This is a genomic window from Peribacillus butanolivorans (genome assembly GCF_001273755.1).
GTDB lineage: Bacteria > Bacillota > Bacilli > Bacillales > DSM-1321 > Peribacillus > Peribacillus butanolivorans.
Genome location: NZ_LGYA01000001.1, coordinates 360,670 through 412,401 on the forward strand (window position 1 = coordinate 360,670; position 51,732 = coordinate 412,401).

The window sequence follows — 51,732 nt, forward strand, 5'->3', positions numbered from 1 at the left end:
AGGTCACACCCGTTCCCATTCCGAACACGGCAGTTAAGCTCTTCAGCGCCGATGGTAGTTGGGGGTTTCCCCCTGTGAGAGTAGGACGTCGCCAAGCTTATATCGTTCCGCAGTAGCTCAGTGGTAGAGCATTCGGCTGTTAACCGAACGGTCGTAGGTTCGAGTCCTACCTGCGGAGCCATTATTGGAGAGCTGTCCGAGTGGCCGAAGGAGCACGATTGGAAATCGTGTAGACGGGTAACCCTGTCTCAAGGGTTCAAATCCCTTGCTCTCCGCCATTTACAACTGGCCCGTTGGTCAAGCGGTTAAGACACCGCCCTTTCACGGCGGTAACACGGGTTCGAATCCCGTACGGGTCACCATTTCGAAAACATATGGAGGATTAGCTCAGCTGGGAGAGCATCTGCCTTACAAGCAGAGGGTCGGCGGTTCGATCCCGTCATCCTCCACCATTTTTTAAAAAGCAACAAGTTGTTTCTATATATCAGATATGATGAAACAGTTAACACGAAAACTTGATGCAATAGCAGCATTATTAACGTCGCGGGGTGGAGCAGTCCGGTAGCTCGTCGGGCTCATAACCCGAAGGTCGCAGGTTCAAATCCTGTCCCCGCAATCTATGGTCCCGTGGTGTAGCGGTTAACATGCCTGCCTGTCACGCAGGAGATCGCGGGTTCGATTCCCGTCGGGACCGCCATTTTTATTGTTTGGCTCAGTAGCTCAGTCGGTAGAGCAAAGGACTGAAAATCCTTGTGTCGGCGGTTCGATTCCGTCCTGGGCCACCATTGTAGTGCCGGTGTAGCTCAACTGGTAGAGCAACTGACTTGTAATCAGTAGGTTGGGGGTTCAAGTCCTCTTGCCGGCACCAGTAACATCCATATGCGGAGGGGTAGCGAAGTGGCTAAACGCGGCGGACTGTAAATCCGCTCCTTCGGGTTCGGCAGTTCGAATCTGCCCCCCTCCACCATTTTATTTACAGGGGTATAGTTTAAAGGTAGAACAGAGGTCTCCAAAACCTCCAGTGTGGGTTCGAGTCCTACTACCCCTGCCAATTTTAATTTTATAATGGCGGTTGTGGCGAAGTGGTTAACGCACCTGATTGTGGTTCAGGCATTCGTGGGTTCGATTCCCATCAGTCGCCCCATTTTTTAATAAATAATGGTATAATAAATATAACGTTAATGGGCTATAGCCAAGCGGTAAGGCAACGGATTTTGATTCCGTCATGCGAAGGTTCGATCCCTTCTAGCCCAGCCATTCGCGAAAGTAGTTCAGTGGTAGAATACAACCTTGCCAAGGTTGGGGTCGCGGGTTCGAATCCCGTCTTTCGCTCCAAAAACGTTGGCGGCATAGCCAAGCGGTAAGGCAGAGGTCTGCAAAACCTTTACCACCGGTTCGATTCCGGTTGCCGCCTCCAACAAAAATGCCGGTGTGGCGGAATTGGCAGACGCGCACGACTCAAAATCGTGTTCCTCTGGAGTGCCGGTTCGACCCCGGCCACCGGTATCAAAAGAAGTCGCCTTAAATGCGGTGACGTCAGCGTTCTCTACTTCGGTAGGGAACGTTTTTTATTTGCGTAAATTTCACGATTTGACGTAAAATATCGTGCGCGATCAATCGTGTGCGTAGTATCGCTAACTAATCGGAATGAGGCGATATTTATGGCACGTCGTAATAATCAACTTAATCAACGCGAAATGAAAGTTATCCAATCCGAAGTAATCCACGATAGTTTCAACTTTGACGAACTCTTCATGCTATTCCTTCAAGACGGAAATCTGCGTAATTTGCGTCCTCATACATTAACCTATTACTCTAACGAATTAATGTCGTTTAGAAAGGCGTTAGAAACGCTAGAACTCGACACTACGCCGGCGAAGATAAAGCCGGATCATATTAATCAATTTATTATCTATTCGAAGGATGTTCTGGAGTTAAAGATTGTTTCGATTAATACACGGCTTAGGGCGATAAGAGCATTCTTTAATTTCGCTTATAAGCACGGTTATATCCCGAAGAATCCCTTTGCTAACATTCAACTACTTTAAAGACCGGCGTACTGTTATAGAAACGTTTACTCGCGAACAAATACATAAACTACTTAAATCTACAGATTTGAGGACTTTTACTGGCGTAAGGGATTATACGATAATGCTGCTGTTACTCGAAACAGGCGTCAGGGCATCGGAATTGATTGGTATAGAAACGGATGATATACGATGGGAAGACTCGATGATCCTTATTCGCAATACTAAGGGGCATCGTGAGCGATTAGTGCCGTTTCAATCCAAGATGAGAGGATTGAGTAAAGAAGTTTGTTATAGGGTCTTAAAAGAGGTAGAAGCAAATCCTGATATAGATAACTTTGGAGCTTACTTTAGAACTTGCTTAGAAAACACCTTATATAAAAGCCAATTGAAGCATGGACAAATTGATCCTTATGAGATATTTGAAGAAAGATTAAAAGATTCCAATGTTCAATTGATTAACTGGTAAGATTATAGTCCCCAGAAGTCTCAGGATGCTCTGTATTGGTTTCCAATAAATTTTATATAGAATTATATAGGGAATAGTTATTGGCCAATACAGAGTGATTATTAATCCCATCTAATAAATTTAGATTTAGATGATTTTGAGGATTAATAACTTATGCTCAATTTTTTTATTATAAGATATAAATTTTATATCTATCTATCTATATGGTTACTTAATAGTTTAAGATTATTTGTTAATAGTTTATGTTAATATAATAATGGTTAGCTTATCCATAAAAGGATGTAACTGAAATGAGTGATAATTGAACTATGACTCGGAGGAACTTATAATGAATAAATTTAGGTGGTCAGTGGTTGCAATTATAGTTGTTGCAGCAGTTCTTGCAGTGGTAATAACATTACAACAAAATGCTGAAAAGTATGAAGCAACTCATAATGAACCAAATACAAATGAAATTACTGCCATGGATGTTACGAAAAATGAGGATGCGAAAGAAGATATGAAAGAACAAACTTCAGAAATTGGTGGAGTTCAAGATGAAACTGGTCTTAGCCAAAATTCAACTCAAGAAGAAGTTATGGATGTTATGCACCATTTGACTCATCAAAAAGTTATTGCGGAAGAGAAATGGGGAGCAGTTGAGATGAATTCCGAAAACATCAATGCAGTTTACGAGATTGTGAATGATAGCGATTTCATGCTTAAAGGTGATTTGTTAAATATCGTAACTGGTTGGAAAGAAGGAAACTTTGACAACGTTGCTCAAGATCATAACTACTTTTGGGAATATCAAAATGGAACTGTTGGGAGAGCTACAGGAACACTTAACTCAAATGAAGAAGCAAAATTTATCGAAAATAACTTTTAATAAAAAACGAGCCTATCGAGGCTTATTTTTTATTTTAAAATTTATATTTTATATTACTCATATACAGGTTAGTACCTATAAAGCGTGAATGAGGTCACACTATTCGGTTGTATTCGTAAGATTCATTTTCAAAGTGTTCACCGCTTGAATCTTTGTAAGTTATTGTTTTCCTATGTAGCTTCGAATGGACGGATATTCGGGAAATGATAGAATATCACCCTCCCGAACACTCGTATTTAGAAATTCAATAATAAGAATAAACAAAAATAAGACGCCGTCCTCGTGGGAAGCGTCTTTTTCTTTTGTTTGTTCTGCATTATTAAAAATATCAATTAAGTATAAGGGCAGCCCATATACCTCTTGGGTTTCTCCTATTATATTAAAAAATCAACATTAACATTTAACACAGCCATAAAAAAATCCCTTCCAAGTCGACTATTATGAACATCATACCTTGTCCACTTTTTTTACAGTCTACCTGAAGAGGATAACATCAAGTTGAAGTCATATATTACCTAGGACGGAAAAATATAACAGCATTTTCAGCCTGAGCGTTTACAAACCCATTCCTAACCATACATAATACAACATCACTTATAGGAGCACCTACCCGTAGGAACTCTCTACACGGGGATGCGCTTCCGATTATTTCAAATTTAGCAATATTCTCAAAATCATCTTCATCTCTGACTATAATGACTACATCTGGCCGTTTATTACTCATACAACCACCTCCTTTTGATGTCATAAATTAAATTATTCAGTTGTACATGAAGTTGTCGCGGCTTTTTTATTTATAAATTTCCAGGAAATATTTATCATTTTAGAGCAATGGGAGAGTCGCTAGACTCTTATCGAATAAACTACATCGCGAGGTTGCCACGGAGATCAATCGGGATGGTGTCTGAATTACCTTTTGAAAAGAAGTCCCATAAATGTTCGCAATGTCTTGGTTTGTCATTTTGTCTGATAGATGTAGTATAAGCTGCTCCCGTGTAGGTAACATAAGTAATCAACCTCCGCTATTGTTATATCGAAGGTTTTCAATATGTAAAGTTAACATATTGAAAATTTTATTGAATGGTTTTACCAATATGGATTTAAAATTGATAGTTACTCATATATTAATAGAGGATTGCATTGAAGTATGTCGAATTACAAAGGATTATGTATATAAAATTAATTCGGACATAGAAGAAACTTGGAACATAAAACACTAATGAAAAATGGAATTCTTGAATATCAATTTGTAGCTGAGTTTGAACAAGAGGAAAATGCTAGAAGATATGAAGCACTACTTATCAATCAATATAAACAATTAGGGCTAGCAAAATTTAACAAGAAAAGATTTTGAACCTTGACGAGTATACCAAGTAAAGGCATAATTAACAGTAATCGTATTACTATAAAAATGGTTTTTTTTAACAAAACGTTGATAATGCTGAAAATATAGCTTTTATGGAATATCTTAGGACTCAAAATCGTGTTCATCTGGAGTGCCGGTTCGACCCTGGCCACCGGTATCACCAATAGCGAAGAAAAGCTATTACTTCAAGCTTCACACTTAATTGTGTGAAGCTTTTTTGTGTGTATCACACACTACAGAATATGTACAAATATTGTGCGGGGTAGTGTGCGATGAGTAAAGGAAGAAATTTACTATCGGAAGATGAATTAAGAATTGTTACAAAACTACTTACGTTAAATCTGATGTTTAAATTATTCTTTGAAGACTGCCAATTAAGGAATCTTCGTCCTCATACTTTGAAATATTATCGAGAACAATTTAATACGATTAAACGACCATTGGTAACAATGATAGAAAAGGATATTAAATTGCTGATATTAAATACCGTGAAGTTCGTCATTTACTGCGTTCTGGTGGTAAAATACAATTGTAATATTATGGGGAGAGAGGGGAAAATGTGAATAATATCGGTGAAGATTTTAAATTACGTGTTCATAGCAATCGTTGGGGCCATTATGACAATTACACTCTTATAAAAAAAGAAAATGGATGGACTGTTATTACTATGAAAATTCATGGTGACGAAGGTGATAAACACGGCAGTCCTGCTATTGAAAAAGCATTTGGCGGAGAATCAATTTCATATCCAAATGATTTAGGATATTTCTTATCAGATATTTGGGATGCTTCAGAAACCAAAACTAAAGAAGAAGTTCAAAAATATTTCGATGAATTAGGAGAATGGATTTCTACCACTGAGAAAACGAAGCCTAATTTCGGAGCATTGCATTTATAAGTAAACAAAAAAGATGTGTCCAAATCGGTCACATCTTTTTTAGTATTCAACATTTTCTTCAATAATCGGATTTCCTTCTGCGTCAAGCAGCTCTGGTTCGTAAAGATCATAATTGAATGTTTTCTGTTCCTCTAAATATTTTATTTTTTGGTATTCTTCTTTACTCATGCCCTCCCAAATATTTGGCCTGTGTTCGACATGCCCCATCTTGTAATACTTCATATCTACTTCTGGCTCTGTGAAAGCTTTGTTGAAAAGTATAATTCCGAAAGTGAAAATCATGAGTATGATGGTCAAAATGGAGCCAGCTATTTTGATTTTGTTTAAAAATTTTTTCAATGGTGGGATTATTCCTTTCTGTATTCGGTAATTTCAGAACTGCATAACTCACAGGACTGGATTAGTTGATAAGAAATTTTTTCGTATCAACTCAACTGTATAAAAGCCGACTTTCCACGTTACGCAGCTCTCCAGATGAAACACTATCGGCAACAATTATTTGCAAGGTTCTCATAGCTGTCATTCGCTTTTCTGGATGCTTCATTTGAAGATGTTGTTGTATCGCTCGGAAAAGCTCATTATTTTCTGGTCGGTTGGCATTATAGATTTCTTGTAAACTCTTCGATTTCTCCATGGCTTCTCCTACTTTCCATCAATTGTGCATCCGGGTGAAAGCTTATTCACCTTCATTTCTATGCTATTAACATTTGGGTTAAATCGGTAAATTTGTAGAGTTGATGCTTGATTTGAGATGCAGTTCTATACATTCGGTGGAAGTTTAAAACTTCTTTGAGTACAAACTTCTTTGGGCCGACCTTCTCCATAATATAATATTCGGTCATGACGGTGTATTCACCTCCATTTCAACATTATTTTAAATATTCTTGGGGATTTTACGTGCATATTAAATATGCAGGTACCTCGTGGCTACCGAGGCACCTACATATCATTGTAATAATTACAGGCTATTTTCAACGCGGGTAACTTTATTAGAGTTTCTAGCTTTTTAACGTTAGGGCCTGAGGCGTATATTACTCACATCAGCTTTTTATCCACCTTATACATTGCATATAGTGCCTTCTTGACCTGCATGAACAATTACTTCATTCAGATTTACACTGCTACATTATAGCGGTCAATTTGAGAGGCTCAGTGAACTAGCGGAACAAGAGGTTACGAAAACTATTCGTACCCTAAAAAGATATTAGAACCAGTTAATGGTAGTGGCCCGATGATTTCAGATTTCTATATTCATAGCATTGAGTTCTGCTTCCGTATAGCCAGAAGCGGATAGTGCTATTTCAATTTCTTCAGCAGCCTTATAATCAAATAATTTAAATTTAGACATTAGAGCGAAAGCATTTTGATCTTCAATTGCCAAGGCAACAGCTTCCACGTCTTTTAGTAACTTCAGGTCTTCGATGTAGAATTGAGCGGTTCGCATCGCTAAATACTCATTCAGTGTAGTTGAACTGTAGAAAAGTCTTGTTAAAGTAGCGATTGCGTTAGGAACGAAAATCTTATTCATAATTACCCCTCCAATATTCTTAATATTCTGTTATATTAATCACTACAAGTATGAGTCACCATAAAAATGTTGTCAATCTTTATCTATTGAGCATTTTTACTCACCAGATGAATGTACATCTGTACTCAAATTGAGTAACTAGAAAATGTCGATAGACGCCTTTGCCAAAGGCAAAGAACCGATTTACAATGCTTTCACTTGAAATGATGGTGGAAGAATATCAAGAAGAAATACAACCAATGATAGAAAGTTTCAAATTGAAATAAATAGAAGGAGGAAAGTATGGAAGAGTAATTAAAAGCAATCTCTTCCCTTTTAGGGGGTCTTATTCACAATTTTCTCGTAGGACTTACACACCACTTTATTATTAGATAGTAAATATTTCCTTTGTTTTTTAACTGTATGATTTTAATATCTAAACAGTTTATTATATTGATAAAGGAAGAATTACTTAAGCTAATACTATAATGAAGTAAGTCTTTAAAAGGGAAGTGATAGCTAAATGCTTTATATAAGCGATATCGAAAAGATAATTAATAACACATTAAATGAGCACAATTTGGATATTATTTGTGAATTTGACAATAATCTAAGTGCACCTATGAGTTATAACGTATCGACCAATACTATAAAGTTTAATTATCTTCAAGTTAACGGTTATAAAGGAAAAGTTAGAATTAAAGAGACAGAGGAAGACTTTGTTAAAATTATTCTTTATCGTATTATTGGTTATTATTTAGATTTTAAGAAAAACAAACATGATTTAAGGATTATAATGTATGGTCACGAAGAAGAAAAAGAAAAGCTAAAATCTGAAATAGAAACTAATGCTTGGGATTATGGGAGAACATTAATACCTGAACAACTATTGAAGTCATATGATAGAGTCCGTGAGTTAGATAAAATGCTAATAAATTAATGTAATTAAAGAAAATGGAAATTTAGTTAGCTCCTACGGTTAAGAACATGAAAGAAAATTGAGACCCGACTTTAAACTGAAAGCCACACCATTTTAAGTATGTAATATTAGTTCCAGCAAACGTGAAGAGTCAAAAGAGCTTTTCCTCCCTTGTTCACTCTGGATTTCCCATTATCAAGGCAACCTAGTAAGGTAGTAATGGAACAGGAACACTTATAAAGAAGCCTCCTTGGAGGGGCAACTGGTAGAATACTCTTTGGAGATTCGCTCTGGAGCTGGCTTTTGAGTGAGAAATTAAACGGATATTCAATAAGACAAGACCAAGAGAAAGAGGAGTTGTCTGAGAAGGCTTGATTAATAAAATAAATAGAAAATGAAAAAGTGGTTTTTGAGATTACATAGCCCTCTACGCTCCTCTCCTTTGTCACTATAAGTCAATCGGAACTATGTAACCGTTCCTCTATATCAGAAGCAATGCAAAGAGAGTGAATAGCCTCCTCCCACAATGAAGATAGTAGCTCCTGTAACTTTACTTCTTTTATTATCTGCTTCCTAGTTTTGCAAATAATAACTATGAAATATGGTAATAAATAATAAGACCACTATCTAACAACACTTCACATGACAAATTTTCAAAGGGGCGGCAAATTGTGAACAATATGGGATGTCAATGCAGGTCCAATGAAGAATTACAGCAACTGGTTGATCAGGCAAAAAAATATACAAATAAGGGAAAAGTGGCGGACTATATACCGGCTCTTGAAAAGGCGAATCCTGAGGGCTTATCTGTGGCTATTTACTATCCTGACGGTAAAAGGTATTGTGCGGGGGATGTAAGTGGTAAAGTGACTCTGCAAAGCATATCAAAAGTTTTGACACTTGCTCTGGTATTAATGGAAAAAGGTGAGGAATATGTCTTTTCCTATGTAGGAAAAGAACCCACCGGTGACCCTTTTAATTCGATTGCCAAGTTAGAGACAAACAAGGCATCCAAGCCGTTAAACCCGATGATCAATGCAGGAGCATTGACTGTGACCCACATGGTTGCAGGTGACAGTGTAAATGAGCGATTCAATCGTATTTTACATTTTATCCGGGAATTGACGCAAAATCCTACTATTGGTTTTAATGAAGATGTTGCACGTTCAGAGTACAATACAGCAGACTTAAATAGGTCGTTAAGCTATTTTTTAAAGCAGCATAATGTAATAAATGAGGATGTGGAGAACTTAATCGAATTGTATTCGAAGCAGTGTGCCATTGAAATGGACAGTCAGGATTTGGCGAGGATCGGCTGTGTGCTGGCCATGAATGGGAAAGATCTGTTGACGGGAAAGCAAATCATCCCCGGGGACATTGCCCGTATTTGCAAGACATTCATGGTTACCTGCGGCATGTATAACGCATCAGGTGAATTTGCCATTAATGTTGGTATTCCGGCTAAAAGCGGTGTGTCAGGGGGAATCATGGGGGCCGTCCCCGGAAAATGTGGGATTGGAATTTATGGCGCTGCGCTTGATGAGAAGGGGAACAGTGTTGCCGGGATAAAGATCTTGGAAATGATGGCGAAAAAGTATTCCTTAAGTATGTTTAATATGTAAACAAGGTTGTCCGTATTTATCAAAATGAACCTGATGACATGTATGGTCTTACAAGAGGAAAAGGCCTGCCAGGTGCGATTAGTGCAGTGGCATTAGTAAATGAGGTTCACTCCAAAGCCTTACAGAAACAAAGCATTTACTTCAAGCTGCCATTGTAATCGTTACTTTCAAAGCAAAAAAAAGGACCTCTGCACATAAGGCAAGGTCTTAAGCTCGATTATAACAAGTTGGATAGAAGGGATACTTTTCTATACAAAGCATTTGCCTCTTTATTCTGATGTTCCCCCGCCTCATTTAGATGTCCTTCCATATCGGTCATTAAATCAGCTAATTTCAGTGCCTTTTGTCTGTCAGAAATATTACTGCGAATGATATATTCGTACTTTGCATTGTATTCAGTTAGTGTCATTTAATCCGTCCTCCTATAGTACAAAGCCATTTAAGCTGTCCTCTATTTCTTCATCAGCAATTCCTATGTACTTCAAAGTTATTTCAGGGTGTGAATGGTTAAGAATCATTTGTAATTTAGCCACGTCTTTACTCTGTTTATAGTACCAGTATCCGAATGTTTTCCGCATGGTATGAGTTCCTACACTTTCAATGTCTACCATATCTGCGGCTTTATTAAGCTGTCTGTATGCTTGTATCTTGCTTATCGGCTTATCACCTTTGCGTGAAGGGAATAGCCATTCGCTATCAATGGTATCTATATAAGTTGCTAACTCATTAAATACATTGTTAAGCTGTATTGTTCTAGGCTTCTTTGTCTTGCCTTCCTTAATGATAATTTTCATCTTGCCTTTAATATCCTTTACCTTCAACGATAATAGATCAGACACACGTAAGCCAGTATTTATTCCTAAAAGGAACAATATGTAATCTCGTTCACTACAATGTCTTTTCAATGACCATTTCATATCATCTAATTTTTCCAATGATCTGATTGGTTGAACGTCAATTAAATGTTCTTTCGCCATTTTGCATCAGCTCTTTCATCCTGCTAGTAGAATCAATGATTTGAATGTATACTTTTATCTGATGGTTAAAGAATAACACTTGATCAGGCAAGAAGTCAAAAAAATTACCGTTTTGAAAGTAAACTTTTAACTATTTGTTTACATCGGGTGTGCCTCGATTAAATTATTGGTGACGAACCCGGAACCCGGTGCACAAAGGGGAAGCCCTAGTAAAGTCTATTTGCTGTATACAGAACACTGAGATTAGCTTGTTTGGGTCATAACCAAACAGGTTTTTAGTATGAAAGGAAATCCACAGGAAAAAATGGAATAGAATAAAATAAAGGAAAAATTTTTCACCCCCATATCTTTTTCTCTTTCTGAAACGTTTATAGGATAGAGGGTGTTGAAGGAGTGAGAAAAATGATAAATAAGTTGAAAGAAGATATTTCTGAAGGAAAGGATAACGACATGATTTTGCGTGAAGTCTATCCTGAATTGCTTCGGTTTTGCCGATTCCTTACCCAAAATAATTGGGATGGCGATGATTTAGCACAGGATACGATACTGAAGGTAATGCAGGGCTATGGGAATAAAACGGAGGTAACAACGGCTTTATTGAAGACGATAGCCCGTCATTCCTGGATTGATACGATACGTAAAAGAAAAAAAGAATCCGTAGAAGATCTGAAGGACACCGAACAGCAGGGGGCAATTGGGGAAAATGCCTTTGAAACGGTTGAATATATTATAAAATCCCTTACCCCAAAACAAGCTGTGGTGTTCATATTAAAGGAAGGGTTCCTCTATCGATCTAAAGAAATCTCAGATTATTTGAACACGTCGGAAACGGCTGTAAAGGCCATCTTGAATCGTGTGAAAAAGCGTTTTGACAAAGAGGGCATTGAAGAGCGTAAGTTGTCCTGTGCGGAAGATTGGCAAGATGATGAGGAACAGAGGCTGATGTCTCTGATGACGCAGGCTTTGAAGGCCCGAAATCCTGATATCCTCATTAGAAGTATTCCATCTTTCAAATCCCTGAACAGTGAATCAATGATTCCTAAACTGATGAATCGTTCGATGCATTCCAAAGCATGCTTCACTCCTTCAAACACTCTCTCAATGGCTGCATAGCCAATCATTTTGTTAGGAGGAAGAAGAGATATGACTACCATTCCATATGTAATTGAGCAGTCCAGCAAGGGTGAGCGCTCATACGATATTTATTCCAGACTTCTAAAAGACAGAATCATCATGATTGGGGAAGAAATCACCGATCATTTAGCCAATAGTGTGGTTGCTCAATTGTTATTCTTGGCAGCAGATGCACCTGATAAAGAAATTACCATCTTCATAAATAGTCCTGGGGGATCGACTAGTGCCGGTTTTGCTATTTATGATACGATGCAATATATTAAACCTGATATCCGGACTGTATGTACGGGTATGGCTGCATCATTCGGGGCAATGCTTTTATTGGCGGGTACGAAAGGAAAAAGGTGCGCTTTGCCGAATAGTGAAATTATGCTTCATCAACCTCTTGGAGGGGCAAGGGGGCAAGCTACGGAAATTGAAATTTCTGCCCGAAGGATTTTGAAACTGAAGGATCATATCAATCAGATCATCTCGGAAAGGACTGGGCAGCCTATCGAAAAGGTGGCGAAGGATACTGATCGTGATTATTTTTTAAGCGCAAATGAGGCGAAGGAATACGGTATTATTGATGAGATAATCGTTCAGGGGAATTAATTCATAAAAGGGGTACTTGAATTTTGAACTTCCCCCCATTAAGTGGAAAGTTTTATAAAAAGACCTAATTAAAAAATAACATCAGTAATGGATGAGGTTGCAGACAAAAATAAGCTGAAATATGGAATGAAGAGAAACAATCGATATAAATTTATCGGCTGTTTCTCTTTTTTTATCTATTCACTGATGTGATTACATTCATAGTGGTAAACAAAAGAATAGAGATACAATTATACGAATTAAGGACTGGTTGTAGGGTTATTAAGATGGGAACTCCAAAGAAATAACTTTAAATAGTGCCAATATGAGTTGATAAAAAACACCATCTAAAAGTCGTAAATTGAGGTTAAACGAATTTAGCTGACGTGTATTATTGGAAAAGACAGGTTGATTTCCTTTATTATAGAGAGGCATATTAACTTAGTAAAGTCGAATTAGAATATTAAGACTTGAAAAATACAGGAATTAACAATATGTAATAACTCAACCAAAAGGAAGTGCCGTAAGAATGAATCTCGATAAAACAGCAATCACTAAAATTCGTACAGGCCCCATGTTTGCGGTGATGCTGGCTGGTGCTCTCGTCGCTTTCTTGAATCAGACTCTAATCAATATCGCATTGCCTCAATTGATGAATCATTTTGAAATATCTGCTGCAACAGCTAATTGGCTGACAACTATCTTTTTGTTGGTCAATGGGATTGTCATCCCGATCACAGCTTTCTTAATGGAGCGGTTTAATACAAGGCAATTATATCTTGCTTCGATGGGACTCTTTGCTTTAGGAACTTTTTTATGTGGAATTGCACCTAGCTTCTCCGTCATATTGATCGGACGTGTGGTTCAAGCAGCAGGTGCAGGGATTCTATTCCCTTTGATTACAAACGTGATATTCACTTTATTTCCTCCGAACAGACGGGGTTTTGCGATGGGTATATTTGGAGTTGCGATGAATTTTGCCCCAGCCATAGGACCAACGTTATCAGGATGGATTGTACAAAACTATTCCTGGAGAGTTCTGTTTTTTGTCATTTTCCCATTTGCACTTCTAGACTTTCTTTTTGCAATTTTTATTATTAAAAATGTAGGGGAAACTAGCCGTCCCAAACTCGATAAAATGGGTGTAGTTCTATCCACCATGGGATTCGGCGGAGTTCTATACGGATTTGCTACAGGCGGTACTAAGGGATGGGACAGTTTTGAAGTCCTTATAATGTTCCTTGTAGGCGGGATCAGTTTAGTGTTATTTGTCTGGAGGCAATTTACAGTAAGGCATCCTATTTTGGAATTTCGAATTTTTCGTTATCGGATGTTCACATTAACTACGATTATCAACGTCATCGCGACTATGGGTATGTTCTCTGGAATGATATTAATGCCAATCTATATGCAGAATATCCGTGGCTTTACTCCCTTGGAATCTGGCCTCATGCTATTGCCTGGAGGTATTGTAATGGGGATTATGTCTCCTATCACAGGTAAGCTGTTTGATCGGTTTGGGGCGAGATGGCTTGCGGTAAGCGGACTTGCTATTACTATTATTACAACCTATCTTTTAACACGGCTTGAAACAGATACGTCTTATTCTTATGTGGTATGGGTATATACTATTAGAATGTTTGGTATGTCGATACTGATGATGCCTATCTTTACAGCTGGATTAAATGAATTGGCACTTAGCTTAAATAAATACGGAACAGCAATGGTTAATACGTTGAGAATGGTTGCAGGTGCTGTCGGCATGGCATTCTTTGTGTCAGTTATGACAAATCAGGGAACGAAACATGTACAGGGAATTTTAGCACAAAATCACATATCACCAGAAAATAAAACCCAAATGGCAATGGCCATTAAACAAGGAAGTGTAATGGGGGTAGATGATGCATTTATGATAGCTACATGGTTAACCGTAGTTGCGTTCATACTGGCCTTTTACATACGGCGAACTTCACCACAAGAAGATACCATCACCAATCGTCTATCAAAAAAAACATTAGCTTGAATAAACTGGGCAAAGGTATCATCATTTTTGCTCTCGCTGGTAAAATCTCAGACTCGTTTGTCCGCTTTTTAGAAAATCATTTACTGAAATGGCAAGATAGCTTTAAAGCTTAATTGAAAAGGATGACCGCCCGTGATGGGAGGTCATCCTTTTTTTGTTTTGTTGGAGTTACGGGAAGGTGTTGTTTTTTATTCTTTTTCTTTATATAAAGGTAAAAAAATAGTGAAGGATGTTCCTTTATTCAATTGGCTTTTAACTATAATTTCTCCCTTGTATTTTTGGGCGATATTATAGCAAACAGTTAAGCCGATACCGGTACCTCTTTCTTTAAGTGAATAAAACGGCGTGCCTAGTATTTCAAGCTGTTCCTTAGAAAGTCCTATACCTGTATCCGTGATTTTTATTTTTGCCATATTTTGTTCTTGTTCTGTTTCTACAGTGATAAATCCGGGATTGTTCATTGATTCAATCCCGTTTTTAATAATATTAACTAATACTTGTTTAAGTTCAATCGGATTCATTTTGATGTATAGTTCTCCGCTAAATTTAAGTAGAAAGCCTACATTACAATTATTAGCAAAACTAGTTAATAGATCAGAGATTTTCTGAATTTCATGATTCAAATGAATAACCTGGTTACTTCCTGATTGTGGTTTTGCTAATGATAAATAGTCATTGATTATTACCTGTGTATATTCAAGTTCTGTAAGCATGGTTTGTACATAAAATTTTTCTGTTTCGTTCAGTTCTTTTTCTTGATCTAATAATTGGGCAAACCCTTTTACGACTGTAATGGGGTTCCTTATTTCATGCGCAATGGTAGCGGCTAGCTGACCGACTGAATTTAATTGTTTAGCTTGTTGAATTTCTTTATGAAATGCATTTGTGGATTCCATTCTATTGTTTGTGCCTATAAATACAAATACTAATATTATTTGTATAGCTATAAAATTCAATGTATTACCAAAACTATCTAATGCGACATACTCGTACCTATACTGAAGATTTGTATGCGAAATAACTAAGATAAAAGTAGGTCCAAGTATGATATTTAAAGAAGCGACAATATAAAACCCTATTTTATCAAAGAGAAAAATGGGGATTAAGGGTGCTATTGCGAATAAAGACAACATAATTGCAGTATCTGGGAATACCCAAAATTTAATATATAAATAAACAGTAATTAAGAAAATGAACAGGGTTTTATATAAATTAGTTTCTTTTTTTACGAAAAATAACAAAGAAAGAATGATTCCAGATATCAAAATGACCTGTAAAGACATATCGTAAGGATTAGCTTTCCAACTTATTGGAGATACAGAAATGCCAACTAATAGTAAAAAGGATATCATTGCCATAAATGCCTTAAGTATAAATCGGTGTTTGTTTTGATAATACTGATAGTTTTTTAACATAATTCCCCTTGATTTTAATATTCTGTTTTTTTTAATAGTAATCTTTTACTAGTTTTTTGTAAATCAAAAAAACATAGATTTTGATATCTCGTTTTACAAAGCTTTAAGTTGGGAAGCAAATTAAGTAAAGTAAGTCTAAAGGAACTGGATAGTGCATTCAATATAGGTGAAATGAACTAAGTAGTTTTTTATCAGTATGCTGTTTTATGGGTTTCTTTCCTTATTTTTATAGAGATGTAGTTTCTTTACACTATATTAGTCGTAGCTTTACATTTCCCTTCTAAAATGAAAGTAAGAATAGAAGGGAGAGAGGGAAATTGAAAACTAGTATAAAGAAATTAGGTTTATGTATTATGAGCGTAGGATTTATATTACAGGCTACATCGTTGGATGCTTCAGCTGCTTCAGCAAAAGAAAATCATTCAAACTCATCAATTTATGAGAAGAAAATTGTGAATGTCGCGCATCGCGGTGCTTCTGGTTATGCTCCTGAACATACCATTCCCGCTTATCAATTGGGAGAACAAATGAAGGGTGACTACATAGAAATCGATCTCCAGATGACTAAGGACGGAAGATTAATAGCGATGCATGATGAAAAGGTGGATCGCACAACAAATGGTACAGGCCTGGTGAAAGATTTAACACTAGCAGAAATAAAAAAACTGGATGCCGGCTCTTGGTTCAATGAAAAATATCCGCAATTTGCAAAAACGAATTATAAGGGGTTAGTGGTTCCAACTCTTGAAGAGGTATTTAAAAAATTTGGCAGACAGGCAAATTATTATATTGAGACTAAGTCTCCAGAGGTATATCCAGGAATGGAAAAAGAACTTCTAGAGGTTCTGAAAGATTATAAGATGGTAGATTCAAAGGGACGTACCAAAAATGTACTTATACAATCGTTCAGCAAAGAAAGTCTGTTGAAGGTTCATGACATGAATCCAAAGTTACCACTGGTTCAACTTTTCTCTTATAAGAATCAGGCAACTATTTCTGATAAAGAATTGGAATCTATTAAGGAATATGCCATTGGAGTTGGTCCGAACTTCACTAAGATAGATGGACAATACGTGAAAATGGTCAGAAATCATGGTCTTCAATTTCATCCGTATACAGTAAATGAAAGAGCTGATATGAAAAAAGCTTTAGAATGGGGAGCAACGGGATTGTTTACAAATTACCCTGATGTATTTAATGAGGTAATAAAAGAGTATAAAAAAGAAAAACACAATCAGATTATGAGTAAATGAAGAATAGATTGAGAAGATTTATATAAGCTTATTAGGAATCATCAACTAAATAAAGGTATCCATAAGTAAGCTTCGATTCTTCGGGGCTTTTTTTTTGTATCTCGTTTTTTAGAATTTAAACCTAATCCGAAACTTCAGAAGAAGGATGATATTATCGTAGGTGTGACATCGAGGGCAATTTGCGCGTCAGATCTTCATAGTATTATGATATAGAGAAGTATAATATGAGTTTTTTTAAAAAAAGGCCGATAAATGATCTTGAATAAGAGTGTTTGATAAGAAAATGATGCAATTTATTATATAATAATATTGATAAAGGGAGGTAGGTCTGATGGTATATAATTCGGCAGCTGAACTGTGTGAAGGGTTTGAGGTAGTATATCAGCCTATTCAAGTTCAGTTAACGATTGAGATTGTTGATAAGAGATTAGGGCCTGTAAAGGCTGAAGCAGAGATTGCCATCAAGCCTGTTGAGTCAAAGGGGTTTTTAGAGGTGTTGGTGGAGGATCTGGAATCGGAGCATATTTTTGCTGATGAAAATGGCAGCATATACGGAAGCTTTGGAATTGATCAGAGCATCCAAATTTATGATGAAGTTCTAGACATTATTCCGTTCGATGATCTAATCGGAAAAGAAAATTGGAAAGTAACTGTCGATTCATTTATCGCGGAAGAAAAGCTAAAAGGACAGCTGGAAAAGCTACTGAATAATTACCAATTTAGTGATATGAGCGGTAAATATAAATTTAGAAAAATATGTACGATTACGGAACTCCAATTTTTGAAGTGAAAAAATAGAGAAGGTAAAAGCCTTCTCTATTTTCATTATTATTCTTGGATCATTTTAAATCCGTTCTGGTTAGCTTTTCTTCGTATACGTCCCCATCTTTCCATTTCAGGTAAATCTTATTCACTCCTTATTCTCGTCCTTTAACTAAGAGCTTCTTCGAATTATGTTTAAATCAGACAAAAGTAAGTTCGGCATTGGTTAAAAACATATTCCATCAAATATTTATTATTAAAAAATCCACTTTTTTGAATGCGATGGTAAGTATGCATGAAAGCGCATCAGATTGTGAAATATGGTTCTATATTTTTCATCATTTGTTAGATATATTGAATTAAAGGGTACTAAAAAAGCACAGGAGTTAGCCCCTGTGCAACGAAATTATTTATAAACCTTACTTGGGATTTTTACGGCAGGACGGCCAGCAGCATAAGGAGCCACTTCATATTCTTGGAATACGAGATAGATCCCCCCGTTTGTATAATAGAACTGTGAATCCTTATTGACGGGAACATCGCTCTGTTTTTTTACATAAAAACTATCTCTTTTCCTCATGTAGTCATAAGCATATTTCTGTACCTTCGTATACTTCGCTTTAGATGTGAGGATTTCACTGATTTTCACCTGTTTACCGGAAGATTCTTTGAAATTATAGGATGTTGTGTATCCCATTCCATGAGCTCCGCCGCTATAATAGTAATCGTCAATAAGGATGCTTAGCTTTCCATCTTGGTTGAATTTCACTTTATACGAAATACTGTAACTATACTGACAAGAGTATGGGGATTCTTTGCACCATTCCTCATTTTTATCTTTTTCCCTATCCTTTTTGGCTTGCAGATAAGAGGAATAGGCGTCCTTGGCATGCTTAGTTAACACCTGATTAATTTTATCCTGAGCTGCTTTACTTTTTAGTCCTGATACTTGCGGATACGACAAGTCACTGATATTTTTATATTTTTTCTTGGTTATCTTCACATTGCTGAATTTTAAATATTTTGTAGATACATAGGCTTTTTTTTCATTGTACCGAATTTCCGACCAGCCGGATTTTGTTTTCGAATAAACGGTTACGGCTTTCCCTTTCTCCAACGATCCTACTTTTTTATAGCTGGTGCCGGGGCCACTTCTAACAGTCAAAGGGGTACCCTTCGTATTTACCGTGGCATTTTCTGTAGTGGCTGCTGAGACTGAGTCGATTTTTATCAGTAAAAAAGAGATGCATGTAAAAGTTAATGCGACAGCAAGGACAATCTTAGTGAAATTCTTGAATAGCATTCAATTACCACCTTTGTATAATTTTTACATTATCTATTATATAAGTAGGTGGATCAATTAGAAAGTGAATTTTTTATTTCAAAAGTTAAAGAGGAGAAAAAAATGAAAATTGGTTTAGTACGACACTTTAAGGTGGCACATGAATTCCCAACCGGAAAATATGTGACGGCGGATGATATGAATCAATGGTTTAAGGATTATGATGCAGCAGATATTATTTATGGGACAACTTTATTGGACGATGAGGAATGGAAGAGATGTTATTGCAGCGATATGTCGAGAGCAGTGAAGACGGCTGAGCATATCTATCCTGGTGAGGTTAATCAGATGGAGGAACTTCGGGAAATACCATCTCCACCTCTAAACGGGAAGGTGAAACTGCCATTCATACTTTGGGCCATTTGGATTCGCTGTTGCTCGGTAGTTAACAAGCAGACGAGAGCGGAGATTAAGATTGCTGAGAAACGGATCAATAAAGTATTGGACGAGCTTTTTGCAAAAGGAGAGCAGGATGTTTTGATTGTGAGTCATGCTGCTCTCATGGTATATATGAGGAAAGAGCTGATCCGACGGGGGTTCGCAGGTCCAAAGTTTAAGATAGCTAGTAATGGAAAGTTGTATGTGTTCGAAAGATAATAAGGAAAAACTCGCATGTGAATTTTTTGAAATTTTCATGAGCGGTAAGCATTTGATATTTCAAAGAAAGATGAAGGCATTTTACCGATAGTTATTCTTTTTCTAATGGTTGTGGTTTATTATTGTAATAGTGTAATTTTTTCGAATCCAATGGTAGGAAAAGAGGGTGAACATTTTGGTAAAGGCAGTTTTTTTTGATTTAGATGATACGTTACTTTGGGATCAGAAGAGTGTGAAAGAGGCTTTTATAGCGACATGCGAATTGGCAAAGGCAAAATATGATTTGAATGTTGACGAGTTTGAGGAAGCGGTACGGAAAGAAGCACGTGAGCTTTATTCTTCTTATGATACATATGAATTTACGCAAATGATCGGTATCAACCCATTTGAAGGACTTTGGGGTAATTTTCGAGATGATCATGATGAATTCCGTAAGATGGCCGAGATTGTACCGGCTTATCGGAAAGAGGCATGGACAAGAGGCTTGAAGGCATTAGGGATTGATGACCCGGCATTTGGTCTTGAGCTAGCAGAGCGATTCCCTGCTGAGAGACGGAAAAAACCATTTATTTATGAAGAAACATTCCAGGTGTTAGATGAGTTAAAAGGGAAGTACAAATTGTTATTGCTGACGAATGGTTCACCTGAGCTTCAAAATACGAAGCTTGAAATCACGCCTGAGTTAGTTCCTTATTTCGATCAAATCGTTATTTCCGGCGCGTTTGGACGTGGGAAACCGGATGCTTCTATTTTCGAGCATGCATTAGAAATCATGGAGCTTGATAAGGATGAAGTATTAATGGTCGGCGACAATTTAATGACGGATATCCTTGGTGCATCACGTGCAGGCATTAAATCGGTTTGGATAAACCGTCATGATAAGGAACGGAATGAAGTCATCCCTAATTATGAAATCACGCATTTAGAGGAGCTTTTTCCTATCCTTGAGAGTCTAAAAAAATAACGGATAAATCCCCTTCAAGTAGTAAGTTCAAAAAAACTTAACTTGGAGGGGATTTTATTTAATTCAAAACATGGCATTAAAATAATAGGTCTTTGAATTTATTTACAAACCAAAATGGATGGTATATAGTTACCTTGTAATAATTAATATTATTCAGACTAGGGGTGTCCAATAAAAGTTGGGCTGAGAGAGAAGCGCGTTAAAGCTTCTTAACCCTCAGGACCTGATCTGGTTCATACCAGCGTGGGGAAGTTAGAATCTACTATTCAATGACATGTAATTTGGTCATTTCTGTAGTCATACTAACTTTAGCCGGGTCTTAAATATGAGACCTGGCTTTTTCGTGCGAAAATGGATTGGATTTTGTCCTTTTTAATCTAACTTAAAAAGGAGAAATGAAATCATGAGTAATTCAGTAAATGACATGAACGTTTCAATTATGTCCAATTTTGCAGGAAGTAAAAAAGTTTATGTAGAGGGGTCTAGACCTGATATAAAAGTTCCTATGCGTGAAATTAAACTAAGTCCCACAACAGGAGCATTTGGTGAAGAGGAAAATTTACCTCTACGCGTATATGATACTAGCGGTTTCTATACGGATTCTGAGTATTCTATTGATATTCGTAAAGGTCTTGACCCTATTAGACGCAACTGGGTTCTTGAACGGGAAGACGTTGAAGAGTATGTGGGGCGTGAAATAAAACCCGAAGATAATGGGTATAAAAAAGTTGAGTCTCATTCCAAAGCAGAAGTTTTTCCGGGATTGATACGAAATCCTTTGCGTGCAAAGAAGGGGAGAAACATAACCCAACTCCATTATGCTCGTAAAGGTATCGTTACCCCAGAAATGGAGTTTATTTCGATTAGAGAAAGTGTTTCCGCTGAGTTTGTACGAGATGAAGTAGCTAGCGGGCGGGCCATTATACCGGCTAATATTAACCATCCTGAAAGTGAGCCGATGATTATCGGACGTAATTTTCATGTGAAAATAAATGCGAATATTGGGAATTCAGCGGTTAGTTCATCCATCGAGAATGAAGTAGAAAAAATGACTTGGGCCACTCGCTGGGGAGCCGATAACATCATGGATCTCTCTACCGGAAAAAATATACACACAACCCGTGAATGGATTATTAGAAATTCGCCTGTACCTGTTGGAACAGTACCGATTTATCAAGCGCTTGAAAAAGTAGATGGAGTCGCTGAAAATTTAACATGGGAGGTTTTTCGGGATACTTTAATTGAGCAGGCTGAGCAAGGTGTTGATTACTTTACCATACATGCTGGTGTGCTTCTGCGATATATCCCATTAACAGCAAAGCGGATGACGGGAATTGTTTCCCGTGGGGGCTCTATTATGGCTCAATGGTGTCTGGCTCATCATGAAGAAAGCTTCCTCTATACTCATTTTGAAGAAATCTGTGAAATCATGAAAGCATATGATGTATCTTTCTCATTAGGAGATGGACTTCGTCCGGGATCTATTGCAGATGCAAACGATGAGGCGCAATTTGCGGAATTGGAAACACTGGGTGAATTAACAAAGATTGCATGGAAACATGATGTACAAGTTATGGTTGAGGGACCTGGTCACGTTCCAATGCATTTGATTAAAGAAAATATGGATAAGCAATTGGAAGTCTGTCAAGAAGCCCCATTCTATACACTGGGACCCCTGACAACTGATATAGCTCCTGGCTACGATCATATTACTTCTGCGATTGGGGCTGCCATGATTGGCTGGTTTGGAACTGCGATGCTTTGTTATGTGACACCGAAAGAGCACCTTGGACTTCCAAATAAAGAGGATGTTCGAATTGGGGTTATTACGTATAAGATTGCAGCCCATGCTGCTGACCTAGCAAAAGGCCATCCTAATGCTCAAAAACGAGATGATGCCCTATCAAAAGCAAGATTCGAATTTCGTTGGAGAGATCAGTTTAATCTATCGCTCGATCCTGAAAGAGCCGTTGAATATCATGATGAAACTCTACCTGCTGAGGGTGCCAAAACAGCTCACTTTTGTTCAATGTGCGGTCCTAAATTCTGCAGCATGAGAATCTCACAAGATATTCGTGATTTAGCTAAAGAAAAAGGGCTTGGTTTTGAGTCTGTAATTGATGAAGGCTTGAAAGAAAAAGCGAATGAATTTAGAAACACAGACGGAAAAATCTATCAATAATGTGGACGAAAAGGAGAATTCGATGAATCGAGTAATCCAGATTAAAGTTGAAATAAAACAGTTGGAAAATCAGCTGGATCAGCTAAAAAAAGAGCTAAGTATTTTTCGGGGAAATTGTAATCATGAATTTGTAAAAAATGATTATTCACAAGAATGCACAAAGTGCCACTTAATTGAGAGTCTGCAATGGTAGGGATTTCTTGATTAAAATAACTTTGGATTCTTGGTATTCTAGTAAGAAGAAAATCAGCAAATATGTTCCTTAAGATTATTAAGTATGAAGGACTAACCATCCTTTTTCCTTATTTTTTTGTAAGCACCGATTTTGAATTCCCAAAGATACCCAAGATATTCCCTCTTCCTTTTACAAGTATAAGTTACCTCAGGTACTTTCCTTAATCCTAGTATGTCCTTCATTTCTTAGTAATAATGTTAGTCAAAAAAAAACAATACAATTATTATGAAGAACTTGGCTTATTAGTTTTCATGGAAGAGTTTATATTGAATAATCCTGTTGGGTTTTAACATACTAAACTTGTTCGCATCATTGATAAAACGAGGAGGGAAATAAAATGCAAAACCAAAATCAACAAGGTCAAGTACACCAGAACATGCAAACGGGTGCTATACCCCCACAAATGAATCACGGTGGTCATGAAGTATTCGATGTACATGAAGTGTTGTCGGGAACGATTGGTACTTTAAACACTTATATGCTTTTGCGTCAGCATGTACAGGATCAAGAATTACTGGACATTCTGGATCGTCAATATCAGTTCATCCAAGATGAATATAACCTTTCATTAGAGTGCTTTCAATCTGGCCAGGACCCATCCAAACGAACACAGAGCTACAAAATGAATCAAGATAACGATTTTATATATGGATTGACACCAACTCAGCCAAAGAAACCTTTGCAATCCATATCGGAAATTACGGATGAATGCATTTCAGGCTTGATGCTTGGGGCAGTGAAGTCTGCTGCTTCTTTAAAAGCAATGTCTGCACTTGAAATTACAAACCCAGTTGTGCGTCGCGTATTTGCAGATTCTATTCCGAACTGCATTGAAATGGCATATGAGATTTCGATATATCAAAACAAACATCATTACTACCAAGTTCCACAGCTTGCACAGCAGGATATGCAACAAATGTTGAATTCATATTCACCTGCACAAGGAAATAACAACGTAAGCCATTAATTAAAGAACAAACAAAATCTAAATAAAACTAGTAAATTTATTTCGACCATTTACAACTTATTTAAGAAGGGATAGGACTAAGCACCATAAGTCCTATCCCTTCAATAATTTTAACCAATGTTGTTTCCTTATTAATGTTTCATCTGATTTATTTCCTGAACACAATTTTGGACAAGAGTTACAGCCTGGCTCATAGTTGCTCCTCCACCAAATGCTGCCATCACTCCAATTGCTTCCAGGATTTCTTGTTCTGAACACCCTTGATCAAGGCATCCTTTAGTATGGTAGATAATACAGTATTCATCTTGAGAATATAAGCTTATACCTAAAGCGATAAGCTGTTTCTCTTTCTTAGATAATAGACCTTCTTTAAAGCATTCTTCCGTAAAGGAATTGAATTTCTTAGCGAGCTCAGGCATTTTATCCGTAAAAACACCGATTCAGCTTTACAATCGTGAAGAGAGTTTCTGTAGTATTATTAGCTTGAATTTCCAAATTCCATTCAGCTCCATCCCTAATAATCTTTCATCAAAAATTAGTATGAACTAAACAAGAAATGATTAATCAAAAACGATGGAGTTATTGTGAATGAATAGCCCGTTAGATCATGTGTAGATGCACTAATACATATACATAAGGATATTCTGTTGCATCGCCACATACAGCTCATTTGTATAGAGAGCATCCATAGACTGAAAGGCACTCCAGAATAGTTGAAGACTAAAATATGGACAAAGTATAATGAAATATGTAAAGAGTTAAGATACCTTTTTGCAGTGTCTAACTTAAGGGGGGAAATCGTAATGAATGAACTGAACGCATTATTCCGAAAAAGAATAGGGCTGCTGGAACATGAAAAAGTGACTTTTGAAAAATTAGATGAAATTCTTGAAAAGACAGCGAAAACAATTCCCTTTGAAAACTTATCCATAATGGCATCTCATCTTAGTGACATCAACAAAGAAAATATCATGAACAAAGTTCTCGTGAGAAACGAGGGGGGACTTTGTTATGAATTGAATACGGCGCTTTATTTTTTCCTAGTGGAAAATGACTTTGACGTTTTCTTAGTTCGCGGCGTAATTTACAATCAAGGGTGGATGACCATAGGTAGAACCCATGTCGCCATTCTATTAAATCATGAAGGTCAAACTTATTTAGTCGATACGGGATTTGGAGGGAATTTACCTTTAAAACCAGTACCATTTAACGGAGAAACCGTTATTTCTCAAAATGGTGAATTTCGGATTAAAAAGGAATGTAACGAACATGGAGATTATATTTTTGAATTAAAGCTGAAACATAAAGATCCCGATTGGAAAATTGGGTATGCTTTCGATTCTTCAAAGACCGTAGAAAATGTTGTGGAACTGAATGAGATTCAAACTATCATCAGTGAAAACCCAAAATCACCTTTTAACAAACATCCTTTAATCACTCGACTTACAAATAGCGGGAACATCACTTTAACCGATACATCCTTTACGCAGTGGGATGACGGGAAAGTGACAAAAGAAGAAATAGATAGCACACGATTCAAAGAGATAATGAAGCAGTATTTTGATAGATAAGAGATAACGAAAGAAAGTTGCCCTCCCTCAGGCTGTCGAGAAACCTTTGACAGCCTTTTTTATGTTCCTTAACTTAGACATTGAATTTGTTAGGGTGCATACGGGAACCATTAGTGTACGACCTTGAAGGAAGGAGACAATCTGATTTTGTGATCCTCATTAAATGCAGGACAATCACCCTTCCTTGTCGAACTAAGTACAAGAGAAGAGGCTGATGAAAATGAGTAATGCAAAATACAAATTTTATTATGTGAATGGGGAAACAGAGGAGTTAGAGACGAATGAACCCTATACTGATGAAGCCAATAGTATTCTGAATCTGCAATTAATTCAAAATGCGACATGGTTACAAGCAGGTGGGAAGCATATCAACTTAGCTAATGTAATTAGTATCGAATTTGCAGGAGACCAAGATAAACGTAAATTAGAGCAAATTAAGTTTAGGCCTAATAAATAAAGCACCCAATACGGGTGTTTTTTTTTATCATTTGTTATAGTTTTAATTGAATAGGTGAAAAGGGAGAGATTCAAAATGGAGAAGAAAAATCGATTAGTTTTTACTAGATCAAACGCTGGTACTAAACGGAAATTCGATGAGGCTATTACAATTCTGGAATATAGCGTAATGCTTGTTGAACTCTTCGACTTAAAAGAATTTAATAATGTTATTGCCGGGCAGTTAAGACTAATTCTATGTGAGAACAAATATACACGAATAAAGAGGGAAAAAGTCACCATTGATAACTCCTTAATAAAGAAAATCAATCCTAACCCGAAATTGTATCCCGTTAAAGATTTCATTGAAATAAGCAAAGAAGGCAATACAAAAATACCCGAAGAACTTTTCGATTACACTAAGCCGAGGATTGATTTGAATATTTGGCGAAATCAAGTAATCTATAAAAGTAGTTTAGGGGGCATTCTCCAGGAAATTACAATCTTAGATTTTATTAAGGAGTCTGCTCAAAAGAGTGGTGGTGCTCACGTGGAATCAAGTCTTCCTGAAAAGTCTTTTATGGTGGACGAGCATGCCGAAAGTATTTTAAGGTGTATAGCAAGAGGGTTATTTAGGTCTATTGGTAGAAATTTTGAAGAACAATCTTCTATGAACCTTACACATATAATAAAGAAAATTGAACAATCAAAAGCCTCCGAGTAGTTTCTTTATTGTAAAAAAAGGGGGAAATTTACCCTTACTTCATGACATGACAATCACGTTGCCTGAAGATTGAGTTAAAAAGCATTTAGGGGAAGATATAACAGAAGGCTGAGTAAAGGTAAGTTCTTTATGTAATGAGTGGAAGAATTTATCCAATTAAGTCTCAATTGTAGCAGGTAAGGATAACAATAAAAGACGATTTTTCCACCTAGAGTAGGAAAAGTCGTCTTTTTATTTGTTTATAGGTCAGGAGATAAACCGGAATAAACCCACTAAATGAAAAAACAGTATGAAAGGCTCTATTTTTTTGTCCTGAGCGTACTCCACAATTTCTGCATATTTAATTGGTACGATGTATTCAAATGTTAAAGGAGGATTTATTACATGCTGAAAAAAAGAATGAAAATGCCCATCATTTTATCATTATGTGCAGCCCTTTTCTTAGTACTGGGTGCATGCTCCAATACTAATGACGAAAGCAAAGAAAATAAGGAAGACAAGGATCATAGTAATATGGATATGAACCATTCTAGTTCAGGTGATGTTCCTAAAGGTTTAAAAGTAGCTGAAAGTCCAACCTATGAAGTCGGAAGTCAAGCGATTATAGAATCAGATCACATGGAAAGTATGAAGGGTGCGAAAGCAACAATTGTTGGTGCCTATAATACTACCGCTTATGCTATTTCGTATACTCCTTCAAATGGTGGAGACAAAGTGGAAAATCATAAATGGGTTATTCACGAAGAGCTTAAAGATGCTGGCGAGAAAACGTTAGAACCTGGAGCAGAGGTTACAGTAGATGCATCCCATATGGAGGGGATGGATGGTGCAACCGCTGAAATTGATTTTGCCGAAGAAACGACTGTGTATATGGTTGATTTCACTCCGACTAATGGTGGAGAAGAAGTTAAAAACCATAAATGGGTAACAGAAAGTGAATTAACATCAGCTGAATAATGTTGAAACAAATGAAAAAAATTTTACGTTCAAATCAAAGGTTAGCCAGTTCTTACTGGTTAACCTTTTTAATACTTTTCTAGACTGTTGATGATTTGACTCACACTTGTTAGACGACATAGGGCTTGTCATGTTTTTGTGATATTTTACTATTTTTATTTTATTTTTTCCTTCAGAATTTTTATTGTGAATATCTAAGAAATAAAAGTTAAAGTTCATTTGTTTTTGTGATACTGTAATCCATATTACATAGTTAATCTTACAATGACAGGTTTTTCCCTTACAGTTGCTATAAAGTTAGTAATACATAAACAGGCAATTGTTAGTGGTGAATTTTGTGAGATCCTATTTATTTGTAGTGTTGATTATTAAGAAAGATTACAGAATGGGAGATACAAATCCATGACTCTTGGCCCGCGTGTCCTTAAAACAGGAATTGCTGTTACATTGGCATTGTTAATTTGCTCGATCTTAAATTTGCAGCCTGCAGTGTTTGCAGGGGTGGCAGCTGTTTTCACGATTCAGCCTTCTATTTATCGTACATGGAGGCATTTGTTTGACCAAATCATTACCAATGTAATTGGTGCACTGACTGCGCTTTTTTCGATTCATTTCTTGGGGGATAGTCCAATTATGATTGGACTTGTCATGATATTGGTAATTTCGCTATGTTTGAAATTGAAAATGGAAAGCACAATACCGCTTACACTCGTTACGGTATTAGCCATCATGAGTGCTCCAGGTAATGAAAGTCTGCACTTTATATTAAACCGTTGTTTAATCATTTTAGTTGGTATTGTGTGTGCAATGATCGTAAATATTGCCATCTTCCCACCAAAATATAAACGAAATTACCTTGATAAAGTTCAATTGATTTTTAACAATCTTTCTTTATTATTACGTACGGCATTTTCCAAGGAAATGAAGGCAAAATCTTTTCAAGAACACAATGCAAAATTAATTAAAGACATTCCAAAACTAGAAGAACAATATAAGATTTTTGATGAAGAAAGAGGGAATCTTGTAAAACTAAACCAGCTGGATGTTAGGGAAATCGTAGTATTTAAACAAATGCTGAAGACCCTCAAGCAGGCAGAACAAGTAGTAGAAAACATTGATGAACATTATTTCCAGAGTAAGACGAATGAGGAGGAAAACCATCTCTTCGACCATCATCTTGAAGAGTTAATCAAAGGTCATGAATACTTGTTGCTAAAATACGAAGGGAAAATAAAAGGGGAAGATTATCATATTGAAAATGATATGGCGGAAAAAAGCCAAATATTTTTCGAGCGTGCTCTCGAAATATACAGTCAAAATAAAGAACAGAAATTACGCACAATGATTATTGCTTCTTCCATCGTAGAATATAGCCTTCAATTGCGACGATTAAGTCGATTAATCGATCAGTACCAAACGGCAAAAAGGTAAAGGGAGTCATCTGATTATAATCAGGAGAAAAGGATGCTCACTGTACCATCGTATTAAAGGATCTTCATCATCGTTTGACTATTTCACTTAACAGCTTTGACCTTTATCTTTTACTTGAATTTTCCAGTACACAAAAAATACAATAGTTTCAATGTAAGAGGACGATTCTGGTAAATGAATCGTTCTCTCTTTATTTTTGCTAGTTAACATTGTCATCAATTCTTCATGTAAATACTGGTAATCACCCTATCTCTGTAATAATTTTAAAAATATGTTCTAGAATTCCTATTCCCTTTACTAAAACATATAAAAATTCATGAAAACTTTACTTTTATTTACATACTTCTCGTATTGATGTCAATATTCAGTAATACATGTTTGTTATAATCGATTCACAGTTTTAAAAGTAGAATTGACTTGGGATAAGGGTCTTCTAAAAATCTTTCATTTACAGATGAGTAAGCAGGCTGATTGAAGATGACTGAATAGTAGGAGTGAACAAAAATGGAGCAATCTATAAATCTAAATGAACTTACATTTAACGATAAAGATAGATATGTAATCATTACGAATGCTTATCCACACGAAAAGCAATTATATCGTAATGGGTTTATCCACCGAAGAGTCAAGGCTTATTTGGCAGAGGGTTTGAAGGTTGATGTCTTTGTTTTACATCCTACCTATAAAAAAGCTGAAAAGTATTCGTATGAAGATGTGCCTGTTTATCGAGGAACTGAACAGCATCTACGCATGTTCTTAAATCATAAAGTACATAAAAAAGCGCTCATTCATTTTGTTAATTCAAAAATGGTACAAGCGATAAAAGAAACAAGCACAGATTTACCAATTATTACGTGGATACATGGTTTTGAAACGGAGGCTTGGCATAGAAGATGGTTTAATTTTCTTGAAAGCCCTGAAAGCTTACGGAAGATTCTTGAAATGGCGGACGACTATTATGTAGCACAGCTTTCTTTTATGAATTGGTTTTATCAAACGGATGAATTGGATACAACTTTTGTTCATATTTCCAAATGGTTTAAAGAACATATAGCGGAATGTGACGCGAGAGCAGAATCGAAAAATTCAGTAATCATTCCCAATGTAATAGATGACAATTTGTTTACTTTTATAGAAAAGCCAGCAGATATGCGGACAAAAGTCCTTTCAATCAGGCCGTACGCTTCTCGAAAATATGCCAATGATTTATCGGTGAAAGCAGTGCTAGAGCTTTCAAAGAGACCATATTTCAATAAATTAGAATTTGCTTTTTATGGTGATGGAAAGTTGTTCGATCAAACAGTTGAGCCAATCCGTAATTTTGAGAATGTAACTATTCATAAAGGCTTTATATCTCAAGAGCAAATCGCTGCATTGCATAAGGAGTATGGAATTTTTCTTTGTCCAACCCGTTTGGACTCTCAAGGGGTTTCAATGTGTGAAGCCATGTCTAGTGGGCTAGTGCCGATTTCAACAGATATCACGGCAATCCCCGAATTCGTTAAACACGACGTTTCTGGCCTTCTTACAAAACCTGAGTCTCCTATCGAAATTGCCGATGCAATAGAACGCTTATATTACAATTCGGACGTATTCTTAAGAGTGTCAAAACAAGCATCGCAGTCTATTCGAGATAAATGCGCCGTAGATGTTGTTATTAAAAGAGAATTAGAGATTATCCAAGGTTAATGGAGGGGAGTTTTTTCAATATGGACGAACGAAACGAATATTGGAAAACTATGTATGAGGAACTAGAATTACAAATGAAAGACATGATGTCCATGACATTAGAGCTCATAGAGAACGATAGCACTGAAAAACAAAACATTATTGAGAACGTTACAAAAGAAAATAATAGGTTGCGAGAAGAATTAGAAAAAGGTAAGTTAGCCCAACAAGAAAACATTAAGCTAAACAAAGAGATACGTAGACTTAAGTTATTAGAACACAAATTCAACGTTACTTATATAGGGAAATTCACGTTGAAATACCTTGCACTCAAATCATCTATGAAAGAACAAATAAAAAAATAGAAATTCATATCACATTTCAGTCATTGGAGTGAAAACTTTGAGTTCACATGAATTAGTGCGTAACAGAAAAATGAAGGTACTTCTATTTGGCTTTATTGACATGAATTCAATGGATGGATCTGCAGTATTTTTATCTTCCCTAGCTTCGACTATTGCGTTAGATTCTAACATCGAGGTAGATTTACTTTTAGCTAGCCCAGTCAAACGCGATATATTAATTCAGCCACTTGAGAAATTTGACAATATAACGATTCTTAATCCTTTTGTTGATCCTTTTTTTAATGCCACCGATGAAGAATGGGTAAAAAAAGGTGTCATTAATTTTGATATTGCTGAAATGCTCATTTCTCATTATTGGAGTCAAAAGGAATATGATTGGCTATTTGTAAGAAGCATTGAGACTGTTGAAAAAATAGCAAGGCATAAGCATATCATAAAGAATACATTAGTTTATGCTACAGGCTTAACTCATATAGGTCAGGATGTTAATGAAGAAAAATTTGAGAGCATCAAAAATATATACAATCAATGTGCTTATTTCTTATGTCAAACAGAAGAGATGTGCGAATTTGTAATTGAGATTCTTAATTTGAATAAAGAAAAAAACAAAGTTTCCCTGCTTACCCCGATGATACCAAACGTTGAATCAGCAGGAGGGGAAGATCGGTTAAAACACAAACTTGTATATACTGGGAAATTCGACCCTGATTGGAAGACGATTCCTATCATTACTGCCTTTAAAGAATTAAAGCGTGAGATTCCGAATCTTTCACTTGATATTGCAGGAGATAAATTCAAATGGGTTAAAGGCGATTCTCAGTTTAAGGAAGAAGCGACATATCTCCTGGAACATACAGAAGGGCTTACATGGTACGGGGCATTGACGAGGGAGAATGCTCAACAATTAATAGTGAACAGTGACATAGGGATAACCTGGAGAAGTGAGGAAATGGACAGCAGTCTGGAACTGTCTACGAAGTTATTGGAATACGGAATTTTAAGGAAGGCTGTAATAATGAATCCAACCAAAATGCATATAAAGCTTTTTGGGGAAGATTACCCGTTATATGCTGTTACAGAGAAGGATTTCCGTGACACAGTCAAATTAGCTTTATGTAATAAGGATATTTATGAGTTTGCAGCCAAACGAATGTATCAAGTTAGCAGGCAGTTTTTGTTTTCCGAAGCATTAAAAAAACTGCAAGGGCTATTATGGAGTAGACATATTACTGATTATTTATATAAAAGTGGAAATGCTTATTATATTGATGAAGATGACTTTGATGAACTAAATAAGCATGTACCATCCCATCAGGTAAAAAAATTGCCTGCAGATATAAATGTTGAAGAAGTTTTCACCTATATTTTCAAAAGCATTCCAGAAGAATTAAAAAAAGTAGAAAAACTTGTTAAGCTGTCTGGGTTTGGTCAAATCATTCAAGCGGAAAAAGCAGGATGTTTTACCTTCCTTCAAATTCATAAAAGTTATAGCAGCTTTGAGGAAAATTTTCAAAATAATTTGCCATATCTAAAAACTATAGGATTTGAAACCAATAGCACTCCAAAATTAAAACCAAAAGACATGGAAATTTCAATAAAAGAACGGATAATTGTAGAAAATAAAAACAATGATGTGAAAGTGAAAAACAAAGAATTTGTTAAAGAAGTAAAGAAATTAAAAAAACTGAACGCGGTTCAACTTAAACAAATTACTAAGTTAGAAAAACAAAACCTAGCACTTGGACGTAAATACGATTCACTTTCGAAGTCAAAAATGGGTAAGATGACATTTAAATATTGGGATTTAAGAAAAAGGCTTAACTTTTAATAAGAAGGGGAAGGTTTTTTTGAAGCTGATTAAGTAGACAATGAAATGGAAAAGACTCAAAATAGAAAATCATTAAATTGTGAAACAATAACGGCTTCCTAGTTGCTGGTATTTCAGAAAGCTATGTGTCCCCTGAGAGATTAAAGTCAAAATCAGACTCAGACTCCTTTCCAATGTAAACGTCAAGTAGTCCTAAATACACGATGAAAATTGTGTTTTCGGGGCTGCTTTTTGTTTGCTTCCCTTTTTACCGGTACCTTGCATATGGAAGGTACCGGTAAAAAGGGAAGACTTGATCTATTTCTTCTTTATTCGTTACATCCATATTTGGTAGGTGTAGGTAAGGATCACTTATTATTATCTTGTTCGTCAAGTTTAGCATCCAGTAAAATCATGCAGTACCTAAAAGGAAGATCCTCAAGAATTCTGCAGGATCAATTCCCTGAGCTGAAAAAGAAGTACTGGGGACAACATTTATGGGTAAGAGGCTATTTCTGAGCCACAGTAGGAACGATGACAGAAGAAACAATTAGAAATCATATAGCTAATCAAGTCAATGAAGAAAAGAACGACATATTCAGGATTGAAGTGAATATGTCGAAAAAATTTATTATGCTTAAGGACTTTGAGATGACTTTAGTCGTCGACATATATGTCCAAATCCACCTGCTTTAGCATGAGGCCGTTTAAGGCGTGTTAGCGGTTTTATTAATTTGTCTGCATTTCTAAATCCTTAATTTTTACATTTCTTTGAGCAAAAACTTTTTTTACCACCTTTAGAGCATTCAAGACACGCGGGAAGCCTGTATAGGGAATCAAGTGCATGACAGTTCCAACAATTTCATTTGGAGTTAATCCAATTGTAAGTCCTGTGTTGATATGCAATTCCAATTGCGGCTCCGTACCTTGAGTTACAAGAGAAGAGATTGTGGCAATCGTACGTTGATGATTAGTTAAGCCCTCTCGTGAATAAATATCTCCAAAAGCAAATTCAACAATATAACTCTCTAAATCAGGTGCAAGTTCTTTAAATTCGTCTACAATATTCATGTGTGTTCCAATTTCCTTGTTATCTGTTAAAGTATACTCCTTTATAATATCTACACCTTGTTGGTAACGAGTTTTTTCCATGTTATTTTCCTCCTAAAACGTCATTTGTATTTGACAAAATAACTATAACGCAGTTTTCGTTATTCGTAAAATACATATAACTCATGCAATACATTCCTTTTTTTCATGATTAAAAAGGTAATTCAGCTGAAATATACTGGATAAATTCACGAACTGCAGGTGTATTTGGCTACTTCTATAAAGTAAGTGAGGTCAACTAAAAGCCCCTGAACGCTACCTAGCGTACAAGGGCTTTTGTCATTTATATCGAGAAAAGGAGCAGGGAAAATGATTATGATAATTGACCATCTTGAAACTTTTTATGAATGTTGTCCATTTTAAGATGACGTTAATTTAATCAAACTTTATTTCAGTATAAAAAGGATTTTACATCATATTCAACTGTTTTATACAGATCGTGGCAAAGATAACAAGTTGATTTCAGATGCACTAGAGACATTTGGCAATCAACTATCACTTAGTGTGCAAAAGTATGTCCGTATGATAACACCGTGGCCGAAGCGATGTACAACGTGTTTAGAAATGAATTCGCAAACGGGGCAGTCGCTTCTCTTGAACAGCTGGCTCTTGAACTAGATAATTGTTATTTGACACCAGTGGAATTTCAGCGATAGTACTTATAAAAGTCGTTCAATTTAGTGTTGACATACCCTCTTTGCTTGCCCGCCCGTTATTCAAGTTAAATCGCATCCTCTTTCTCAATATTTCGAATTGCCGAGTAAGCAATTGTTACTCCGACTGCCGCGAGCGCTAATTGAAGAGGATCACCATTGAGAATGCTGGATTAGAAGCACAAGCAATCATCACTACTATAAGGGATGAACTTATTGTGGTCGGAACAGAATGTTTACGCATCCCAAAATACAATGGAATTAAGCTAATTCCTGCTGTGGCAATGGAATATGGAATCATTTTTAAGGCCTCTCCAAAATACTGATTTGCAGTTATTGAAAATGGAACAATGGGAAAATAGCTATTTATAATAGTAAATGAACCCGCAACAATGATATTAGTCACCAACATGGTGATAAACGTCAGCGCAGCTATAAATAACAGTTTGCTAGCAATCATTTTCTTTCGATTAATGGGATATGAGAACATAATCAAAATGGTTTTGTTTTTATATTCCTCAATGACTATTTTCGCAATCAATACTGCGGCAAACACAATAAATGTAGCTCTCACCATTGCGCCGATCATTACAAAGGCTTCTTGATACATTGTAATCATTGAATCTCTTTCCTGCTGTTCTAAATACATAACGAAACACAGAATAGGTGTCATGATTATGTTTGTGATAATCGCACCTTTTATATACCAACCAAATTTAAATTTCATAAGTTCTAGTCTCATTAATTTAAGCATGAATTCCCTCTCCGTTCATTAAATTTAGGAAATACTCTTCCAATGAGCTATGTTTTTTGTTGATACTTTCAATCTCAATATCCTTCATGATGAGTGCTTTTGAAATTTCTTGTTGTGTTGCGGTCATTTCATAAATGCGAATCATCTGTTCACTTATGATTTTATAATTTTTTAAACCAAGTTCATGATCTAAAATGTAAGTTGCTTTTTTGATATCTTGAACCGTCACCTCAATATAATCTGTCTGTTCCCCATTGATACTCTTCATTGAAACTTCTTTTATCAGCTTCCCATTTTGAATGACCCCAATCGTATCTGCCATTTGTTCCATTTCAGCTAAAATATGGCTAGAAATTAGTAAAGTAATGCCATATTCTTTGCAAAGCATTTTAAATAACTCTCGTAACTCTTTAATACCAATGGGGTCTAAACCGTTAATAGGTTCATCTAAGATCAACAGTTCTGGTTTTGTCGTAATCGCTCTTGCAATTCCTAACCTTTGTTTCATACCAAGAGAAAAGTCTTTTACTTTTTTGTCATCGACATTGTGTAATTTTACAAGATCTAACGCGTGGTCAATGGACTTCTTGTCATAATAGCCCATGTACTCACAATGTAAGTATAGATTCTCCTTTGCTGTTAGTTTTTCATAAAAAATAGGATATTCAATTATCGTCCCTATTCGTTTTAGCACTTCGTATGATGTATTAGTTAATTTCTCACCGAAAATTTCAATATCACCGCTTGTAGGTTTGATTAAATTCGTAATCATTTTCATAATCGTTGTTTTACCAGCACCGTTTGGCCCTAAAAACCCGTAGATTTCACCTTGCTTCACATGCATATTGACCCCGGAAACAACCTCTTTTCCTTCAAATACTTTTGTAAGTTGATTTGTTTTTAATATATATGACATTTCGCTTTCCCCTTTCGCTGCATATTTTAATTGTACGAAACGAACCTCTCTTTTTTCTTACTCAATTCTTACAAATTCCTTAAGCTCACAGGGAAGCGTAAGGAGACCACTTGGCACGTACAAACTGTTATGCTCGAAATGAGATAAAGGAAGAGTCGGAAGTTTGATAGTCGTTTGTCCTGGAGCAAGACAAAAAAGCTTGGGGACTACCTCTTTCTACAAGCTAAAATTTCATTCTTTTTAACTTAATAATAAATACTGTTTTTTCATATGACGTACTGGAAAGATGAATTTCCCCACCTAATGCTTCTACAAGTCGCTTCGTGATCGTTAGTCCAAGTCCGCTACCTTGATATAAACGATTTCTTGAATCTTCTAATGTATACATACGCTCAAATACTTTATCGATTTGTGACTCAGCAATCCCTTTTCCTTTATCCCATATTTCAATACACACAACCTTTTCATCACTTTTTAAAGTCAAGCCCAGTGTTTTTCCATCATCTCCATAAGTAATAGCGTTCGAGATTAAATTATTTAACACTCTATTTAGCACCTCAACATTTCCAAGTGCATATAGAGGTTCATTTGGTATATCAATATGGACCGAAAATCCTTTCGCCATTAGTAAATCATAGAACGATAAAATATTTTCCTGACACACTTCATTCATATTAATTCTAGTTAACTCGATTTTTTTATCTCCCGACTCTAATTTCGCTAAGTCAAAAAACTTATGAATGAGTTCTATTACATCAATAGTTTTCATATGCACCTTTTTCAGCAGTGCTTGTCGTTCGTCCTCACTCATCGTAGGATCTGTATGTAACATCTCTGCATACCCAAGAACAACCGTCAGCGGTGTTTTTAAGTCATGCGATACATTAGAGAGCATCTTGCGCATGGACATCTCTAACTTGGCATGATCGGCATTTGTGATTTGCTTTGCTACTAATAAATGATTAATAGCGACTAATAGCTTTTGTAGTTCTTTATCATCTGTCACAACTAATAACTTTTCACCTGTTTGGTTTTCCAAAATATCCTGGAGCTTTTCATATATGTAACGTAAATTCGCATCTTTACTTTTCTGCGTTCTATATTGAAAAAAAACAACACCTAATAATATGAAAATTATCATCATTAAAAAAAATACCATGCTACATCACTTCCAGCTTATAACCGATTCCCCATAATGTTTTAATATACTCTGGGTTTGATGGATCATCCTCTATCTTCTCTCGCAGCCTTCTCATATGAACATTAATAACATTCTCATCACCATAATATTCTTCATTCCAAATGAGGTTATAAATTTGAGTTTTTGTAAACACACGATTGCGATTCATCGCAAATAGCTTTAATAGTTCAAACTCTTTAGAAGTGAGTTTAATAACTTTCTCTTTCTTCCAGACAGTAAAATTGATTGTATCTATTTCCAAATCACCAATCTGAATAATTTTATCTTGTATCTTTAGTGGAGCTGAATATTTTGTCGAACGACGAATTCCTGCCTTCACCCGGGCCGACAACTCAATCATTGAAAATGGCTTACAAATATAATCATCTGCTCCGAGGCCTAACCCGATTGCCTTATCAACATCTGTGTCCCTAGCAGACATTAGTAAAATAGGGACAGCACTTCTTTCACGAATCAATTTCATTACTTCTAAGCCATCTATCTTTGGTATCATAATATCTAGTATGATTAAATCAAACGAACATTGCGTGAATTTTTCCAGTCCAACTTCTCCATCAGAAGCTGTCGCTACAATAAAACCCTCTTTTGTTAAATAGCTTTCTACCATTTCTTGAATCGATAGATCATCTTCCACTAGCAAAATATTAGATTGCATTTCTTACCGCTCCCAACTTTTACATATATTAACATCTTTAATTATACCCCAAGATCTATTAAACGTGAAAAAAGGTGGAAACCATTCTAGCAGAAATTCTATTGGTGCATACAACAGCAAATGCCAATTAATTCTCAAAACTTGTAGTACTAAATTAAACACGATCATCAAAATATTGAATTAATGAAGCTGCTACAGTATCCTTGATATTATAATATTCTGAAAAATGTAGGGGGAGAAATAATGGAGGAGAAAGTGCTAAAAGCGATTCAAGATGATTATCCAGATGCATTTGCATGGTGTTATGGATGTGGTCGGTTAAATAAAGATGGTCATCATTTTCGAACGGGTTGGCAAGGAGAACAAACTAGGACAATTTATACACCACGCTCAGAACATATTGCAATTCCAGGCTTCGTTTATGGCGGCTTAATTGCATCGTTAATTGATTGTCATGGAACAGGTTCGGCTGCATTGGCATTGCATCGAAAAAATGGGCATGAAGTTGGGGATGGAATAGAGCCTCCTCGGTTTGTAACAGCTTCATTAAAAGTGGAATTTGTAAGGCCAACTCCAAATGATGTTCCATTAATAGCGGTTGGGAGGATACAAGAGATTCATCCTAAGAAGTGGAAAATTGATATAGAAGTATTTGCAAATGAAACACTTTGTGCTCGTGGAGAAGTTGTAGCAGTGGTGATGCCGAGCACTTTTACAAGCAAAGAATAATCCCTAGCATGATGGGTCATAAGTCATCAATGCAACGGATCCTTCAGTTGAGAAGAAGTAAGGCCTAATAAAAGCTTTATAAGAAAAAGAGTATGTGACCGTCCAAGCATTTGGACGGTTATTTAGTGCACCTAGCAAGTATCTTCAAAATCAAAGAATGAAAGACAGTGCAGGGCAGAATGTTTTAACATACATATTCACCTTAGCTTGATGGAGAAAGTCCATCCAAGTGAGTGATTCCAAGGCGGTTGAGCGCTTTTTGTACCAAAATACCGATGTAACTGACAGCGCATTTTATGCAAGTTAGAGCTATTTAGTTACATGTGGCTGGAAATCACAAGCGAAATTTCAGTTTATCAATATACTTAAAATATAAGCAAAGGGAGGTCGCAAAGATGAAAATACAGGTAGAGATAGATGAGGAGGTCCAAGCGATAGAGGTACTTATCCGAAATCATGAATGGAATGAGGAAGTGCAAGAATTAATGGAGCGCTTGAAGGAGAGAAAACGACCATATTTTGTTGGCAGGAAAGAAGATATGCAGCATGTTTTCAGGGCAGAAGAAATAATCTGTTTGTTTACAGAGCAAGATTCCATAATGGTGCGGACGAAACAAGGGACTTTTGAAATGAAAGAAAGATTATATGAACTGGAAAAGGACCTTCCAGGTAATCAGTTCGTTCGATTATCCAAATCGGTGATCGCAAATCTAAATGAATTAAGCAGATTTGAGGTATCTTTCAACGGAACTTTATGCGTTTATTTTAAGTCAGGGGAAAAAGAATATGTTTCTCGACACTATGTTCAAGGAATTAAGAAAGCATTTCAATGGAGAAGGAAGGGATTATGATGAAAACACTTTTGTTTCGTAGTTTTGTAGGGATTTGTTTTGGAGCACTCGTGATGGTATTGACGTGTTTTGGAGTAATAGGTTTTGGTGATGTGACCTCATTAGACAGTGGGATTTTCGTGAAAAATGCGATAGGCTGCCTATTATGTGGCTGGTTTTTCAGCACAGCAACTATATTATTTGAAATAGAGAAATGGAGTTTATTATCTCAGACTATTCTACATTTTTTGACTGTTAGCATATTATACTTTCTTCTTTCTTTCTTTGTTGGATGGATTCCATTTAGTTTAAAAGGGTTAGTAACAGGAATTGGTATTTTCCTACCATTCTATGCGATCATCTGGATTATTTTCTATCTCTATTTCCGCTACCAAGTGAAAATTTTGAATGATGGGTTAGATAAGAGAGGTAATTGAGAGAGGATGGACAGTAATTTTTTAAGGTAAGAGAGATAAGTAGTTTCAGTAATAATGTTTTTACCTGATTGAGTTGCTTTTTTAGTAGCTCTTTGTTTATTGGCTCCTGCCTATGTGCTGCTGGCTTCTGATGATTCTTCTTACATATCAGGACAAATACTTTTTGTAAATGGTGGATCAATCGCTACCTTTTTATGATGAAATGAATGTTTTCAGCAACTTTTTAATCGAACTTTATTTTAAGCCAACAGTAGTGTATTCGAACTGTGCAATAAAGAATTTTATGGATAAAACCTAACTTCTTGTAAAAAATAAGATAATAATCTACAAGGAGACTTAATAATGAAAAAAATAGCCATACTCTTTCTTATCTTTTTCATTTCGTCTAGTAGTGCTACTGAAGCAAAAAACACAATTGAAACAATTCCTCAAAACAAGCCACCTTCCATTATGGAATTAGCTTTTCTAAGATATCTTGGTGGAACCATTCTTGAAGTTATGGAAAAACACGGTGATAGTCAATTATTCACATTTAATAGAATTGAAAAAATTTCAAGAGATATTCAAAATGATACATATGATGTGTCATTACATGTAATGGGATATGAGGGACCCATCAACCCACCTTTTAAGTTAATTCAAATGACTATTCGTATACCAGGAGAAAAATATACTAAATATAGTGTGATTTCATACAAACATCGGTATATTAATGACAAAGAATTGAATGAGCTAACTAAATATGTTACTGATTAAATTAGATTTCATAATTTCGCAGTTTGTGTCCACTCTACAATAAGTCTTAATGAACGGGTGCGTTAGCTTCTTTAAGGCAGCTTTTTCTTTATGCCTCTATCGGGGCAGATTAGTTGAAGAAGGATTGATAACTTTTTTCTAATTAGGAAAGATTAGAAAAGATGTGTGTGTTTATATAAAAAAACTTATTGTACTGATTTTGATTATATCTCTATTTACTTTAGATTCAGTTGGAGTGTATGCACTCAAAGAATGCCCAGAGTTAAATGAGTTAGAAGAAATATCAATAAGGGATAAAAAAGAAGTAGTTAAAGCATTAAAAATATTAATTCCTAAAACTTACGAAGTAGGAGATTATCCTGTAATTCGTTCGAATCAATTACTAAAGGATGTCTCCCGAAGAAGCGTTTAATTATGTTCCAAATGTCATTGAGGTGTTACTTACAGGCTTCCATTTCCCTACTATTATGTCTAGAGCGACTTCGATAATACCACTAACTTCATTTTCATTGAGCTTATCGGTTATAATGAAGTTGGAAGTCTTCGTTTGCGATTATGTGGAGACCCGAATTTTATATTATTTGAGGTAGTATACCTTACTTATCAAAGGAGTTTATTCATCATGAATGTGCTACAAAAAACACAAAAAATAGTTCGCTATCAGAATCAACAGGGCAAAATACATTACGGTATTGTTGAGGATGAGATGATATTACAACTGTCTAGCAGTTTTGCTGAACTTGTCAACAAGGAAATAAAGTATGACGGGGTAGAGCTGAAATATAGTGACGTTAAAATTTTGGAACCTGTAAAACCTTCTAAAGTGGTTAATTTCGGCTGGACCTATGCAGGTCATGCGAAGGAAACAGGGGGAGAGGCAAACCTTGTAGAACCATTTCTATTTTTAAAGCCATTATCTGCGCTTATTCCAGACAAGGAGAAAATTATCCTTCCTCCAAATGATCTATCCAACCAAGTAGAACTTGAAGGGGAAGTAGCCTTGGTGATTGGGAAGCGCGGAAAAAACATTAAAGAAGAAGATGCGCTTGATTATGTGTTTGGTTGCACGATATTTAATGACGTCACAGCAAGAGATCTTACAAAAAAAGATCCACAGTTTACGCGGGGCAAAGGATTTGATACGTTCGGACCTTTGGGGCCGTGCATCGTTACCGGGGTAGATCCTACAAATTTGCGGATTGTGACCACTTTAAACGGCCGCGTTGTCCAAGACGGGAATACCAATGAAATGTCTCTAAGCATTCCGTATCTAATCAGCTGGCTTTCGCAGGTAATGACACTTGAGCCAGGTGACATTTTGGCCACGGGTTCACCATCTGGCAGCTGCCCGATCAAGTCAGGGGATGAGGTCGTTGTTGAAGTCGAGAATATCGGTCGGTTATGTAATGAGGTTCAGTAGGATTTGCCAGTATTCTTAATGCCAAATATGAAAATGTTCATAAATAGATGAGCCGACTTTTTAAAATGTTACAGGGGACATCGCAATAAAAAAAGAAGAGTTTCTTTGTTCTTGCATTCGCTTGTGGTGCTGCTAGAGAAACGGCAGTATTAAAAGAGCTTGGTGTCAATTTATTTGAGATAAATGATAAACCTGATGGTCAATGGCTAAATATAGTTGAGTATTGAATCATTTGAACTAACGAGTGCGTTTGATTAAGGAACACAAAAATGATCAATCTTTTTTATAAAAGAATAATCCAATTAAATAGTATAAGGGCATGTTTTGATTATCTTTTTTCAAAACATGCCCTTTCTATTTATTCATATTAAGATTTCTTGTATTAATTTGATCAAACTTTGTTTCAAAGCTACAGACATATGGTATGAAAATTTTGTAGGTTTTCACTTAAACTAATGAAGCAGATACTTCAAAAAGGATTATTGAAAGCTTTATTGAATTTAAGAGCTGAGAGGGAGGGGTTCCGAGTGCTTAATGTTGAGGTTAGAAGGCCAAGAACTGAGAACATTAAAGAGTTAAATCATTTTTTTAGGGTAGTGATTACAGACACGTTTACTAAAGAAGGTATCGGAGAGAAGTTAGATGATATAGAAGATGAAATCGAAGCTAAGAAAAAATACTTAGAAAGTGATCTTGAAAGCAATGGGGAAAAACGATATTTCTTGATTGCTTTAGATGATGATAAAATTATTGGTTCAATCGAATACGGTCCATCAAGCGAGCTGATATGCAATTGTACAAACAATGCTTTAGATAAGCTAATTGAAGTAGGTACAGTATTTGTTCATCCTGACTACCAGAGGAATGGGGTAGGTAATTTGCTATTGAAGACAATGTATCATACTTTGCAGCATAGGGGCATAGAAGAATTTTGTTTAGATAGTGGATATATTCGTGCACAAAAAATCTGGAAAAAGAAATTTGGAGATCCTGATTATTTGTTAAAGGATTATTGGGATGAAGGGTATGATCATATGGTTTGGAGAATCAAGGTCAAGGATTTATTAAAATAGGATATTTTGCACTCGTTCGTTGTATGCTTTTATATTATTAAAATTCACTTTTCACCACGTCATTTCCTTCTATAAATTCTTTATTCAATGCATAGTAATCTTTTACATCAACTATAATCCATCGTTTGAATTTTTCATTATAAGTTAAAGCTAACCAATATTCCTCAAATGTTTCTACTATTGGTTCACTGTCATTAAATCCATTGTATCTTTTTTGTTTATTATGAAATTCTACTGGAATTTCCACTCGATATTGTTCATTTTCTTTAGATAATTTAATATTCCCAAGATCGATTCGAGTCCCTAACGCTGTTCCTTTCCAATTTGTTTTTGCAAACTGAATGTTTTCCTCATAGTCTTTAACGATATTATCAGCAGCTGTATTGATAATGGCAGCCTATTCTTATAGAACTATCGGGGCAGGATAGTTCAAGAGTGCATATTGATTTGTTCAACAATTGGTTCATTTTATGGAATAACACTTATTGAGCTAACTGAGGGTTGAAGAAAGAATGTTATAATAAGTTTTATTATTTTACTGTTTTGCATTGGAGGTACTTAACTTGGAAATTAGAAAAGCAAGGAAAGAGGATATAAAGGGCATATCAAGAGTTTATGTTGATAGTTGGAGGACTACTTATCGTGATCTAGTACCTGACGATTATCTGGACGAATTATCGTATGAAGATGCAGAAAAAAGATGGAATGATTTTTTATATAACGAAAATGAACCTTTTATATATGTTGCAATTAATGAAACAGGGAAAATTATAGGTTTTGCATCTGGTAAAAGTATAGATGAGAAGAATTACGATGGAGAACTATATTCGCTTTATCTCTTACAGGAATGTAGAGGATTTGGTGTTGGTAGGCGGCTTATTTCAGCTATTGCTAAACATTTTAAAGAAAAAGGTATTTATTCTATGATGGTTTGGGTAATGAAACAGAATAATTCTGGACTTGGATTTTATGAACGTATGGGAGGAAAAGAATACATTCATAGGACCAGTACGTTTGGAGGAACCATAGTAGAGGATATTGCTTATGGCTGGAAGGATATCTCAGAATTATGTATTGAGTAAGAGTAATAAAGATTTACACGCGTGTAACTTGTTTAATTAACGGGCGCGATTCTTGAATAAGATTGGCTTTTCTTAATGAACTAACGGGTGGCTTTACTTCATAACAGGGCGATAATTAAGCTATGTTAGATTTTCTTTTAGGCATTCTTTCCGCAGGATTCGGTGATAATTCTTTGGATACTCGAAAAATTGATCGAAATATAGAATTGCTGAAGAATCATATATGGTTTAAAGATATATACGAAGATGAAAAATATCATCGATTGTTTTTTGTAAATAGAAATGTTAGGCAGTATTTACAAAGTACAATGCGTGTAAAAAGAATTATAAAAAAGGAAAAATCTCAAAGAGTATTTCTTGTATTTTTAAATAAACAGTTAAAAAAATAAAATATCCTTAATGAACTAACAGGTGCGTTAGCTTAAGATCAGAGCTGTCTTTAAGGAAGCTTTTTCTTTTATGCAACTATCGGGGCAGAATAGTTCAATAGTTGAAAGTTAAGAGACAGAAGAATTAATTAGTTTAATAGGTATACTTATTTTATCATCTGAAACAAAGGAATGGAGATTTACATGAAAAAACAGCGTAACATTATTTTATACATTGGTACTTCAATTGATGGCTATATTGCAAATGATGATGGTACATTAGAGTGGTTAGAATCAACAGAAGTAGAAGGAGATTCTGGCTACAATTCACTCCTAGAAAGAATTGACACTGTTGTTATGGGAAAAGGAACTTATGATGTCATTCGTGGATTTGATATGAATTATCCTTATAGTGATTATAAAAATTATGTATTTTCTAAATCTGTTAGTGGATCAGATGAATATGCTTCATTTATTGATGAAGATGTCAAAACTTTCATTAAAAATATAAAACAAAAGCCTGGTAAAGATATATGGTTAATTGGTGGAGGAAACTTAGCTCGTGAATTTTTTAAAGGAAATTTAATTGATGAATTTCACCTAGCCATTGCACCTATTATTTTAGGGAAAGGAATCTCCCTTTATAACGGAGATGATATTACTCTAAAATACACATTAACCAAAGTAGAAAAATTAGGTCAACTTGCTATGCTTCATTATATAAAAAAATAATTTTCATCATCTTTCTCTTTTTTAGTAGGGGAAGATTTTTACCTTTTCAACTACATTTTTTACTGAAAACCGTTTGAAAATTAATAGATGTTTATATAACTAACGGGTGTGTTAGTTCACTAAAAATAATCAAACTATTTTATAAAAATCGTAAACTAAATCAATAGAAAAGAATCCATATTTATCATCTTTATTTCAAAGATACAGTTGATTCTTCTTTAATCAACAGATGCTTTAGCACAATAAGAGAAATAAAAAAAGTCAGTTTTGGAAAGGGCTTTTTTTGCTGGGATTTACTTAGCGTACAAAACTCTGAAACTTACCTCCTTCTATACATATTTTTCTATTTCATCCAATATAATTTACCCCTTTTGGAATTAAGTCTAGTCTTACGATGCCTTATAAATAACCAAATAAAAAGGCCTGGTAATCCGGGCCTCATTCATAATCCCATTCGTTGCGGGTTCCTGATGAATTCAGGTTTGATACGATTGCTTTAAAAAACTACCTTTTGGATCTATCTTTTATAGTTTTTGTTATTGCTAAAAAAACTATAAATCCAAAAATACCCACGACACCTAATATATTAATTATAGTAGACAATCCGATTCTTCCTTTCTGTTGATAATCTTATTCTTTATCTTGAATAACAACTCTAAAGGAACCAAAAGTTTGTTGACTCTCATAATTATCAGCACTTACTTCATAAGGAAATGGAAAGGCGATGAGTTGGAAATTTTTTTCGCTTTCAACTTCGGGTAGTTTAAAATCAAAAAGATGTCTAGTTTCTGGAGGAACAGTTGTATATAAGATTTCTATGTTATCTATGACTGCAACTTGTTCCCAATCTTTTAAAGCTATGATTGCATATCTGATCTCATCGTTCGTTTCATTTCCGGCAGAGAGCTTAAGCTTCTTGTCTTCTTTTTCAGTCATAATTGATTGCAACTTTTCCTGACTATTTGTGATAAATACATTTTCATTTAATCCATCTTTTACAATAGCATCAGGTTTTACTTCCTTTACTTTTTTTACATCTTCCCTGCTGTCAGCTTTATTGATGGAATACCGCATACTTAAAACTTGTTCTAAAATTCCTGCCTTAATTAGATCGAGCTCCTTCAATTTATATTCTGGCTTTTGCACGATTACAAAAGTCAATTCAATGGAGTCGGAACGAATGGGAACAGAAACTTTGAAGTTTATGGAGCTGTTAGGTTTCATTTCAAAGAAATATTTATTTACTTCCTGCTCCTTATTTTCAACTTTAAATTTTACTTGTTTATAATCTTCAAAAACAAGTAAAGCATACTTTCTGTCCTCATCAATGTCGTGGTCTACTGAAGCAACAACTGACACTTCATTCTCTTTACTATTAAGTGTACTTCCTTCATCTATATGTTTACCTTTCAAATTTTTCAAACCATACCCAACCGAACCATACTCATCCGCATTCGTTACTTCACGTTCTTTTTCAATATCAACAATGTTAGAAGTGCTTAATTCTTTAGTTGGAGATGAAGAAAAAAACCAGTAAAAAACTCCAAGCAATACCAAAACAGATAACGCAGTTATGTAGTATTTTTTCATAAACCAATCTTCTCCTAATTAAAAGAGATATGCAATGAGCATATCTCTTCATTCTTTTCTATTACCAATATGCCTTTGTTTGACCATTAATAGTTTTATACTCTTTAAGTTTAAAAGTATGAGTCCCAATAGCGAAATCATTCAAGGAGTATGCTGTTCCGTTTATTGTTTTAACTCCAATATAGTCCGTCTTTGTAGAACTTGCCGAATTAGTTTTTATTAAAGATCCATCACCATTAAAGGTTTTAGCTCGTGTGTAAATAAAATCCTGTTTTTTGTCAGAGGATGATTTAGCGACTGCATAGGTACTCTTCAAAGGTGGGTTGTATGTATCTAACCTCCCGTGAACTTTATTCTTTGCTAGGATGGAACTACCTGTACCATCTGGTTCTTGAGTAAATATTTTTGCTTCTGAATTTACCAGACCTTCAGTTTCTTAAGGGGCAGGTAAGTTCAAGAAGTGTAGTGTATTCGAACTGTTCATTAAACCAAAATTCCTGCTGCAAATCTTCATAATGACAACATCAAATTAATAAAATTGTTTTTAAAGATTTATTAAAAATAGCCATAATTAAACAACAAAGTATCAACTAAAAGGGGCTGGTAAATTGTTCAATCTATTCTTAGAGTTTTTTGATACTTTGGTTTCTATAACAGACCTACTTATTTCTTATATTCGGGATAAAAATAAGAAATAAACCAGATAGTAAAATTACTCTTTTTACGTCACAATATGTGTCAACTCTACAATAAGCCTTATAGAACTTACAGATGCTTTACTTCAATAAGGAAGGCTGCTGAGGCAACCTTTTTCTTATGGCACTAACGGGGCAGATTAGTTGTACAAGGAATAAGACTTCATAATATTGAATTCTATTGTAGATGATGAAAGGGGAATTAAATGTACTATAAGGTCATAATAAACATGCCAATATCTAATCATGAAGTACCAGAATTAAGGGAACTGATTGGTTGAGGAAGACGAGACAAAGACTTCCCAACCTTATTCAAACGTTGTAACTTTTGGGCTGGAGTAAGAAACGAAAATAATAAACTTATAGCATTTGGTTATGTTGCTGGCATGGGATTAGAACATGGTTATATGGAAGACATAATTGTTCATCCTGATTATCTAAAAATGGGAATTGGTGTGGAGTTAGTAAGAGAATTATTAAGCGAATCTGAACGGTATGGTTTAGAAATTGTTACCTTAACGTATGATCCCAAACATAAAAACTTTTATGAAACTTGTGGCTTTACTCCCTGTTCAGGTGGGTTATGGAAAAAACAGTAATGAACTAACAGGTGCTTTACTTCATTATCAGGAGCTGATCAGCAGCTCCTCTTATTATGGAAATTATTGCAATGAATGAAAAAGAGATTTGAGCACAAAAAGACCTCTTGATATGATGAAAGTGTCCGAAGCTCGCAAGCGAAAAGGACACTTTCATCATAAACATGAGGCCAATCATGAATTATTACCAAAACAAGTAAATCGGTCAAATTTTTAAAAAACGGTACAATTAATGGGTCGTCCCGCCTACTGTATGAATATCCGATTCATATTTAGCAGCTGTGACAGCAGCTATTTTTATGCCCTTAACAATTGTCTCAAGGCTTAAGCTAGGCGCTTCTTTATTAATGGTTTGCTCCGGAATGAAAGGAATATGGATAAATCCACCCCGGATGCTTGATGAGGTTCGGGTGATATAGTTCATTAATCCATAGAAGATATGGTTGCATACAAATGTTCCGGCGGTATGGGATACCGATGCAGGAATGTTGCTTTCCTTCATGTTTTCGACAATTCTTTTGATGGGGATCGTAGACCAATAGGCTACTGGCCCTTTGTCTGCAATAGGCTCATCAATAGGCTGGTTTCCCTGATTGTCTGGGATTCTAGCATCATCTATATTGATTGCCACCCGTTCAGGGGTGATGTGAAGCCGACCCCCGGCTTGTCCTACACAGATAACGATGTCAGGATTATGCTGCTGGATAAGCTGCTCCATTACTGCAACTGATTTCCCGAATACAGTTGGGATTTGTTCAGCAACTAGAGTCACATCATCAATAACTTCTCCATGTAACTGTTTTACTGCTTCCCAGGAAGGGTTTACTCTTTCTCCGCCAAAGGGCTCAAACCCGGTTAATAACACTTTTTGCTCCATGAAGATCCCTCCTATACGCCTAATGAAACAAGTAAGTACATAAGTACGATATTGAAAGCTAATACTGCCAAAGCTGTTGGAACTTGAACTTTTATGACATGGTTTTTATCTTTCAAGTCCAGCAAGGCTGCCGGCACAATATTAAAGTTGGCAGCCATTGGCGTCATTAATGTTCCACAATAACCCGCAAACATAGATATGGCAGCTATATGATTTGGATTAGCGTCAAATTGGTTAATCAGAAAAGGAATGGCGATACCTGCAGCCATAACTGGGAAGGCAGCAAAGGCGTTCCCCATGATCATAGTGAATATAGCCATGCCGAGACAGAAAATGACCACAACCCAAAATAGCGAACCTTCGGGAATGATTGCTGTCACAGCTTTGGAAACGACTGTACCAACCCCTGCATTTGTGTAAATGGTTCCCAATGTTGCAAGTAGCTGTGGCAGCAATACAGCCCAACCAATAGATTCAAGCAGGCGACGTGATTCTTTCACAGCTCCTGCAGGTGTTCCGCGTGTCATCACCATCGCAAAAATAATGGCAGTCAAACACGCCAGACCTAAAGCAACCATCGTTACATTAGATGGATCCAGCAAAGCCTTTCCGCCAATTTTAACACCGTCTAGCAGCTTAGAACCAGCTAAGGTTAAAATAGGAATCAAGATGGCGGGTAGGAAAAGCCTGCCGCCAAGCCGTTTTCTTCGCTCTTCCTTTACAGTAATGCTTTCTTCAACATGTTCGCTTTTCTTTAACCCGCCACCTGCAATGATTAAAACCATAATAATAACCATAAGCCCAATGTAAAATGGCGGAATAATTTTGCCGAACATTAATGTAATTGAATAAATCAAGTAAAAGCTTCCTGTAGTCAACCGGCGGCTGTTCGTCCGATCAGTGAAAATATATAGGGAGCAGCCTAGAACAATGATGCCCATCAATACATAAATCATTTCAACTGAGAATATCATAATAGATGCTCACTTTCTCTTTGGAGTATTTTTCATTATTGGTCACGACTGCCCAAACGTTTATCCAGCTTTTTATCAAACATACGGAGGCGAATGGCGTGTACGATAAAAGCAAAGATGGCAGTAGGAATTCCCCATAATGCCATTGATATTGGGTCAGCAGGGATATTGTTCTGTTCAAAAAATCCGTTCATCAATAGAATTGCACCAACCGCCACGAAAATATCTTCTCCGAAAAACAAGCCGATATTATCAGTTGCGGCAGCATGTGCACGGATTTCCTGCTGCTCTTTCTCAGGCAGCTTACCATATTTTGATAGAGCAGCCCCTTCTGCCATTGGAGCAATCAGCGGGCGTACAGTCTGCGGATGACCACCAAGGCTGTTTAAACCAAGAGCAGCTCCGACTTCCCTGATCAATAAATACATGGTCAATACCCGGCCAACAGTGATGGCTTTGATTTTTGATACAACCTTTGAAGCTTGTTGCTGGAGACCATTTTTTTCAAGCAGCCCAATAACGGGAAGCGTGACTATGAGAATAGACATGTACCTGTTAGTTGTAAATGCTTCGCCAAATTGCGTAATAATACTGGTAATGGGAATACCGGCAATCATCCCCGTTACGAGTGCTGAAACCGTTACCACAACTGCTGAATTGAATCTAAGTACGAATCCAATCATGATTAAAAGAACACCAATTAGAACCATATATATCCCCTTTCTTATTATTAAAACTATTCTGCAAAAATATAAACTACATGTTATTGTACATTAAAGTAAGAATTTTTGAAATAAATTTTTTATTAATCCACGTGACTAATTATGTGAAAATCAAAGTCTTTTATAATGAAAGAATAGAAAAAATGCATCAAAAATACTTATTTACAACAGTAGTAAAACTAAAAATGGGACACGCCTATTTCTGTGGAAGAAGCATTAAAGAGATTCAAGAATAATATCACCAGAAATAGGATTGTTATATAGTCTATTTAACTAACGGGTGCGAAGATCTAAGCTGACTTTAAGTTAGCTTTTTCTTGTGTGCCAGGCATGGCAACTATCTAGGTGGTGAAAGTCCACTGTGGGGGTACACATCGACCAACCACTAAGGAAGCGCAAGGTACTTATCGTGAGGTAAGGGCTGGAGGAAGCGTGGAATAAAATCTTGGCTCGACGAACAGGAATCTGATACTAAGGCTCTATAAAGGGATTAAACTCCAA

55 protein-coding genes, 15 tRNA genes, 3 pseudogenes, 1 riboswitch and 1 other annotated feature are annotated in these 51,732 nt (G+C 36.0%); of the genes and pseudogenes, 54 read left to right on the forward strand and 19 right to left on the reverse strand.

Going from position 1 to position 51,732, the window contains the following annotated elements:
- Positions 1-87, forward strand: a sequence feature (5S ribosomal RNA rRNA prediction is too short).
- Between the two features lie 19 nt (positions 88-106).
- The 18 genes from AKG34_RS01700 to AKG34_RS01785 all read left to right on the forward strand — a co-directional run bounded on the left by AKG34_RS01700 (position 107) and on the right by AKG34_RS01785 (position 3,364).
- Positions 107-181, forward strand: a tRNA-Asn gene (locus AKG34_RS01700).
- Positions 182-186: 5 nt separating this feature from the next.
- Positions 187-278: transfer RNA gene (locus AKG34_RS01705), tRNA-Ser, on the forward strand.
- Positions 279-287: 9 nt separating this feature from the next.
- Positions 288-362 (forward strand) — tRNA-Glu (locus AKG34_RS01710).
- A 14-nt stretch (positions 363-376) separates the two neighbouring features.
- Positions 377-452 (forward strand) — tRNA-Val (locus AKG34_RS01715).
- 90 nt (positions 453-542) lie between these two features.
- Positions 543-616: transfer RNA gene (locus AKG34_RS01720), tRNA-Met, on the forward strand.
- Positions 617-621: 5 nt separating this feature from the next.
- Positions 622-697: transfer RNA gene (locus tag AKG34_RS01725), tRNA-Asp, on the forward strand.
- 12 nt (positions 698-709) lie between these two features.
- Positions 710-785 (forward strand) — tRNA-Phe (locus tag AKG34_RS01730).
- A 7-nt stretch (positions 786-792) separates the two neighbouring features.
- A tRNA-Thr gene (locus AKG34_RS01735) sits at positions 793-868 on the forward strand.
- A 15-nt stretch (positions 869-883) separates the two neighbouring features.
- Positions 884-967, forward strand: a tRNA-Tyr gene (locus AKG34_RS01740).
- Positions 968-977: 10 nt separating this feature from the next.
- Positions 978-1,051: transfer RNA gene (locus AKG34_RS01745), tRNA-Trp, on the forward strand.
- A 17-nt stretch (positions 1,052-1,068) separates the two neighbouring features.
- Positions 1,069-1,144 (forward strand) — tRNA-His (locus AKG34_RS01750).
- 38 nt (positions 1,145-1,182) lie between these two features.
- A tRNA-Gln gene (locus AKG34_RS01755) sits at positions 1,183-1,257 on the forward strand.
- Positions 1,258-1,260: 3 nt separating this feature from the next.
- A tRNA-Gly gene (locus AKG34_RS01760) sits at positions 1,261-1,335 on the forward strand.
- Positions 1,336-1,343: 8 nt separating this feature from the next.
- Positions 1,344-1,417, forward strand: a tRNA-Cys gene (locus AKG34_RS01765).
- 8 nt (positions 1,418-1,425) lie between these two features.
- Positions 1,426-1,506, forward strand: a tRNA-Leu gene (locus AKG34_RS01770).
- A 155-nt stretch (positions 1,507-1,661) separates the two neighbouring features.
- On the forward strand, positions 1,662-2,048 hold the full coding sequence (locus AKG34_RS01775; RefSeq protein WP_053344509.1) for a site-specific integrase: 387 nt from the start codon (positions 1,662-1,664) through the stop codon (positions 2,046-2,048).
- Complete coding sequence (locus AKG34_RS01780; protein WP_161804893.1) at positions 2,026-2,496, forward strand: tyrosine-type recombinase/integrase; 471 nt, start codon at positions 2,026-2,028, stop codon at positions 2,494-2,496. Before AKG34_RS01775 ends, AKG34_RS01780 begins: the two co-directional genes overlap by 23 nt.
- Before the next feature lie 328 nt (positions 2,497-2,824).
- Positions 2,825-3,364, forward strand: coding sequence for a DUF6241 domain-containing protein (locus tag AKG34_RS01785; RefSeq protein WP_053344511.1), 540 nt, complete (start codon positions 2,825-2,827; stop codon positions 3,362-3,364).
- A 511-nt stretch (positions 3,365-3,875) separates the two neighbouring features.
- Here the strand turns inward: AKG34_RS01785 and AKG34_RS01790 are convergent.
- Complete coding sequence (locus AKG34_RS01790) at positions 3,876-4,088, reverse strand: hypothetical protein (RefSeq protein WP_053344512.1); 213 nt, start codon at positions 4,086-4,088, stop codon at positions 3,876-3,878.
- Positions 4,089-4,583: 495 nt separating this feature from the next.
- Here AKG34_RS01790 and AKG34_RS29195 point away from each other — a divergent pair, with 495 nt between their 5' ends.
- The 3 genes from AKG34_RS29195 to AKG34_RS01800 all read left to right on the forward strand — a co-directional run bounded on the left by AKG34_RS29195 (position 4,584) and on the right by AKG34_RS01800 (position 5,628).
- The gene (locus AKG34_RS29195; protein WP_269083715.1) at positions 4,584-4,718 is read left to right on the forward strand and encodes a hypothetical protein; all 135 of its coding nucleotides are present in this window, start codon (positions 4,584-4,586) and stop codon (positions 4,716-4,718) included.
- 284 nt (positions 4,719-5,002) lie between these two features.
- Positions 5,003-5,293, forward strand: coding sequence for a hypothetical protein (locus AKG34_RS01795; protein WP_053344513.1), 291 nt, complete (start codon positions 5,003-5,005; stop codon positions 5,291-5,293).
- Positions 5,290-5,628, forward strand: coding sequence for a hypothetical protein (locus tag AKG34_RS01800; protein WP_053344514.1), 339 nt, complete (start codon positions 5,290-5,292; stop codon positions 5,626-5,628). The genes AKG34_RS01795 and AKG34_RS01800 overlap by 4 nt, the downstream gene beginning before the upstream one ends.
- Positions 5,629-5,667: 39 nt before the next feature.
- On the opposite strand, the gene AKG34_RS01805 is transcribed toward AKG34_RS01800, so the two are convergent.
- From AKG34_RS01805 to AKG34_RS01815, 3 genes are all read right to left on the reverse strand, one after another.
- A complete protein-coding gene (locus AKG34_RS01805; RefSeq protein WP_053344515.1) occupies positions 5,668-5,967 on the reverse strand; it encodes a hypothetical protein in 300 nt (99 codons plus the stop codon).
- A gap of 91 nt (positions 5,968-6,058) precedes the next feature.
- The gene (locus AKG34_RS01810) at positions 6,059-6,262 is read right to left on the reverse strand and encodes a hypothetical protein (RefSeq protein WP_053344516.1); all 204 of its coding nucleotides are present in this window, start codon (positions 6,260-6,262) and stop codon (positions 6,059-6,061) included.
- Positions 6,263-6,865: 603 nt separating this feature from the next.
- Positions 6,866-7,156 carry a hypothetical protein gene (locus AKG34_RS01815; RefSeq protein WP_053344517.1) on the reverse strand — a complete coding sequence of 97 codons (291 nt, stop codon included), beginning with the start codon at positions 7,154-7,156 and terminating at the stop codon, positions 6,866-6,868.
- A gap of 502 nt (positions 7,157-7,658) precedes the next feature.
- Here AKG34_RS01815 and AKG34_RS01820 point away from each other — a divergent pair.
- Positions 7,659-8,075 carry a hypothetical protein gene (locus tag AKG34_RS01820; protein WP_053344518.1) on the forward strand — a complete coding sequence of 139 codons (417 nt, stop codon included), beginning with the start codon at positions 7,659-7,661 and terminating at the stop codon, positions 8,073-8,075.
- Between the two features lie 659 nt (positions 8,076-8,734).
- A complete protein-coding gene (gene glsA / locus AKG34_RS01825) occupies positions 8,735-9,676 on the forward strand; it encodes a glutaminase A (protein ID WP_053347944.1) in 942 nt (313 codons plus the stop codon).
- Positions 9,677-9,893: 217 nt separating this feature from the next.
- On the opposite strand, the gene AKG34_RS01830 is transcribed toward glsA, so the two are convergent.
- The gene (locus AKG34_RS01830) at positions 9,894-10,085 is read right to left on the reverse strand and encodes a hypothetical protein (RefSeq protein ID WP_053344519.1); all 192 of its coding nucleotides are present in this window, start codon (positions 10,083-10,085) and stop codon (positions 9,894-9,896) included.
- A gap of 13 nt (positions 10,086-10,098) precedes the next feature.
- A complete protein-coding gene (locus tag AKG34_RS01835; protein ID WP_053344520.1) occupies positions 10,099-10,653 on the reverse strand; it encodes a tyrosine-type recombinase/integrase in 555 nt (184 codons plus the stop codon).
- Positions 10,654-11,055: 402 nt separating this feature from the next.
- Here AKG34_RS01835 and AKG34_RS01840 point away from each other — a divergent pair, with 402 nt between their 5' ends.
- The 3 genes from AKG34_RS01840 to AKG34_RS01850 all read left to right on the forward strand — a co-directional run bounded on the left by AKG34_RS01840 (position 11,056) and on the right by AKG34_RS01850 (position 14,383).
- Positions 11,056-11,766: a sigma-70 family RNA polymerase sigma factor gene (locus tag AKG34_RS01840; protein WP_053344521.1), complete on the forward strand. Its 711-nt coding sequence runs from the start codon at positions 11,056-11,058 to the stop codon at positions 11,764-11,766.
- 30 nt (positions 11,767-11,796) lie between these two features.
- Positions 11,797-12,381, forward strand: coding sequence for an ATP-dependent Clp endopeptidase proteolytic subunit ClpP (gene clpP / locus AKG34_RS01845; RefSeq protein WP_053344522.1), 585 nt, complete (start codon positions 11,797-11,799; stop codon positions 12,379-12,381).
- 508 nt (positions 12,382-12,889) lie between these two features.
- Positions 12,890-14,383 carry a DHA2 family efflux MFS transporter permease subunit gene (locus AKG34_RS01850; protein ID WP_053344523.1) on the forward strand — a complete coding sequence of 498 codons (1,494 nt, stop codon included), beginning with the start codon at positions 12,890-12,892 and terminating at the stop codon, positions 14,381-14,383.
- A 188-nt stretch (positions 14,384-14,571) separates the two neighbouring features.
- Here the strand turns inward: AKG34_RS01850 and AKG34_RS01855 are convergent, their stop codons facing one another.
- A complete protein-coding gene (locus AKG34_RS01855) occupies positions 14,572-15,798 on the reverse strand; it encodes an ATP-binding protein (protein ID WP_053344524.1) in 1,227 nt (408 codons plus the stop codon).
- A 353-nt stretch (positions 15,799-16,151) separates the two neighbouring features.
- Here AKG34_RS01855 and AKG34_RS01860 point away from each other — a divergent pair, with 353 nt between their 5' ends.
- Both AKG34_RS01860 and AKG34_RS01865 read left to right on the forward strand, forming a co-directional pair.
- Positions 16,152-17,051 (forward strand): glycerophosphodiester phosphodiesterase, encoded by a 900-nt coding sequence (locus AKG34_RS01860; RefSeq protein WP_152952331.1) that lies wholly within the window; start codon positions 16,152-16,154, stop codon positions 17,049-17,051.
- A 331-nt stretch (positions 17,052-17,382) separates the two neighbouring features.
- Entirely contained in the window at positions 17,383-17,841 is a 459-nt protein-coding gene (locus AKG34_RS01865) for a hypothetical protein (RefSeq protein ID WP_053344525.1), read from the forward strand.
- 378 nt (positions 17,842-18,219) lie between these two features.
- On the opposite strand, the gene AKG34_RS01870 is transcribed toward AKG34_RS01865, so the two are convergent.
- A complete protein-coding gene (locus AKG34_RS01870; protein ID WP_053344526.1) occupies positions 18,220-19,116 on the reverse strand; it encodes a PdaC/SigV domain-containing protein in 897 nt (298 codons plus the stop codon).
- 102 nt (positions 19,117-19,218) lie between these two features.
- Here AKG34_RS01870 and AKG34_RS01875 point away from each other — a divergent pair, with 102 nt between their 5' ends.
- The 5 genes from AKG34_RS01875 (at position 19,219) to AKG34_RS01890 (ending at position 24,100) form a co-directional block, all read left to right on the forward strand.
- The gene (locus tag AKG34_RS01875) at positions 19,219-19,752 is read left to right on the forward strand and encodes a histidine phosphatase family protein (RefSeq protein ID WP_053344527.1); all 534 of its coding nucleotides are present in this window, start codon (positions 19,219-19,221) and stop codon (positions 19,750-19,752) included.
- 175 nt (positions 19,753-19,927) lie between these two features.
- Positions 19,928-20,716 (forward strand): HAD family hydrolase, encoded by a 789-nt coding sequence (locus AKG34_RS01880; RefSeq protein WP_053344528.1) that lies wholly within the window; start codon positions 19,928-19,930, stop codon positions 20,714-20,716.
- A 150-nt stretch (positions 20,717-20,866) separates the two neighbouring features.
- Positions 20,867-20,983, forward strand: a riboswitch (TPP riboswitch).
- A 133-nt stretch (positions 20,984-21,116) separates the two neighbouring features.
- Entirely contained in the window at positions 21,117-22,898 is a 1,782-nt protein-coding gene (gene thiC / locus AKG34_RS01885; protein ID WP_053344529.1) for a phosphomethylpyrimidine synthase ThiC, read from the forward strand.
- Between the two features lie 22 nt (positions 22,899-22,920).
- Positions 22,921-23,091, forward strand: a complete 171-nt coding sequence (locus AKG34_RS27820) for a hypothetical protein (RefSeq protein ID WP_161804894.1) — start codon at positions 22,921-22,923, stop codon at positions 23,089-23,091.
- A 379-nt stretch (positions 23,092-23,470) separates the two neighbouring features.
- Positions 23,471-24,100: a spore coat protein gene (locus AKG34_RS01890; RefSeq protein WP_053344530.1), complete on the forward strand. Its 630-nt coding sequence runs from the start codon at positions 23,471-23,473 to the stop codon at positions 24,098-24,100.
- 131 nt (positions 24,101-24,231) lie between these two features.
- On the opposite strand, the gene AKG34_RS01895 is transcribed toward AKG34_RS01890, so the two are convergent.
- Positions 24,232-24,540 (reverse strand): carboxymuconolactone decarboxylase family protein, encoded by a 309-nt coding sequence (locus AKG34_RS01895; RefSeq protein WP_236694986.1) that lies wholly within the window; start codon positions 24,538-24,540, stop codon positions 24,232-24,234.
- A gap of 363 nt (positions 24,541-24,903) precedes the next feature.
- Here AKG34_RS01895 and AKG34_RS01900 point away from each other — a divergent pair, with 363 nt between their 5' ends.
- From AKG34_RS01900 to AKG34_RS28505, 10 genes are all read left to right on the forward strand, one after another.
- Positions 24,904-25,671 carry an arylamine N-acetyltransferase family protein gene (locus AKG34_RS01900; protein ID WP_053344531.1) on the forward strand — a complete coding sequence of 256 codons (768 nt, stop codon included), beginning with the start codon at positions 24,904-24,906 and terminating at the stop codon, positions 25,669-25,671.
- A gap of 220 nt (positions 25,672-25,891) precedes the next feature.
- Positions 25,892-26,128, forward strand: a complete 237-nt coding sequence (locus tag AKG34_RS01905) for a hypothetical protein (RefSeq protein ID WP_053344532.1) — start codon at positions 25,892-25,894, stop codon at positions 26,126-26,128.
- A gap of 75 nt (positions 26,129-26,203) precedes the next feature.
- Entirely contained in the window at positions 26,204-26,830 is a 627-nt protein-coding gene (locus tag AKG34_RS01910) for a hypothetical protein (protein WP_053344533.1), read from the forward strand.
- A gap of 384 nt (positions 26,831-27,214) precedes the next feature.
- Entirely contained in the window at positions 27,215-27,787 is a 573-nt protein-coding gene (locus AKG34_RS01915) for a YdhK family protein (RefSeq protein ID WP_180320449.1), read from the forward strand.
- 402 nt (positions 27,788-28,189) lie between these two features.
- Positions 28,190-29,218, forward strand: coding sequence for an FUSC family protein (locus tag AKG34_RS01920; protein ID WP_053344534.1), 1,029 nt, complete (start codon positions 28,190-28,192; stop codon positions 29,216-29,218).
- A 504-nt stretch (positions 29,219-29,722) separates the two neighbouring features.
- Entirely contained in the window at positions 29,723-30,907 is a 1,185-nt protein-coding gene (locus AKG34_RS01925; protein WP_053344535.1) for a glycosyltransferase family 4 protein, read from the forward strand.
- 20 nt (positions 30,908-30,927) lie between these two features.
- A complete protein-coding gene (locus AKG34_RS01930) occupies positions 30,928-31,251 on the forward strand; it encodes a hypothetical protein (RefSeq protein WP_053344536.1) in 324 nt (107 codons plus the stop codon).
- 37 nt (positions 31,252-31,288) lie between these two features.
- Positions 31,289-33,079, forward strand: coding sequence for a glycosyltransferase family protein (locus AKG34_RS01935; RefSeq protein WP_053344537.1), 1,791 nt, complete (start codon positions 31,289-31,291; stop codon positions 33,077-33,079).
- A 264-nt stretch (positions 33,080-33,343) separates the two neighbouring features.
- Positions 33,344-33,577, forward strand: a complete 234-nt coding sequence (locus AKG34_RS29525) for a transposase (protein WP_407946271.1) — start codon at positions 33,344-33,346, stop codon at positions 33,575-33,577.
- A 15-nt stretch (positions 33,578-33,592) separates the two neighbouring features.
- Positions 33,593-33,754 (forward strand): hypothetical protein, encoded by a 162-nt coding sequence (locus AKG34_RS28505; RefSeq protein ID WP_201783544.1) that lies wholly within the window; start codon positions 33,593-33,595, stop codon positions 33,752-33,754.
- A 33-nt stretch (positions 33,755-33,787) separates the two neighbouring features.
- Here the strand turns inward: AKG34_RS28505 and AKG34_RS01945 are convergent, their stop codons facing one another.
- The 5 genes and pseudogenes from AKG34_RS01945 to AKG34_RS01965 all read right to left on the reverse strand — a co-directional run bounded on the left by AKG34_RS01945 (position 33,788) and on the right by AKG34_RS01965 (position 38,347).
- Positions 33,788-34,210: a carboxymuconolactone decarboxylase family protein gene (locus AKG34_RS01945; RefSeq protein WP_053344539.1), complete on the reverse strand. Its 423-nt coding sequence runs from the start codon at positions 34,208-34,210 to the stop codon at positions 33,788-33,790.
- A gap of 679 nt (positions 34,211-34,889) precedes the next feature.
- Positions 34,890-35,575, reverse strand: a pseudogene (locus tag AKG34_RS01950) (ABC transporter permease).
- The gene (locus AKG34_RS01955; protein ID WP_053344540.1) at positions 35,568-36,491 is read right to left on the reverse strand and encodes an ABC transporter ATP-binding protein; all 924 of its coding nucleotides are present in this window, start codon (positions 36,489-36,491) and stop codon (positions 35,568-35,570) included. The pseudogene AKG34_RS01950 and the gene AKG34_RS01955 overlap by 8 nt, the downstream one beginning before the upstream one ends.
- 223 nt (positions 36,492-36,714) lie before the next feature.
- Positions 36,715-37,650, reverse strand: a complete 936-nt coding sequence (locus AKG34_RS01960; protein ID WP_053344541.1) for a sensor histidine kinase — start codon at positions 37,648-37,650, stop codon at positions 36,715-36,717.
- Between the two features lies 1 nt (position 37,651).
- Entirely contained in the window at positions 37,652-38,347 is a 696-nt protein-coding gene (locus tag AKG34_RS01965) for a response regulator transcription factor (protein ID WP_053344542.1), read from the reverse strand.
- 243 nt (positions 38,348-38,590) lie between these two features.
- On the opposite strand from AKG34_RS01965, the gene AKG34_RS01970 reads away from it, so the two are divergent.
- From AKG34_RS01970 to AKG34_RS02000, 7 genes and pseudogenes are all read left to right on the forward strand, one after another.
- The gene (locus AKG34_RS01970) at positions 38,591-39,076 is read left to right on the forward strand and encodes a PaaI family thioesterase (RefSeq protein WP_053344543.1); all 486 of its coding nucleotides are present in this window, start codon (positions 38,591-38,593) and stop codon (positions 39,074-39,076) included.
- Between the two features lie 395 nt (positions 39,077-39,471).
- Positions 39,472-39,927 carry a LytTR family DNA-binding domain-containing protein gene (locus tag AKG34_RS01975; RefSeq protein WP_053344544.1) on the forward strand — a complete coding sequence of 152 codons (456 nt, stop codon included), beginning with the start codon at positions 39,472-39,474 and terminating at the stop codon, positions 39,925-39,927.
- The gene (locus AKG34_RS01980; RefSeq protein WP_236694850.1) at positions 39,924-40,343 is read left to right on the forward strand and encodes a DUF3021 domain-containing protein; all 420 of its coding nucleotides are present in this window, start codon (positions 39,924-39,926) and stop codon (positions 40,341-40,343) included. Before AKG34_RS01975 ends, AKG34_RS01980 begins: the two co-directional genes overlap by 4 nt.
- 99 nt (positions 40,344-40,442) lie before the next feature.
- Positions 40,443-40,541 (forward strand): annotated as a pseudogene (locus AKG34_RS28550) (NAD(P)-dependent oxidoreductase); the annotation flags it as partial.
- A 144-nt stretch (positions 40,542-40,685) separates the two neighbouring features.
- On the forward strand, positions 40,686-41,099 hold the full coding sequence (locus AKG34_RS01985; RefSeq protein ID WP_053344546.1) for a hypothetical protein: 414 nt from the start codon (positions 40,686-40,688) through the stop codon (positions 41,097-41,099).
- A 622-nt stretch (positions 41,100-41,721) separates the two neighbouring features.
- Positions 41,722-42,519 (forward strand): fumarylacetoacetate hydrolase family protein, encoded by a 798-nt coding sequence (locus AKG34_RS01995; protein WP_053344548.1) that lies wholly within the window; start codon positions 41,722-41,724, stop codon positions 42,517-42,519.
- A gap of 527 nt (positions 42,520-43,046) precedes the next feature.
- Positions 43,047-43,592 carry a GNAT family N-acetyltransferase gene (locus tag AKG34_RS02000; RefSeq protein WP_053344549.1) on the forward strand — a complete coding sequence of 182 codons (546 nt, stop codon included), beginning with the start codon at positions 43,047-43,049 and terminating at the stop codon, positions 43,590-43,592.
- Between the two features lie 37 nt (positions 43,593-43,629).
- Here the strand turns inward: AKG34_RS02000 and AKG34_RS29795 are convergent, their stop codons facing one another.
- Positions 43,630-43,983, reverse strand: coding sequence for a YvbJ-related protein (locus AKG34_RS29795; protein WP_456238415.1), 354 nt, complete (start codon positions 43,981-43,983; stop codon positions 43,630-43,632).
- A 172-nt stretch (positions 43,984-44,155) separates the two neighbouring features.
- On the opposite strand from AKG34_RS29795, the gene AKG34_RS02010 reads away from it, so the two are divergent.
- From AKG34_RS02010 to AKG34_RS02020, 3 genes are all read left to right on the forward strand, one after another.
- On the forward strand, positions 44,156-44,674 hold the full coding sequence (locus tag AKG34_RS02010) for a GNAT family N-acetyltransferase (RefSeq protein ID WP_053344551.1): 519 nt from the start codon (positions 44,156-44,158) through the stop codon (positions 44,672-44,674).
- Between the two features lie 122 nt (positions 44,675-44,796).
- Positions 44,797-45,063, forward strand: a complete 267-nt coding sequence (locus tag AKG34_RS28200; protein WP_053344552.1) for a hypothetical protein — start codon at positions 44,797-44,799, stop codon at positions 45,061-45,063.
- Between the two features lie 183 nt (positions 45,064-45,246).
- Positions 45,247-45,774 carry a dihydrofolate reductase family protein gene (locus tag AKG34_RS02020; protein ID WP_053344553.1) on the forward strand — a complete coding sequence of 176 codons (528 nt, stop codon included), beginning with the start codon at positions 45,247-45,249 and terminating at the stop codon, positions 45,772-45,774.
- Positions 45,775-46,404: 630 nt separating this feature from the next.
- On the opposite strand, the gene AKG34_RS02025 is transcribed toward AKG34_RS02020, so the two are convergent.
- A complete protein-coding gene (locus AKG34_RS02025; RefSeq protein WP_053344554.1) occupies positions 46,405-47,364 on the reverse strand; it encodes a hypothetical protein in 960 nt (319 codons plus the stop codon).
- A 1,027-nt stretch (positions 47,365-48,391) separates the two neighbouring features.
- On the opposite strand from AKG34_RS02025, the pseudogene AKG34_RS02035 reads away from it, so the two are divergent.
- Positions 48,392-48,658 (forward strand): annotated as a pseudogene (locus tag AKG34_RS02035) (GNAT family N-acetyltransferase); the annotation flags it as partial.
- Positions 48,659-48,887: 229 nt separating this feature from the next.
- On the opposite strand, the gene pcp reads toward AKG34_RS02035, so the two are convergent.
- Genes pcp through AKG34_RS02050 form a run of 3 tightly spaced genes read right to left on the reverse strand, consistent with a single transcriptional unit; the run spans position 48,888 to position 51,219 of the window.
- Positions 48,888-49,535 (reverse strand): pyroglutamyl-peptidase I, encoded by a 648-nt coding sequence (gene pcp / locus AKG34_RS02040; RefSeq protein ID WP_053344556.1) that lies wholly within the window; start codon positions 49,533-49,535, stop codon positions 48,888-48,890.
- Between the two features lie 11 nt (positions 49,536-49,546).
- Positions 49,547-50,509, reverse strand: a complete 963-nt coding sequence (locus AKG34_RS02045; RefSeq protein ID WP_053344557.1) for a DUF979 domain-containing protein — start codon at positions 50,507-50,509, stop codon at positions 49,547-49,549.
- 35 nt (positions 50,510-50,544) lie between these two features.
- Positions 50,545-51,219 carry a DUF969 domain-containing protein gene (locus AKG34_RS02050; RefSeq protein ID WP_053344558.1) on the reverse strand — a complete coding sequence of 225 codons (675 nt, stop codon included), beginning with the start codon at positions 51,217-51,219 and terminating at the stop codon, positions 50,545-50,547.
- Positions 51,220-51,732 lie beyond the last annotated feature (513 nt).

Excerpts from the sequence above, each read along its gene's own strand:
- AKG34_RS01920 (WP_053344534.1), top strand. The coding sequence starts at position 28,190 with ATGACTCTTGGCCCGCGTGTCCTTAAAACAGGAATTGCTGTTACATTG.
- AKG34_RS01855 (WP_053344524.1), bottom strand. The coding sequence starts at position 15,798 with ATGTTAAAAAACTATCAGTATTATCAAAACAAACACCGATTTATACTT.
- AKG34_RS29525 (WP_407946271.1), top strand. The coding sequence starts at position 33,344 with ATGGAAGGTACCGGTAAAAAGGGAAGACTTGATCTATTTCTTCTTTAT.
- AKG34_RS01830 (WP_053344519.1), bottom strand. The coding sequence starts at position 10,085 with ATGACACTAACTGAATACAATGCAAAGTACGAATATATCATTCGCAGT.
- AKG34_RS01905 (WP_053344532.1), top strand. The coding sequence starts at position 25,892 with ATGAGTAATGCAAAATACAAATTTTATTATGTGAATGGGGAAACAGAG.
- AKG34_RS01965 (WP_053344542.1), bottom strand. The coding sequence starts at position 38,347 with ATGCAATCTAATATTTTGCTAGTGGAAGATGATCTATCGATTCAAGAA.
- AKG34_RS02050 (WP_053344558.1), bottom strand. The coding sequence starts at position 51,219 with ATGGTTCTAATTGGTGTTCTTTTAATCATGATTGGATTCGTACTTAGA.
- AKG34_RS01930 (WP_053344536.1), top strand. The coding sequence starts at position 30,928 with ATGGACGAACGAAACGAATATTGGAAAACTATGTATGAGGAACTAGAA.
- AKG34_RS01820 (WP_053344518.1), top strand. The coding sequence starts at position 7,659 with ATGCTTTATATAAGCGATATCGAAAAGATAATTAATAACACATTAAAT.
- AKG34_RS01945 (WP_053344539.1), bottom strand. The coding sequence starts at position 34,210 with ATGGAAAAAACTCGTTACCAACAAGGTGTAGATATTATAAAGGAGTAT.
- AKG34_RS01980 (WP_236694850.1), top strand. The coding sequence starts at position 39,924 with ATGATGAAAACACTTTTGTTTCGTAGTTTTGTAGGGATTTGTTTTGGA.
- AKG34_RS01810 (WP_053344516.1), bottom strand. The coding sequence starts at position 6,262 with ATGGAGAAATCGAAGAGTTTACAAGAAATCTATAATGCCAACCGACCA.
- AKG34_RS27820 (WP_161804894.1), top strand. The coding sequence starts at position 22,921 with ATGAATCGAGTAATCCAGATTAAAGTTGAAATAAAACAGTTGGAAAAT.
- AKG34_RS01815 (WP_053344517.1), bottom strand. The coding sequence starts at position 7,156 with ATGAATAAGATTTTCGTTCCTAACGCAATCGCTACTTTAACAAGACTT.
- glsA (WP_053347944.1), top strand. The coding sequence starts at position 8,735 with ATGGGATGTCAATGCAGGTCCAATGAAGAATTACAGCAACTGGTTGAT.
- AKG34_RS01890 (WP_053344530.1), top strand. The coding sequence starts at position 23,471 with ATGCAAAACCAAAATCAACAAGGTCAAGTACACCAGAACATGCAAACG.
- AKG34_RS01910 (WP_053344533.1), top strand. The coding sequence starts at position 26,204 with ATGGAGAAGAAAAATCGATTAGTTTTTACTAGATCAAACGCTGGTACT.
- AKG34_RS28505 (WP_201783544.1), top strand. The coding sequence starts at position 33,593 with ATGACAGAAGAAACAATTAGAAATCATATAGCTAATCAAGTCAATGAA.
- AKG34_RS01850 (WP_053344523.1), top strand. The coding sequence starts at position 12,890 with ATGAATCTCGATAAAACAGCAATCACTAAAATTCGTACAGGCCCCATG.
- AKG34_RS01860 (WP_152952331.1), top strand. The coding sequence starts at position 16,152 with ATGAGCGTAGGATTTATATTACAGGCTACATCGTTGGATGCTTCAGCT.
- AKG34_RS01865 (WP_053344525.1), top strand. The coding sequence starts at position 17,383 with ATGGTATATAATTCGGCAGCTGAACTGTGTGAAGGGTTTGAGGTAGTA.
- AKG34_RS02020 (WP_053344553.1), top strand. The coding sequence starts at position 45,247 with ATGAAAAAACAGCGTAACATTATTTTATACATTGGTACTTCAATTGAT.
- AKG34_RS01785 (WP_053344511.1), top strand. The coding sequence starts at position 2,825 with ATGAATAAATTTAGGTGGTCAGTGGTTGCAATTATAGTTGTTGCAGCA.
- AKG34_RS01790 (WP_053344512.1), bottom strand. The coding sequence starts at position 4,088 with ATGAGTAATAAACGGCCAGATGTAGTCATTATAGTCAGAGATGAAGAT.
- AKG34_RS01995 (WP_053344548.1), top strand. The coding sequence starts at position 41,722 with ATGAATGTGCTACAAAAAACACAAAAAATAGTTCGCTATCAGAATCAA.
- AKG34_RS01975 (WP_053344544.1), top strand. The coding sequence starts at position 39,472 with ATGAAAATACAGGTAGAGATAGATGAGGAGGTCCAAGCGATAGAGGTA.
- AKG34_RS29195 (WP_269083715.1), top strand. The coding sequence starts at position 4,584 with ATGAAAAATGGAATTCTTGAATATCAATTTGTAGCTGAGTTTGAACAA.
- AKG34_RS01970 (WP_053344543.1), top strand. The coding sequence starts at position 38,591 with ATGGAGGAGAAAGTGCTAAAAGCGATTCAAGATGATTATCCAGATGCA.
- AKG34_RS02045 (WP_053344557.1), bottom strand. The coding sequence starts at position 50,509 with ATGATATTCTCAGTTGAAATGATTTATGTATTGATGGGCATCATTGTT.
- AKG34_RS01870 (WP_053344526.1), bottom strand. The coding sequence starts at position 19,116 with ATGCTATTCAAGAATTTCACTAAGATTGTCCTTGCTGTCGCATTAACT.
- AKG34_RS02025 (WP_053344554.1), bottom strand. The coding sequence starts at position 47,364 with ATGAAAAAATACTACATAACTGCGTTATCTGTTTTGGTATTGCTTGGA.
- AKG34_RS01775 (WP_053344509.1), top strand. The coding sequence starts at position 1,662 with ATGGCACGTCGTAATAATCAACTTAATCAACGCGAAATGAAAGTTATC.
- AKG34_RS01795 (WP_053344513.1), top strand. The coding sequence starts at position 5,003 with ATGAGTAAAGGAAGAAATTTACTATCGGAAGATGAATTAAGAATTGTT.
- AKG34_RS01955 (WP_053344540.1), bottom strand. The coding sequence starts at position 36,491 with ATGTCATATATATTAAAAACAAATCAACTTACAAAAGTATTTGAAGGA.
- clpP (WP_053344522.1), top strand. The coding sequence starts at position 11,797 with ATGACTACCATTCCATATGTAATTGAGCAGTCCAGCAAGGGTGAGCGC.
- AKG34_RS01985 (WP_053344546.1), top strand. The coding sequence starts at position 40,686 with ATGAAAAAAATAGCCATACTCTTTCTTATCTTTTTCATTTCGTCTAGT.
- AKG34_RS28200 (WP_053344552.1), top strand. The coding sequence starts at position 44,797 with ATGTTAGATTTTCTTTTAGGCATTCTTTCCGCAGGATTCGGTGATAAT.
- AKG34_RS01900 (WP_053344531.1), top strand. The coding sequence starts at position 24,904 with ATGAATGAACTGAACGCATTATTCCGAAAAAGAATAGGGCTGCTGGAA.
- AKG34_RS01835 (WP_053344520.1), bottom strand. The coding sequence starts at position 10,653 with ATGGCGAAAGAACATTTAATTGACGTTCAACCAATCAGATCATTGGAA.
- AKG34_RS01915 (WP_180320449.1), top strand. The coding sequence starts at position 27,215 with ATGCTGAAAAAAAGAATGAAAATGCCCATCATTTTATCATTATGTGCA.
- AKG34_RS01875 (WP_053344527.1), top strand. The coding sequence starts at position 19,219 with ATGAAAATTGGTTTAGTACGACACTTTAAGGTGGCACATGAATTCCCA.
- pcp (WP_053344556.1), bottom strand. The coding sequence starts at position 49,535 with ATGGAGCAAAAAGTGTTATTAACCGGGTTTGAGCCCTTTGGCGGAGAA.
- AKG34_RS01960 (WP_053344541.1), bottom strand. The coding sequence starts at position 37,650 with ATGGTATTTTTTTTAATGATGATAATTTTCATATTATTAGGTGTTGTT.
- AKG34_RS01840 (WP_053344521.1), top strand. The coding sequence starts at position 11,056 with ATGATAAATAAGTTGAAAGAAGATATTTCTGAAGGAAAGGATAACGAC.
- AKG34_RS01925 (WP_053344535.1), top strand. The coding sequence starts at position 29,723 with ATGGAGCAATCTATAAATCTAAATGAACTTACATTTAACGATAAAGAT.